General features: G+C 38.6%; 56 protein-coding genes and 1 pseudogene (1 of these 57 running past the window's edge). 34 read left to right on the top strand and 23 right to left on the bottom strand.

All coding sequences use genetic code 11. From position 1 onward, the window contains the following. On the top strand, positions 1–1,078 hold a 1,078-nt coding region (locus KO513_RS00960; protein ID WP_252735637.1), incomplete at its 5' end, for a PKD domain-containing protein. Between the two features lie 69 nt (positions 1,079–1,147). Here the strand turns inward: KO513_RS00960 and KO513_RS00965 are convergent. Both KO513_RS00965 and recG read right to left on the bottom strand, forming a co-directional pair. Then, positions 1,148–2,328: pseudogene (locus KO513_RS00965) on the bottom strand (IS3 family transposase). 153 nt (positions 2,329–2,481) lie between these two features. After that, positions 2,482–4,587 carry an ATP-dependent DNA helicase RecG gene (recG, locus tag KO513_RS00970; RefSeq protein WP_215911895.1) on the bottom strand — a complete coding sequence of 702 codons (2,106 nt, stop codon included), beginning with the start codon at positions 4,585–4,587 and terminating at the stop codon, positions 2,482–2,484. A gap of 78 nt (positions 4,588–4,665) precedes the next feature. Here recG and KO513_RS00975 point away from each other — a divergent pair, with 78 nt between their 5' ends. Then, on the top strand, positions 4,666–6,729 hold the full coding sequence (locus KO513_RS00975) for a M1 family metallopeptidase (protein ID WP_215911896.1): 2,064 nt from the start codon (positions 4,666–4,668) through the stop codon (positions 6,727–6,729). Further along, positions 6,729–7,649, top strand: coding sequence for a patatin-like phospholipase family protein (locus tag KO513_RS00980; protein WP_215911897.1), 921 nt, complete (start codon positions 6,729–6,731; stop codon positions 7,647–7,649). Before KO513_RS00975 ends, KO513_RS00980 begins: the two co-directional genes overlap by 1 nt. 62 nt (positions 7,650–7,711) lie before the next feature. Here KO513_RS00980 and KO513_RS00985 read toward each other — a convergent pair whose 3' ends face one another. The 4 genes from KO513_RS00985 to KO513_RS01000 form a co-directional block, all read right to left on the bottom strand. Then, positions 7,712–8,233, bottom strand: a complete 522-nt coding sequence (locus tag KO513_RS00985) for a DUF7935 family protein (protein ID WP_215442077.1) — start codon at positions 8,231–8,233, stop codon at positions 7,712–7,714. A gap of 74 nt (positions 8,234–8,307) precedes the next feature. Next, on the bottom strand, positions 8,308–9,078 hold the full coding sequence (locus tag KO513_RS00990) for a hypothetical protein (protein WP_215442078.1): 771 nt from the start codon (positions 9,076–9,078) through the stop codon (positions 8,308–8,310). 66 nt (positions 9,079–9,144) lie between these two features. Beyond that, entirely contained in the window at positions 9,145–10,719 is a 1,575-nt protein-coding gene (locus KO513_RS00995) for an FMN-binding glutamate synthase family protein (RefSeq protein ID WP_215911898.1), read from the bottom strand. A 56-nt stretch (positions 10,720–10,775) separates the two neighbouring features. Then, positions 10,776–12,050: an amidohydrolase gene (locus KO513_RS01000; protein WP_215911899.1), complete on the bottom strand. Its 1,275-nt coding sequence runs from the start codon at positions 12,048–12,050 to the stop codon at positions 10,776–10,778. Between the two features lie 260 nt (positions 12,051–12,310). Here KO513_RS01000 and KO513_RS01005 point away from each other — a divergent pair, with 260 nt between their 5' ends. The 4 genes from KO513_RS01005 (at position 12,311) to KO513_RS01020 (ending at position 18,444) form a co-directional block, all read left to right on the top strand. Continuing rightward, complete coding sequence (locus tag KO513_RS01005; protein ID WP_215911900.1) at positions 12,311–14,173, top strand: DNA topoisomerase IV subunit B; 1,863 nt, start codon at positions 12,311–12,313, stop codon at positions 14,171–14,173. 25 nt (positions 14,174–14,198) lie between these two features. Further along, positions 14,199–16,931: a DNA gyrase/topoisomerase IV subunit A gene (locus KO513_RS01010; RefSeq protein WP_215911901.1), complete on the top strand. Its 2,733-nt coding sequence runs from the start codon at positions 14,199–14,201 to the stop codon at positions 16,929–16,931. Between the two features lie 14 nt (positions 16,932–16,945). After that, positions 16,946–17,377, top strand: a complete 432-nt coding sequence (mscL, locus tag KO513_RS01015; RefSeq protein WP_215911902.1) for a large conductance mechanosensitive channel protein MscL — start codon at positions 16,946–16,948, stop codon at positions 17,375–17,377. A 110-nt stretch (positions 17,378–17,487) separates the two neighbouring features. Continuing rightward, positions 17,488–18,444, top strand: a complete 957-nt coding sequence (locus KO513_RS01020) for a sterol desaturase family protein (RefSeq protein ID WP_215442084.1) — start codon at positions 17,488–17,490, stop codon at positions 18,442–18,444. Between the two features lie 235 nt (positions 18,445–18,679). Here the strand turns inward: KO513_RS01020 and KO513_RS01025 are convergent, their stop codons facing one another. Then, the gene (locus tag KO513_RS01025) at positions 18,680–19,057 is read right to left on the bottom strand and encodes a DNA topoisomerase IV (protein WP_215911903.1); all 378 of its coding nucleotides are present in this window, start codon (positions 19,055–19,057) and stop codon (positions 18,680–18,682) included. A 25-nt stretch (positions 19,058–19,082) separates the two neighbouring features. Then, complete coding sequence (locus KO513_RS01030; RefSeq protein ID WP_215911904.1) at positions 19,083–19,466, bottom strand: helix-turn-helix domain-containing protein; 384 nt, start codon at positions 19,464–19,466, stop codon at positions 19,083–19,085. A 290-nt stretch (positions 19,467–19,756) separates the two neighbouring features. On the opposite strand from KO513_RS01030, the gene KO513_RS01035 reads away from it, so the two are divergent. From KO513_RS01035 to KO513_RS01045, 3 genes are all read left to right on the top strand, one after another. Further along, the gene (locus KO513_RS01035; RefSeq protein ID WP_215911905.1) at positions 19,757–20,866 is read left to right on the top strand and encodes a M14 family metallopeptidase; all 1,110 of its coding nucleotides are present in this window, start codon (positions 19,757–19,759) and stop codon (positions 20,864–20,866) included. Between the two features lie 115 nt (positions 20,867–20,981). Continuing rightward, positions 20,982–21,461: an Lrp/AsnC family transcriptional regulator gene (locus KO513_RS01040; protein ID WP_013995861.1), complete on the top strand. Its 480-nt coding sequence runs from the start codon at positions 20,982–20,984 to the stop codon at positions 21,459–21,461. Between the two features lie 70 nt (positions 21,462–21,531). After that, positions 21,532–22,050, top strand: a complete 519-nt coding sequence (locus tag KO513_RS01045; protein ID WP_215911906.1) for a DinB family protein — start codon at positions 21,532–21,534, stop codon at positions 22,048–22,050. Positions 22,051–22,059: 9 nt separating this feature from the next. Here the strand turns inward: KO513_RS01045 and KO513_RS01050 are convergent, their stop codons facing one another. Together KO513_RS01050 and aroB are read right to left on the bottom strand one after the other, a co-directional pair. Continuing rightward, complete coding sequence (locus KO513_RS01050; protein ID WP_215911907.1) at positions 22,060–22,386, bottom strand: hypothetical protein; 327 nt, start codon at positions 22,384–22,386, stop codon at positions 22,060–22,062. A gap of 130 nt (positions 22,387–22,516) precedes the next feature. Next, positions 22,517–23,581: a 3-dehydroquinate synthase gene (gene aroB, locus KO513_RS01055; RefSeq protein ID WP_215911908.1), complete on the bottom strand. Its 1,065-nt coding sequence runs from the start codon at positions 23,579–23,581 to the stop codon at positions 22,517–22,519. Positions 23,582–23,708: 127 nt separating this feature from the next. Here aroB and KO513_RS01060 point away from each other — a divergent pair, with 127 nt between their 5' ends. Next, positions 23,709–24,875 carry a proline dehydrogenase family protein gene (locus KO513_RS01060; RefSeq protein ID WP_215911909.1) on the top strand — a complete coding sequence of 389 codons (1,167 nt, stop codon included), beginning with the start codon at positions 23,709–23,711 and terminating at the stop codon, positions 24,873–24,875. Between the two features lie 40 nt (positions 24,876–24,915). On the opposite strand, the gene KO513_RS01065 is transcribed toward KO513_RS01060, so the two are convergent. The 6 genes from KO513_RS01065 to KO513_RS01090 form a co-directional block, all read right to left on the bottom strand. After that, positions 24,916–25,296: a DUF4258 domain-containing protein gene (locus KO513_RS01065; protein WP_215911910.1), complete on the bottom strand. Its 381-nt coding sequence runs from the start codon at positions 25,294–25,296 to the stop codon at positions 24,916–24,918. Between the two features lie 142 nt (positions 25,297–25,438). Then, the gene (locus tag KO513_RS01070; RefSeq protein ID WP_215911911.1) at positions 25,439–26,638 is read right to left on the bottom strand and encodes an alanine dehydrogenase; all 1,200 of its coding nucleotides are present in this window, start codon (positions 26,636–26,638) and stop codon (positions 25,439–25,441) included. Between the two features lie 106 nt (positions 26,639–26,744). Further along, positions 26,745–27,128 (bottom strand): hypothetical protein, encoded by a 384-nt coding sequence (locus KO513_RS19590; protein ID WP_252735638.1) that lies wholly within the window; start codon positions 27,126–27,128, stop codon positions 26,745–26,747. Between the two features lie 389 nt (positions 27,129–27,517). After that, complete coding sequence (locus KO513_RS01080) at positions 27,518–27,751, bottom strand: hypothetical protein (RefSeq protein ID WP_215911913.1); 234 nt, start codon at positions 27,749–27,751, stop codon at positions 27,518–27,520. Between the two features lie 193 nt (positions 27,752–27,944). Continuing rightward, the gene (tsaE, locus tag KO513_RS01085; protein WP_215911914.1) at positions 27,945–28,355 is read right to left on the bottom strand and encodes a tRNA (adenosine(37)-N6)-threonylcarbamoyltransferase complex ATPase subunit type 1 TsaE; all 411 of its coding nucleotides are present in this window, start codon (positions 28,353–28,355) and stop codon (positions 27,945–27,947) included. 13 nt (positions 28,356–28,368) lie between these two features. Continuing rightward, positions 28,369–29,910 (bottom strand): bifunctional response regulator/alkaline phosphatase family protein, encoded by a 1,542-nt coding sequence (locus KO513_RS01090; RefSeq protein ID WP_215911915.1) that lies wholly within the window; start codon positions 29,908–29,910, stop codon positions 28,369–28,371. A gap of 144 nt (positions 29,911–30,054) precedes the next feature. Between KO513_RS01090 and KO513_RS01095 the strand changes: the two genes are divergently transcribed. The 20 genes from KO513_RS01095 (at position 30,055) to hisIE (ending at position 49,609) form a co-directional block, all read left to right on the top strand. Beyond that, positions 30,055–31,284 (top strand): HD domain-containing protein, encoded by a 1,230-nt coding sequence (locus KO513_RS01095; RefSeq protein WP_215911916.1) that lies wholly within the window; start codon positions 30,055–30,057, stop codon positions 31,282–31,284. 23 nt (positions 31,285–31,307) lie between these two features. Next, a complete protein-coding gene (gene lpxD / locus KO513_RS01100; RefSeq protein WP_215911917.1) occupies positions 31,308–32,357 on the top strand; it encodes a UDP-3-O-(3-hydroxymyristoyl)glucosamine N-acyltransferase in 1,050 nt (349 codons plus the stop codon). Next, the gene (locus KO513_RS01105; protein ID WP_215911918.1) at positions 32,338–33,723 is read left to right on the top strand and encodes a bifunctional UDP-3-O-[3-hydroxymyristoyl] N-acetylglucosamine deacetylase/3-hydroxyacyl-ACP dehydratase; all 1,386 of its coding nucleotides are present in this window, start codon (positions 32,338–32,340) and stop codon (positions 33,721–33,723) included. Before lpxD ends, KO513_RS01105 begins: the two co-directional genes overlap by 20 nt. A gap of 1 nt (position 33,724) precedes the next feature. Continuing rightward, complete coding sequence (gene lpxA / locus KO513_RS01110) at positions 33,725–34,510, top strand: acyl-ACP--UDP-N-acetylglucosamine O-acyltransferase (RefSeq protein WP_215442101.1); 786 nt, start codon at positions 33,725–33,727, stop codon at positions 34,508–34,510. 82 nt (positions 34,511–34,592) lie between these two features. Beyond that, entirely contained in the window at positions 34,593–35,159 is a 567-nt protein-coding gene (efp, locus tag KO513_RS01115; protein WP_215911919.1) for an elongation factor P, read from the top strand. 58 nt (positions 35,160–35,217) lie between these two features. Then, complete coding sequence (locus tag KO513_RS01120) at positions 35,218–36,150, top strand: UDP-3-O-(3-hydroxymyristoyl)glucosamine N-acyltransferase (RefSeq protein WP_215911920.1); 933 nt, start codon at positions 35,218–35,220, stop codon at positions 36,148–36,150. Positions 36,151–36,220: 70 nt separating this feature from the next. Beyond that, positions 36,221–37,093 (top strand): succinate--CoA ligase subunit alpha, encoded by an 873-nt coding sequence (sucD, locus tag KO513_RS01125; protein ID WP_215911921.1) that lies wholly within the window; start codon positions 36,221–36,223, stop codon positions 37,091–37,093. A 116-nt stretch (positions 37,094–37,209) separates the two neighbouring features. Beyond that, on the top strand, positions 37,210–37,956 hold the full coding sequence (gene fabG, locus KO513_RS01130) for a 3-oxoacyl-[acyl-carrier-protein] reductase (protein WP_215442105.1): 747 nt from the start codon (positions 37,210–37,212) through the stop codon (positions 37,954–37,956). Between the two features lie 70 nt (positions 37,957–38,026). Next, entirely contained in the window at positions 38,027–40,054 is a 2,028-nt protein-coding gene (locus KO513_RS01135) for a VWA domain-containing protein (protein ID WP_215911922.1), read from the top strand. Between the two features lie 10 nt (positions 40,055–40,064). Further along, on the top strand, positions 40,065–40,880 hold the full coding sequence (locus KO513_RS01140; RefSeq protein ID WP_215442107.1) for a prohibitin family protein: 816 nt from the start codon (positions 40,065–40,067) through the stop codon (positions 40,878–40,880). A 249-nt stretch (positions 40,881–41,129) separates the two neighbouring features. Then, on the top strand, positions 41,130–41,987 hold the full coding sequence (gene hisG / locus KO513_RS01145) for an ATP phosphoribosyltransferase (protein ID WP_215912128.1): 858 nt from the start codon (positions 41,130–41,132) through the stop codon (positions 41,985–41,987). 9 nt (positions 41,988–41,996) lie between these two features. Continuing rightward, entirely contained in the window at positions 41,997–42,434 is a 438-nt protein-coding gene (locus KO513_RS01150; protein WP_215911923.1) for a GNAT family N-acetyltransferase, read from the top strand. 5 nt (positions 42,435–42,439) lie between these two features. Continuing rightward, positions 42,440–43,729: a histidinol dehydrogenase gene (gene hisD, locus KO513_RS01155; RefSeq protein WP_215911924.1), complete on the top strand. Its 1,290-nt coding sequence runs from the start codon at positions 42,440–42,442 to the stop codon at positions 43,727–43,729. After that, positions 43,722–44,771, top strand: a complete 1,050-nt coding sequence (hisC, locus tag KO513_RS01160) for a histidinol-phosphate transaminase (RefSeq protein ID WP_215911925.1) — start codon at positions 43,722–43,724, stop codon at positions 44,769–44,771. The genes hisD and hisC overlap by 8 nt, the downstream gene beginning before the upstream one ends. A 25-nt stretch (positions 44,772–44,796) precedes the next feature. Beyond that, positions 44,797–45,933 carry a bifunctional histidinol-phosphatase/imidazoleglycerol-phosphate dehydratase HisB gene (hisB, locus tag KO513_RS01165; protein WP_215911926.1) on the top strand — a complete coding sequence of 379 codons (1,137 nt, stop codon included), beginning with the start codon at positions 44,797–44,799 and terminating at the stop codon, positions 45,931–45,933. Between the two features lie 83 nt (positions 45,934–46,016). Beyond that, a complete protein-coding gene (gene hisH, locus KO513_RS01170; protein WP_215911927.1) occupies positions 46,017–46,604 on the top strand; it encodes an imidazole glycerol phosphate synthase subunit HisH in 588 nt (195 codons plus the stop codon). A 76-nt stretch (positions 46,605–46,680) separates the two neighbouring features. Beyond that, positions 46,681–47,448, top strand: a complete 768-nt coding sequence (hisA, locus tag KO513_RS01175; protein WP_215911928.1) for a 1-(5-phosphoribosyl)-5-[(5-phosphoribosylamino)methylideneamino]imidazole-4-carboxamide isomerase — start codon at positions 46,681–46,683, stop codon at positions 47,446–47,448. A 74-nt stretch (positions 47,449–47,522) separates the two neighbouring features. Next, the gene (gene hisF / locus KO513_RS01180; protein ID WP_038232713.1) at positions 47,523–48,278 is read left to right on the top strand and encodes an imidazole glycerol phosphate synthase subunit HisF; all 756 of its coding nucleotides are present in this window, start codon (positions 47,523–47,525) and stop codon (positions 48,276–48,278) included. Positions 48,279–48,306: 28 nt separating this feature from the next. Further along, the gene (locus KO513_RS01185) at positions 48,307–48,999 is read left to right on the top strand and encodes an aspartate/glutamate racemase family protein (protein ID WP_215911929.1); all 693 of its coding nucleotides are present in this window, start codon (positions 48,307–48,309) and stop codon (positions 48,997–48,999) included. Positions 49,000–49,009: 10 nt separating this feature from the next. After that, the gene (gene hisIE, locus KO513_RS01190) at positions 49,010–49,609 is read left to right on the top strand and encodes a bifunctional phosphoribosyl-AMP cyclohydrolase/phosphoribosyl-ATP diphosphatase HisIE (RefSeq protein ID WP_215911930.1); all 600 of its coding nucleotides are present in this window, start codon (positions 49,010–49,012) and stop codon (positions 49,607–49,609) included. A gap of 5 nt (positions 49,610–49,614) precedes the next feature. On the opposite strand, the gene KO513_RS01195 is transcribed toward hisIE, so the two are convergent. From KO513_RS01195 to KO513_RS01210, 4 genes are all read right to left on the bottom strand, one after another. Then, positions 49,615–50,340 (bottom strand): head GIN domain-containing protein, encoded by a 726-nt coding sequence (locus tag KO513_RS01195; RefSeq protein WP_215911931.1) that lies wholly within the window; start codon positions 50,338–50,340, stop codon positions 49,615–49,617. A 56-nt stretch (positions 50,341–50,396) separates the two neighbouring features. Then, a complete protein-coding gene (locus tag KO513_RS01200) occupies positions 50,397–50,591 on the bottom strand; it encodes a hypothetical protein (protein ID WP_215442118.1) in 195 nt (64 codons plus the stop codon). After that, a complete protein-coding gene (locus tag KO513_RS01205; protein ID WP_215911932.1) occupies positions 50,588–51,253 on the bottom strand; it encodes a hypothetical protein in 666 nt (221 codons plus the stop codon). The genes KO513_RS01200 and KO513_RS01205 overlap by 4 nt, the downstream gene beginning before the upstream one ends. Positions 51,254–51,370: 117 nt before the next feature. Continuing rightward, positions 51,371–51,688 carry a winged helix-turn-helix transcriptional regulator gene (locus KO513_RS01210; RefSeq protein ID WP_215442120.1) on the bottom strand — a complete coding sequence of 106 codons (318 nt, stop codon included), beginning with the start codon at positions 51,686–51,688 and terminating at the stop codon, positions 51,371–51,373. A gap of 119 nt (positions 51,689–51,807) precedes the next feature. On the opposite strand from KO513_RS01210, the gene KO513_RS01215 reads away from it, so the two are divergent. Continuing rightward, positions 51,808–52,320 carry a lactoylglutathione lyase family protein gene (locus tag KO513_RS01215; RefSeq protein WP_215442121.1) on the top strand — a complete coding sequence of 171 codons (513 nt, stop codon included), beginning with the start codon at positions 51,808–51,810 and terminating at the stop codon, positions 52,318–52,320. A gap of 198 nt (positions 52,321–52,518) precedes the next feature. After that, positions 52,519–53,529, top strand: a complete 1,011-nt coding sequence (locus tag KO513_RS01220; protein WP_215911933.1) for a hypothetical protein — start codon at positions 52,519–52,521, stop codon at positions 53,527–53,529. Between the two features lie 72 nt (positions 53,530–53,601). Here the strand turns inward: KO513_RS01220 and KO513_RS01225 are convergent, their stop codons facing one another. The 3 genes from KO513_RS01225 to KO513_RS01235 are packed head-to-tail and all read right to left on the bottom strand — an operon-like array spanning position 53,602 to position 55,755. Beyond that, positions 53,602–54,690 (bottom strand): hypothetical protein, encoded by a 1,089-nt coding sequence (locus KO513_RS01225; protein ID WP_215911934.1) that lies wholly within the window; start codon positions 54,688–54,690, stop codon positions 53,602–53,604. Beyond that, positions 54,674–55,213 (bottom strand): hypothetical protein, encoded by a 540-nt coding sequence (locus tag KO513_RS01230; RefSeq protein WP_215911935.1) that lies wholly within the window; start codon positions 55,211–55,213, stop codon positions 54,674–54,676. The genes KO513_RS01225 and KO513_RS01230 overlap by 17 nt, the downstream gene beginning before the upstream one ends. After that, the gene (locus tag KO513_RS01235; protein ID WP_252735639.1) at positions 55,213–55,755 is read right to left on the bottom strand and encodes an RNA polymerase sigma factor; all 543 of its coding nucleotides are present in this window, start codon (positions 55,753–55,755) and stop codon (positions 55,213–55,215) included. The genes KO513_RS01230 and KO513_RS01235 overlap by 1 nt, the downstream gene beginning before the upstream one ends. 244 nt (positions 55,756–55,999) lie before the next feature. Here KO513_RS01235 and KO513_RS01240 point away from each other — a divergent pair, with 244 nt between their 5' ends. Further along, positions 56,000–57,671, top strand: partial view of a TonB-dependent receptor gene (locus tag KO513_RS01240; RefSeq protein WP_215911936.1) — the 5' portion only. 737 nt of this gene lie beyond the right edge of the window; only the first 1,672 of its 2,409 coding nucleotides appear in the window; its start codon is at positions 56,000–56,002; its stop codon lies beyond the right edge, outside the window.

Here is a 57,671-nt window from a genome sequence, read left to right on the forward strand (position 1 = left end):
GATTGCCTCTTACGCCTGGACACAGGTCAACGGTCCCGCCACGGCGACCATCGTTTCCGCGAGCAGTGCAAGCACATCGGTAACGGGCTTGACCATAGCTGGAGACTACACCTTTAGGCTTACGGTGACCGATAACGGAACTCCGGCACTCAGCGATACGGACGATATCATCGTTACGGTGGATGCCGCACAAAACGTGGCTCCCCAAGCGGATGCCGGTCCTGACCGGACCATCACCTTGCCTACGAGTTCCGTTACATTGGACGGCTCGGGAAGCAGCGATACGGCCCCCGGTACGATTGCCTCTTACGCCTGGACGCAGGTCAACGGCCCCACCACGGCGACCATCGTTTCCGCGAGCAGTGCAAGCACATCGGTAACGGGCTTGACCATAGCGGGCGACTATACCTTTAGGCTTACGGTGACCGATAACGGAACTCCGGCACTCAGCGATACGGACGATATCATCGTTACGGTGGATGCCGCACAAAACGAGGCTCCCCAAGCGGATGCCGGGCTCGACCGGACCATTACCTTGCCTACGAGTTCCGTTACATTGGACGGCTCCGGAAGTAGTGATACGGCCCCTGGTAATATTGACACCTACGCTTGGACACAGGTCAATGGTCCCACAACGGCGACCATAGCCTCAACAGGCGACGAAAGTCCATCGGTGACCGGCTTGACCATAGCGGGCCAATATACCTTTAGGCTTACGGTGACCGACAATAATGGAGCTCAATCTAATGATTTAGTTGTTGTGACAGTTAATCCGTTAGAGCCAAAAGCTATATTCAGTGGTCCAACAAACGTTAGTAGTCCTTCGCAACTATCAGTAAGCGGAACAGTTACAGTTTTAAATGGTTCAATGACCTTTAATTTTTCAGGTACTTCTGCGACGAGGACGGGAACCTTAATGTTTACCATAGATGGAACTTCTTATGCTCTAACCTTATATGAGGGTGAAACAAAAAGTCAACTTGTTCCCCAAATTTTTACACCAGGGACATATAATTATAGCTTGTCAATAAGTGGTTCGGGTACTTTATACGGAGGGGTTTCAGCGCAGCAATTATAGTTAGAGACCTCTGAGTTATATCATGTTAATAGTGGACTTGCAACAAAAAAGTGGACATTTAGTTAAGAGTTATGCTGCTATTTTTTTATTAGACATTTCGGTTTCAAATTCTTCTATTGTTTTATATCCCAAAGTGGAGTGTATCCTTCTTCTATTGTACTAGGTCTCGATCCATTGAAAGATGGAAAGTTCGGCTTCAGATCTGTGGTCATAGCTGTGTTTGTAAACCCATTCCACTTTCAAGCTCTTAAAGAAACTTTCGGCCACTGCATTGTCCCAACAATTACCCTTCCTGCTCATACTTTGTTTTACGGTCCCTTCATGACTTTTAATGATATAGGTGAATATATCACTGGCATATTGTGACCCCCTGTCCGAATGGAATATGAGTTCTTTGGTAATGGACCTTTGCTTGACCGCCATGTTCCAAGCTGGATTAATGGTGTTATCTGTACTTAGGTCATCGCTCATCGACCATCCTACGACCTTTCTGTTGAACAGGTCGATTATTACAGTTAAATACATCCAGCCTTTTTTGGTTCGAATATAAGTCATGTCGGACACCCAAATCTGGTTCTCTCGGGATACCGTAAAATCCTGGTTTAGGATATTAGGGGCTATTGGATAATCATGGGCCGAATCTGTCGTGAATCTGAACTTGCGTTTTCTTCTGGCAAATAGGTTATTGACCCTCATTATCCTGGCCACCCTAGGCCTAGAGACACGATGCCCTTTTTTCAGCAGTTCCACTTTGATCCTGGGTGCCCCATAACTCTCAAAACTATCTTTGAAAATATCACGGATAGCCAATGATATGGCCTCGTTCTCGCACCACCTCTTGGATGGCCCCCTGACCAACCAATTATAATACCCGCTTTTACTTACATTGAACATTTTGCACATCCTCCCAACTGGAAATTTGAATTTATGGTGTTTTATGAACCTAAATTTTTCCTGTCGCCCTAGGAGAAGATGGCTATTGCCTTTTTTAGGATATCGCGTTCAATCTCGGTATCCCTTAATTTTTTCTTCAACTCCGCAATCTCCTTCTGTTCATCGGTCAATTTTGGGTTTCCCTTTCCGGGAAAACTGTTTTTTCCATAATCCTGGGATTCCCTTCGTCATCGGCTCAGTACCGTAGTGGGGATGTCCAGTTCCCTGCATATCTCCACAACACTGCCACGGGCATAGCTCAGTTCCACGGCTTTTTCTTTAAACTCTACACTGTAATTCCTTTTTTCTCTTGACATGTTTCAAAGTTAATTTAAACGGCCAACACACTCTTATCTTACCGTCCAGTTAAATATAGTAAGTCCATATTTTCAAAAGTAGTGTTGGAAACATATTGGAAACGATGTCAAATAACAGAATTCCTAGAAGCAATTAATAAATGATAGTTATCGTCAACTTATATAATTCCAAATATTTTTATATTTCACGAGTTGTGCGTAGGCATGCCTAATGACCAGATTTTCTGGTTTCTCAAGGGAAGAATCGTCTTTAAGAAGTTGCATGGCATGATATCGTGCAGTCTTTAGAATATCGTTGTCTTTTACGATATCAGCTATCTTTAAATTTAGAACACCGCTTTGCTGGGTACCCATAATATCACCTGGCCCTCGTAATTTTAAATCAACTTCTGCAATCTCGAAACCATCATTGGTGTGTACCATTGTTTGTAGTCTGGTTTTGGCTTCTGTGGATAATTTGTTGCCGGTCATAAGAATACAGTAACTCTGGTCGGCACCGCGACCCACACGACCTCTAAGTTGGTGCAGTTGGGATAAGCCAAAACGCTCCGCACTTTCTATAATCATTACGGATGCATTGGGCACGTTTACGCCAACTTCAATAACGGTAGTGGCTACCATGATTTGTGTTTCACCTTTAACGAAGCGTTCCATCTCATAATCTTTGTCTGCTGGTTTCATTTGACCGTGTACTATGGATATTTGAAAATCGGGTAGGGGAAAGTCGCGTGCAATACTTTCATAACCGTCCATTAAATCCTTATAGTCTAGCGCTTCCGATTCTTGTATAAGAGGATAAACGATATAAATCTGGCGCCCCTTCTTTATTTCGTCCCGTATAAATTGAAATACCTTTAAACGGTTGCTGTCAAACCTGTGTACAGTTTTAATTGGTTTTCTTCCCGGAGGAAGTTCATCAATGGTAGAAACATCTAAATCGCCATATAGGCTCATGGCCAATGTTCGTGGAATAGGGGTTGCCGTCATCACCAAAATATGGGGCGGAATGTCGTTTTTGTGCCATAGTCTAGAGCGTTGTGCTACGCCAAAACGGTGTTGCTCATCCACTATGGCCAAGCCTAAATTTTTAAATTTGACCTTATCTTCCAGAAGCGCGTGAGTACCAATAAGAATTTGAAGTTCCCCGCTCTCCAGTTGTTCATGAATGGGTTTGCGGGCCGATTTTTTTACGGAACCAGTTAAAAGAGAACACGTAATGCCCGTACCTTCCAGAAGTTCTGAGATACCGGTGTAATGTTGGTTGGCCAAGATTTCAGTTGGCGCCATTAAACAGGCTTGAAAACCATTGTCAATAGCTAGCAGCATAGCCATAACCGCAACTATGGTTTTTCCGGAACCTACATCACCTTGAAGTAATCGGTTCATTTGTGCATTACTGCCTAAATCACCTCTTATTTCTTTTATTACTCTTTTTTGGGCGCCTGTAAGTTCAAAAGGTAAGTGGCTTTTATAAAATTCATTAAAGATTGTGCCTACTTGGTCAAAATTGAACCCTTTTATTTTCTGCTTGTGAAGCATATTCTTTGCTATCAGCTGCATTTGAATATAGAAGAGTTCTTCAAATTTTAGTCTGAATTGGGCTTTAGCTAAGAGCTCTTGGTTTTTTGGAAAATGAATATTGAAAAGCGATTCACTTTTAGGCAGTAGTTTTAATTCAAATAATAATTTATCAGAGAGTGTTTCTGTAAATCTTCCTTTGGATTCAACGAAAATTTGCTGGACTAATTTGCTTATTACTCTGTTGGAAATACCTTTGTTACTTAGTTTTTCAGTGGAAGGGTAAACAGGTTGCATGACCACTTTAAGCCCTTGTTCATGGTCTTTTAAAAGTTCCATTTCAGGGTGTGGCATCGAAAATTTGCCATTGAACCAATTGCATTTTCCAAAAATGACATAAGGTTTATTCAGTTTTATGTTTTCTCTGATCCATTTTTGGCCTCTAAACCAAACTAGTTCCATTTCCCCGGTATCGTCAACAAAGCTAGCAACAAGGCGTTTACCTTTCTTTTGTTCTACAGTTTTAAGGTGGACAATCTTGCCAATTATCTGTACATCTGCATTGCTACGTTGCAATTGCCCTATCTTATAATAGTGGGTCTTGTCTATATATCTGTTAGGGAAAAGGTTCAATAAATCCTGAAACGTATGTATGCCCAGTTCAGACTGTAGCGTTTCGGCCCTATTGGGCCCTACACCTTTTAGATATACTATAGGGGTCTGAAGAGAATTAGCGTTCATGCGACTAAATTAGGGGATAGGTACAATTGCGACAAACTAAAATGCTAAATTTGGTCTACTATTTGTTCGTAACATTTCATGAAAAACCTTTTTATACTCTTTTTTTACTGTTCCTTGTTTGTCGGTTTTGCCCAACATCAAGATAAAGTAGACTTTATACAAGCTAATATTTATATAAAACCTGTTCCTGCTACAGAAGAAATAAACGGAGGTGTAGTATATAGGTTTAATGTACTACAAAATGTAGATTCGGTCTTTTTGGATGCAAAGAACATGTCATTTTCCAAGGTTGAGCTCAACGGAAAAAAAGTGAAATACCGTAAAACGGATAAAACCATTTCGATTTATAAAAAATTCAAGCAAGGAACATCCCAAAAGCTGGTTCTGGAGTACGTAGCCAAACCGAAACAGACCGTATATTTCTTAGGTTGGGACGATGAAATAAAGGGAAACGAGCAAATTTGGACCCAAGGCCAGGGCAAATACACGAGCCATTGGTTGCCCAGTTTTGATGATATGACTGAAAAAGTAGCTTTCGACATTACCATTCAGGCGCCACAAGCATATGAGGTAATTGCGAACGGTGAATTGACCATTAGGCCCTTGGAGGAGGATGAAAACCCAGTATGGAATTTTGATATGGAAAACCCTATGAGCAGTTACCTTTTGGCTTTTGCAATAGGTGACTATAATAAACAGGAGTTGACATCTTCAAGTGGTGTAACCATTAAAAATTATTATTACCCGAAGGACAGTACAAAAGTTGAACCTACGTATCGTTATACGAAAAGAATATTTGATTTCTTGGAGGATGAAATAGGCGTTCCGTATCCGTGGCAGAATTACAAACAGATTCCGGTACGGGATTTTCTGTATGCAGGGATGGAAAATACAGGAACTACCATATTCTCTGATGGATATGTAATTGACTCCACGGCATTTATAGATAAGAATTATGTTAATGTCAATGCCCATGAATTAGCACACCAATGGTTTGGTAATTTGGTAACGGAGCAAAATGGAAATCATCATTGGTTGCATGAAGGTTTTGCTACGTATTATGCTTATTTAACTGAAAAGGAAATCTTTGGCGATGACCATTTTTATTGGAAGCTTTTTAATACGGCCAAAGAACTTCAAGAAATATCGGAAGAAGGGCAGGGGCAGGCATTGGTGGATCCCAAAGCCAGTAGTGCAACCTTCTATGAAAAAGGGGCTTGGGCATTAGTAATATTAAAAGATAAAGTAGGAGAGAAGGCTTTTAAAACTGGAGTATCTACATATTTGAACAAACATCGATTTAAAAATGCAACCATTGATGACTTTATTCAGGAGATAGAACTGGCTTTCGGTCGGAATTTAGATGATTTCAGGGAAACATGGTTGCTTTCAATAGACTTTCCGGTTGAAGATGTAAAATCATATCTTATCGGTCAAAATGAATCTATTCGACTGTTTTATGAGGTAAAAGCGTCTGATTTTAATTTGAAAAAATGGCTTGGTGATGAATTACCCGTGGAGTTTAAAGTTGCCTTAATCGAAAAATTTCAAAAGCAAATAGTAGATAATCACTTGGAACCTTTATTGGCACAAGACTCAAATTTAGAAACTAGACAAAAGGGAGTCCAGTTCATCAATAAGATAGCAGAGAGTGAAAAAGAAGTGTTTGAGCCATTATTGAACGACCAAAGTTATGTTACTCAGGAAATGGCCTTGTATAAACTATGGTCTTCCTTTCCGGAAAACCAAAAGACCTATTTAGATGCTACCAAAGGAGTTGAAGGATTGCCCAATAAAAATGTTCGTTTGTTATGGTTGTTGCTAGCTATTGCAACAAATGATTATGAGGCTCATAATACAACCCGTTATTTTGCAGAGTTAAGCGCTTACACTTCTCTGGAGTACGGATGGGAAGTGCGGATAACAGCCTTTCAATATTTACAGGAAATTGGTTTTACGGATGAAGCTTTGGTTAATTTAATAAAGGCTACGGAACATCATTCATGGCAGTTTAAGAAATTTTCGAGAAATTTAGCAGACAAACTCCTAGAGGACAACGATTACAAAACGCGTATATTGAAATTGGTGAGCAAACTAAATAAAGAGGAATCACGTTATATAAATAAAAAACTGAACGAATAATGAGGGCATTGGTCATATCTGGTGGTGGTAGCAAAGGGGCTTTTGCCGGAGGGGTAGCGCAATACCTTATGGAAGAACTCCATTTTAAGTACGACCTGTTTTTGGGTACATCTACAGGTAGCTTGCTTATTTCTCACTTGGCCCTACAGAAAATTGAAAAAATAAAAGAAGTTTACACCAGCGTAAACCAACACAGCATTTTTAGCAATTGCCCATTTACCGTTCAAAAGAAACATGGGGTTCATACCATTGGGATTGACCATTGGAACGTACTAAAGAATTTTTATAAAGGACGAAAGACATTTGGAGAAAGTAGAAACCTGTTGAAGCTTATAAAAAACACTTTAACAGTAGAAGAATTTGAAAATTTAAAGAACGGCCCAAAAGAAATTATTGCTACGGTTTCCAACCTATCTTTAAATCAGGTAGAGTATAAGAGTATTAATGATTGTACCTATGAGGAGTTTTGTGAATGGATATGGATTTCCTGTAACTACACACCCTTTATGAGTTTGGTGCGCAAGAATGGTTGTGAATATGCCGATGGTGGACTGGGAAATATGGTGCCTATAGAGGAAGCTATAAAACGAGGGGCAAAAGAGGTAGATGTTATTGTACTGCAGACTGAAGTAAGCCACTTAAACCGACTTCCCTCTAGAAATGCATTTTCACTATTGACAACCATGTTTGAATATATGCTTGATAGGATAGAACACCAAAACATAAGAATTGGTAAATACGTAGCCAAGCATAACGATGCTATTATCAACTTTTACTATACACCTACGGTGTTGACTACAAACTCATTGATTTTTGATAAGGAAAAAATGACCGTTTGGTGGGAGAGTGGCTATAATTTTGCCAAGTTTAAAAATACTGAACTTAACCAGATAGAGCCTGAAAAAGGAGAAGTGTTGTAAAAAAGAAAACCCGCTTAAATTAAACTTTATGCGGGCTTATATTTTCAATATATGATTTTGGATTATTCCCAGAGATAACCTATTTCTTTTTTAATGAAAGATAATGCAGTTGCGGAGGGCGATTGTTTTTCCATGGTTTCCGTTAGGATGTCTTCCCTTAATTTATCCGCAGAATCGGTTTCGCTCATTGCTGCTTTACGAATCATTTGTACCGTTGCGCTTTTTGCTGCTTTTATAACGTTCCAACATTCATCGGTCATGTAAATTTGCTGAGAAAGATTGTGCTCAAATTCGTTTTCAACACTTTTTATCAATAGACTTTCATAAGCATTTTTATCCGAAGATTTTGGTGCCACCCTCACTACTAGACTAGGAATTGCTATTCGTTCAAGAAAAAGTGCCATACGTTCGTAGGCCTGTAGGCGAACCGGTATGGTGTTCTTTTGAGAATCTTTGTGCAATAGAAAGCGTCTACGACCATCCTCGTTTTTAGTATGTAACTTAAAAAAATAAAAGGCAACGACCCCTGTAACTACTGCTGGCAATAAAAAGCCGAACATTTGTAAAATTCCTTCTCCAGACATTTTTTCTATATTTGGTTATTTGGATACTAGAACGGAGGATTTTATCAAAAATTATACGATTTTTCGTATAATTTTTAGTTCTTCATTTGCTCTCTTACCATTAAATAGAATTTGTTGAAGTCAGGATGAATATTGACTTGAACCCCTTCTTTAAGGTTTCCGTCTCTTCCTAGAGCTGTCATACGCTCAGAAGCTATAGCAAACTTGTTTTGTAGGGCCGCTGCAATAGTCATACTCTGTTTTGCGGGAGTTTCAAGGTCTCCGGTCATGCTAAGACCTTCTATGGTAACCGATGTGCTAGGGTTTGCGATTAGGATGTTCGCAATTTTCTCCACCCATGCTTCACCTTCTGCTGTCAGAGTTGTGCCCGTATCGCTTCCATATAAGCTAGATAAGTCCGAAGATACTACTACGGCGCCTCCCGAAACCGCTATTTTTGCGTTTTCTCCCATGGTTTGTTTTACATTGGTTAAAACAACTATGGTGGTAGAATCATTAGTGGCAATGGCATCTTTTATTGCTTTAAGCTGATTTTCCTTGGCTTCCAAGCTGGCCATGGCAGTTGTTACCATGTTTGAATTTTTATTGGAAACCTCGGCAAAACTGTTCAAGTTCTTCATTAACGTGTTGTTGGCGTTTTGAAGTTCGGTTACTTGGGTTTCAAACGATTCCGCTTTTGCAACAGCTACTTTTTCATTTTTTCTGGCATCAAAGACCTGGTCGTTCACAGAATCCAATTGCATTTTTAATTGGGCTATTTCTTCTAAAAGGTCGCTTTTTCTTTGGGCTTGTACGGATAGACACGTAAAAATCAAAAGGGCAAGGGTAAGTAGGGGGTGTTTCATAAATAACTCGGATTAAAATTCTTATTTCTCGATTTGGAATACTTTTTTATTATAAACAAATGTATATTATTCTTTGCTGTTTTCACAATGCTTTCCGCCCAAGTGGATACAATCATATAAATTTTGCATACTCTCAAAAGGTACCTTGGCCTTGTTGTAACCGTATGAAGAGGCCAAACTACGGTTCAGGTCGTTATCATCAACATTTAGTTGAATATCATCCATTGTGTATTGGCAGGGGTGTTCATATCCCGAGGCATGTGTAATTTCTAAGAACTCCTTCCTAAACGTCATAAAATATTGTGCCAAACGGTCTGATTTTAATGGAATGTCAATTCCTTTTTGCAGCCATTTGTTTTGAGTGGCCACCCCTGCCGGACAGCGGTTAGTGTGGCACACTTGGGCCTGTATACAGCCAATACTCATCATGGCTTCTCGGGCAACATTAATACAGTCAACCCCCATAGCAAAAGCCATCGCTGCCTTTGCAGGGAAACCTAATTTCCCACTTCCAATAAAGACGATGCGTTCGGTAAGCTTTCTTCTTTGAAAAACTTTGTACAAGCTAGAAAAGCCATATACCCATGGTAATGATACGTGATCGGCAAAAGATGGAGGTGCTGCTCCTGTTCCTCCTTCACCACCATCAACAGTAATAAAATCGGGTCCTTTACCGGTCTTTTCCATTAAGTCCGCCAGTTCTTCCCACTGGTCCAGCTTTCCGATAGCTCCTTTAATTCCCACCGGTAATCCGGTCTCTTCCGCTATATTTTCTATAAGTTCCAACAATTCCTGAACATTGTTAAAGGCTTTGTGCGTAGCGGGTGATAGCACGTCTTTTCCAACTTCAACACCCCTAATTTCAGCAAGTTCCGGAGTAATCTTGGCCCCTGGTAAAACGCCTCCTTTACCTGGTTTCGCACCTTGGGACAATTTGATTTCTATAGCCTTTATGCAGGCATTTTCTTCAACTAGTTTTTTAAGTTTTTCCATTGAGAAATTACCGTCCGGTTTACGAACACCGAAATAACCCGTTCCAAAATGAAAAATAACATCTCCACCCTGTTTGTGATAGTTGGATAATCCTCCTTCTCCGGTATTGTGGTAAGCTCCCGCTTTATGAACGCCTCTGTTCATTGCTTCGACCGCTGCTGCAGATAAAGAACCGAAACTCATAGCGGATACATTTATAATAGAGGCGGGCCGAAAAGGTTTTCTTCTTTGGTTGTATTCCCCCATAACCTTAGCACACGGTAAAAATGTTTTGTCTTTAGCGTTAATGTGGTCTGCAGGAACATTGTACGCCATCATCTGATTTTTGACGAATATATGTTGATGGGCGTAAATATCACGGTCCGTTCCAAATCCTTCGTAGTTGTTCTGCTTTTTGGCGGAAGCGTAAATCCATCCGCGTTCTATGCGGTTAAAAGGTAATTCTTCTCTATTGTTGGCAACGAAGTATTGGCGCATTTCCGGACCTATACTTTCTAACCAATATCTCAGATGCCCTACAATGGGAAAGTTATGGGAGATGGTATGTGCTCTCTGAAAGAAAATATCACGAATGGCAACTAAAAATAGGAAAAGTAAAACGTATGCCCACCATGGTGTACTTTTTAATAAAGTAAGAATTGAATCCATAAAAAGTTGTAATGAAATTACTTGAATTAAAAATTTAGATAAATATGTCTAATCTACTATTTGCTAAGAAAATCAATGCTCATTTGGGTTAGTGCTTTAACTCCTAACAGCAACCCGCTGTCATCTATGATGAAGTCAGGTGTATGGTGCGGAAAAACTTCTGTACTATCAGGGTTCATACCCCCTAGGAAAAAGAAAAATCCGGGCACCTCTTTCTGATAGTAGGAAAAATCTTCCGCTCCAGTAACGGCCTTTTGTATTTGTACATTGTCCTCACCTGCAACTTTGTTTAGGGTAGGGAGCATTTGGGCAACCAGCTCAGGGTCGTTATAAGTAATTTCCGTAGCGTCAGTGATTTCAATAGTAGCCTCGCCACCGTATGCCTTGGCAATGGTTGAGACCATTTCTTCCATTCGTGTGTTTATCTGCTTTTTCATTTCGTAATCCAAGGTGCGGATGGTCCCTATCATTTCCGCACTTTCAGGAATAATATTGAATCTTACACCACTTGTAATTTTACCTACGGTAATTACTGCTGCTTCGTTTGTTAGATTGGCTTCTCGGCTAATAATAGTCTGTAAACCGTCTATTATTTTAGCACTGATCAATATAGGGTCTACGCCGGACCAAGGTCTTGCACCGTGACTCTGTTTCCCTTTCACGTTAATGACGAACTTTTGTGCCGCGGCCATGGTTCCCCCAGATTTGTACCGTATAACATTCAAGGGGGTTTTAGAATTGATGTGCAGACCAAAAATCGCGTCTACATCCGGATTTTTAAGAACACCTTCTTTTACCATTAGGAGTGCGCCTCCTTCTTCTCCTGGTGGCGGACCTTCTTCAGCAGGCTGAAAAATAAACTTTACGGTCCCGTTTAGCTTATCGGTATGTTTTGACAGCACCTCGGCAACCCCCATAAGTATGGCGGTGTGGGTGTCGTGTCCGCACGCATGCATAACGGGTACTTTTTCTCCTTTGTAATCTGTGGTAACGGTAGACTTATAGGGTAAATCATTCCGTTCAAATACGGGTAGGGCGTCAATATCTGCACGCAAGGCTATAACCTTGCCTGGCTTTTTTCCTTTTAAAATCCCAACAACCCCGGTATGGGCCACTCCGGTTTGTACTTCTATACCTAAGGATGTAAGGTGCTTTGCAATTTTTTCCGCTGTCTTAAATTCACGGTTAGAGAGTTCGGGGTTTTTGTGTATTTCCCTTCTCCAATTTATAACTTTACTTTCTATGGCCTCGTATTCCTTTTCAAAATTTTGGGCTACGGAAGAGGTAATGGGTGCAATTACAAAAATTAGGCCTAGTAGTAGTTTGTTCATTCTGTGGAGTATTAAATGGCGTAAAAATGATTCCCTTAAATTATTTTGTTGGATACTTTTGGTCTTAAAAAAACCGAAGGATTACAGATTTTTTGATTTTTTGACCAAATTAGCCTTGTTTTGGGTTGAAATATGACTTATTTAGCGAATATATCAACAAAATGGCTAAAATCATTGTTAATTACTTTAACGGTTTGGGGTTTCATCTTTTTAATTGTCGTCTTATCTTTAGCGGTACTTTAGTTCCAAACCCCTGATTTATGTCCGAGAATTCCAATTATACAGAAGATAATATACGTTCACTTGATTGGAAGGAGCACATCCGACTGAGACCTGGTATGTATATTGGTAAGTTGGGTGATGGTTCTTCTGCTGATGATGGTATATATATCCTTCTAAAAGAGACCATAGATAACTGTATTGATGAATTTGTAATGGGAGCGGGTAAGACCGTTGAGATTTCCATTCAAGGAGAACGTGTTATAGTTCGTGATTACGGTCGTGGTATACCTTTGGGTAAGGTGGTAGATGTGGTTTCTAAAATGAACACGGGGGGTAAGTATGACTCGCGTGCGTTTAAAAAATCCGTTGGTCTAAACGGTGTTGGTACCAAGGCCGTAAATGCTCTTTCCAGTTATTTTCGTGTAGAAAGTACAAGAGACGGGAAGTCCAAATCTGCCGAGTTTAAAACAGGTGAGCTTCAGAACGAAGAACTTCTGGAGGAAACTACAAGAAGGCGTGGTACCAAGGTCAGCTTTATTCCTGATGAGACCATTTTTAAAAAGTTTAAATTTAGAAATGAGTACGTAGAGCGCATGCTCAAAAACTACGTGTACCTTAATCCAGGGCTTACCATTGTTTTTAATGGGGAGAAGTTTCATTCAGAAAACGGATTAAAGGATTTGTTGGAGGACAATAACAATGCTGAAGATATCCTGTATCCGGTCATTCATTTAAAAGGGGATGATATAGAAGTGGCCATTACACATAGTAAAACACAGTATAGTGAGGAGTACCACTCTTTTGTAAACGGTCAGCACACTACCCAAGGAGGTACGCATCAGGCCGCTTTTCGTGAGGCTCTGGTAAAAACTGTCCGTGATTTCTATGGAAAGAGTTATGATGCTTCGGATATTAGAAAATCCATTATTTCGGCTATTTCCATTAAGGTGATGGAGCCTGTTTTTGAAAGTCAAACAAAAACCAAATTGGGGTCTACCGAAATGGGGGGTAATTTTCCGACGGTGCGGACTTACATCAATGACTTTATTGGAAGGTATTTGGATAATTACCTTCATAAGAATCCTGAAACTGCCGATAAATTGCAGCGTAAGATTGTAATGGCCGAAAAGGAGAGGAAAGAATTGAGCGGGATTCGTAAACTTGCTCGGGACCGAGCTAAAAAAGCCAGTCTTCATAATAAAAAACTAAGAGACTGCCGGGTGCATTTGGGTGATATGAAGCACGATAGGCGATTGGACAGCACCCTTTTTATTACTGAAGGGGATTCCGCTTCCGGTTCCATTACCAAATCAAGGGATGTGAATACGCAAGCCGTGTTTAGTCTTCGTGGAAAGCCCTTGAATTCATATGGGATGTCTAAAAAAATCGTATACGAAAACGAGGAATTCAACCTGTTGCAGGCTGCTTTGAACATAGAGGAATCTATGGAAGACCTACGTTACAATAATATTGTAATAGCTACTGATGCAGATGTTGATGGTATGCACATTCGCTTGTTGTTGATTACGTTCTTCTTGCAGTTCTTTCCCGAATTGATAAAAGAGAACCATTTGTATATTTTGCAAACCCCGCTGTTCCGTGTTCGAAATAAGAAGGAGACTATTTATTGTTATAGCGAGGAAGAACGAAAAAATGCGATTCAAAAACTATCGGGCAAACCGGAAATTACACGATTTAAAGGTTTGGGGGAAATCTCCCCAGATGAGTTTCAGCATTTCATAGGGGATGATATTCGCCTAGAGCCCGTTATGTTGGACAAGGCTATGTCCATAGAACAATTGTTGAATTTTTACATGGGCAAGAATACACCGGACCGACAAGAATTTATTATAAACAACCTTAAAGTGGAGGTTGACCTTATAGAAGATATTCAATTATAAACCAAAGAAATACGATTTTTTCTGAATGGAGGAAAATGACGAACTGAACGAAGCTGAAAATCAAAATTCGCCCGAAGACCAATCCAACGGAACGGCCAATGATGGGCAAGAACAAATCAATAGTTCCGAGGCGGTAAATGGCGAGGAACAAAGTCCTGATGATGCACTTACCCGTGTTACGGGAATGTACAAAGACTGGTTTTTAGATTATGCATCCTATGTTATTCTAGAGCGTGCCGTTCCTGCTATTGAGGATGGGTTTAAACCGGTGCAGCGTCGTATCATGCATTCCCTTAAGGATTTGGATGATGGCCGCTATAATAAAGTGGCCAATGTGGTTGGGCACACCATGCAGTATCACCCTCACGGTGATGCTAGTATTGCCGATGCCATGGTGCAGATAGGGCAAAAAGATTTATTGATAGATACGCAGGGTAACTGGGGGAATATTTTAACCGGGGATCGCGCTGCAGCCTCAAGGTATATAGAAGCTCGTCTTTCAAAATTCGCTCTGGAAGTTGTTTTTAGTCCTAAAATCACGGAATGGCAACAATCGTATGATGGTCGAAAAAAGGAACCGGTAAACCTCCCGGTTAAATTTCCGTTGCTTTTGGCTCAGGGGGCAGAGGGTATTGCGGTGGGGCTTTCCACTAAGATTATGCCTCATAACTTTGTTGAGCTTATTGATGCTTCCATTAAGCATCTAAAAGGGCAACGATTTAAATTGTTTCCTGATTTTCCTACTGGGGGAATTATAGATGTTTCCAACTATAATGAAGGTCTTCGTGGCGGGAAGATAAGAGTGCGTGCCCGAATAGCACAACATTCTAAATCTACACTGATTATAAGTGAGATACCTTATGGAACTAACACTTCTTCTTTAATAGATTCTGTCCTTAAGGCGAACGATAAAGGGAAAATAAAAGTCAAAAAAATTGAGGATAATACGGCTGCAGAGGTTGAGATTTTGGTGCATCTGCCAACTGGTATTTCCCCGGACAAAACCATAGACGCCCTTTATGCATTTACGGCTTGTGAGTCTTCTATTTCGCCATTGGGCTGCATTATTGAAGACAACAAACCGCTCTTTATTGGTGTGGTGGAAATGTTGCGACGATCTACGGATGCTACGGTTGAGTTATTGCGACAGGAACTTGAAATACAGTTGGCGGAGCTTGAGGAGCAATGGCATTTTGCGTCGTTAGAGAGAATCTTTATTGAAAATAGAATCTATCGGGATATTGAGGAAGAGGAAACTTGGGAAGGAGTAATTGCTGCGATCGATAAAGGTTTAGCCCCTTTTACTAAGCATTTGAGGCGTGCGGTTACGGAAGAGGATATTGTTCGGCTTACCGAAATCCGAATAAAGCGTATTTCAAAATTCGATTTAGATAAAGCACAGCAACATCTTGATAATCTGGAAGAAAGAATTGCAGAGGTGAAGCATCACCTAGCGCATTTGGTAGATTATGCCATTGCGTATTTTCAGCGATTAAAAGATACGTATGGCAAGGGTCGCGAGCGTAAATCAGAGATTAGATTGTTTGATGATATTGAGGCAACCAAGGTGGTTATGCGCAACACAAAGTTATATGTAAACCGTGAGGAGGGCTTTGTTGGAACTTCCTTAAAGCGGGACGAATATGTAACGGACTGTAGTGATATTGATGATATAATCGCCTTTACCCAAGATGGTAAGATGATGGTCTTTAAGGTAGATTCCAAGACTTTTGTGGGGAAGGGTATTATTTATGTGGCGGTCTTTAAGAAAAAAGATAAGCGTACCGTTTATAATATGATTTATAGAGACGGTAAAGGTGGCGCAACCTATATTAAGCGCTTTAACGTTACCAGTATTACTAGAGATAAGCATTATGAAATGGGTAGCGGTAAGGCAGGTACTTTTGTGCATTACTTCTCAGGAAACCCAAATGGCGAAGCAGAAGTGGTAACTGTTAATCTTAGGCACGTAGGAAGTATTAAAAAGCTGAAATGGGATATTGATTTTGCAAATATCATGATCAAGGGGCGTGCTTCCAAAGGTAATATTGTCACTAAGTATTCGGTAAAACGTATTGAATTAAAAGAAAAAGGGCTATCTACCTTAAAACCTAGGAAGTTGTGGTTTGATGAAACCGTACAACGTTTAAACATGGATGACAGAGGTGAGTTTTTAGGTGAATTCACAAGTGAAGACCGTTTGTTGATCGTAAATCAGAGCGGACTTGTTAAAACTGTTATTCCGGAGCTTACCCTTCATTTTGATGAAGATGTAGTTGTTCTTGAAAAATGGATTCCTAAAAAGCCGCTTTCTGTAGTGTATTGGGAAGGAGAGAAGGAGTTATATTATGTAAAACGTTTTCTGATCGAGAATCCTGATAAAGAGGAGAATGTGCTTACGGATCATCCTAAATCCCAAATTGAAATCATCAGCACGGACCACAGGCCAATGATTGAAGTGGTTTTTGCTAAAAAACGGGGTCAGGATCGGAAGGATAATTTGGAGCTAAGTCTAGAGGAGTTTATTTCCGTAAAGGGGATAGGTGCTATGGGCAACCAGCTGACAAAAGAAAAAGTACTGGAAATAAATATGATGGAGCCTTTGCCTTATGAAGAGCCGGAGCCTCAAAAAACTGAGGATATTGAGGTTGTTGATGAGCAAAATGTACCTAAAACGCCTAGTTCTAATGGAACTGAGTCCGGAAAGCCTAATAAAGGTGATGACGGGGATGAAGTCCAAACTTCTTTGTTTGAATAAAGTAATTGTCTAGTATGGGAAACTTTATACAGGAATTTAAAAATTTTGCCATAAAAGGTAATATGATCGACATGGCTGTCGGGATTATTATTGGTACCGCGTTTAACAATGTTATTAATACGTTGGTCAAAAAGATTATCATGCCCCCTTTATCTCTTTTGACGGATGATGTTAACCTCAGGGATAAAAAATATATTCTTAGGGAGGCTGTTGGAGAAGCGCAGGAAGTTGCTGTGGGTTACGGGGAAATGCTAGAGGTTTTGATAGATTTTTTGATAATAGCGTTCACCATATTTGTTGTAATAAAAGGGTTTCATAGGTTTAAGTCAAAGGCGGAAGACCCTGAAAATAAAGAAGTTGAAACACCTAAAAATATACAGTTACTAGCTAGTTTGGAAAAGCTTATGCAAGAGCAGAACGCTTTGCTTCAAAATAAGAAAAAGTAATAGGATTTTAACTACTGCATGTGTATTCACTATACCGTCATAGCTTTAAAAAATAATCAGAATGTAGATTAGGTCTTATTAATGCTATCTTTGCAAAAAATTGTTTCAAAATGGATTTAACGAACCCCCTAATTTATGGAGTACCCTGCTTTATAGCGTTTATATTGCTGGAAATCACTTATAGTCACACCCACGGAGACAAAGATCTTTATGTGTGGAAAGATTTTATGGCTAGTGGAGCAATGGGTATTGGTTCGGCAATTTTAGGTCCCCTTATTAAGATTACGGTGCTTATAACCGTCTTTACATACACTTACGAGTTTTTTAACCCTATAGTAGATGGTGTTCGTACCAATATTATGGGATATGAGTCTTTTGGTTATGCGTGGTATGTGTTTTTACTTTGTCAATTGGCCGATGATTTTACGTATTACTGGTTCCACAGGGCAAATCATGAGATAAGAATTTTGTGGGCCGCGCATATTGTGCACCATTCCTCGGACCACTTTAATCTAGGTACGGCCATTCGTAATGGTTGGTTTACGCTTTTGTACAAGCCTTTCTTTTATATGTGGATGCCTGCAATTGGTTTTCCGGTGGAAGTTGTAATTTTTGCTTTGGCCATAGAATCTTTTTGGCAGTTTCAATTGCATTCGCAATATGTTCCTAAAATGGGATGGGTAGAAAAGATTTTCAATACACACACCATGCACCAAGTGCACCATTCTCAGAATGTAGAGTATTTGGATAAGAACCACGGAGGGTTTTTGAATATTTTTGATAAGATGTTCGGGACTTGGAAAGAGCTGGACGATGATGTAGAGGTTAAATTTGGGGTAATTCACGCTCCAAAATCATATAACCCTCTTGTGATTTTAACTCATGAATTTAAGGATATTTGGGCAGATGTAAAGAAGGCTAAGAAATTTTCGCACAAACTTATGTATATTTTTGGCCCTCCTGGTTGGAGCCCTGATGGTAGCACTCTTACAGTTAAACAACAACAGCGACTGTTTAAGCAACACCAGAAAAAGAGTCCAGAGGTTGCTTATAGTAGACCTAACTAAAATCATTCAGAATAATTAAAAAGCCGACCTTAAAATGTCGGCTTTTTAATGGTTTTGCCGCTAGGACTTCGCTTATGACGGTAAAATTCACCCTGCGAGACTTTATGTTCAGAATAATGATTCCCGCTCGGAAAAGGCTTTAAATCGACTGTTTTTATAGCTTTTCCTTTAGAGGTGAAGTGTATTTTGGTAAAACACTCTTTTTGCCTGTCTCTGCGTAAAGAATAAAATTGTGTTACTCCGTCCTTGTGGCGGTGCCTCTGGAGCGCTTGCTGTCTCCTACAATGTTAAATTCAAATGTATACGAGTCATCCGTAGTGGATAATATCTTCATGTGAACGGATTGCTCTTCGGACTTGTTCTTTGGATTGATTTTCTTTACAATGTATTCGCAATCGTTTATCCATCTAACGGATGCTGAATCTGCCTTACCTTCAAAGTAATCAATCTCTAAATCACCGTTGCGAAGAAAAATGGTGGTCTTTTCCTCTCCATCTATAGTGGTTGTAAAGGCGTATTTACCGTCCTTAAAATCGGAGCAATTTCTTTCCGGATTGTAGCAAGAGACTGTAAGGATAAGGATTAAAAGTACGGGGAATAGTTTCTGTATCATCCCAACAAAAATAAAGAATTAAAGTCTATTCATTGTTATAGGCTTCAAAACTTCCATCCGAATAAAAAATAACAATTTTCTCAATAGTCTTTTTGGGGTTGCCTGTTTGTTTTAAGGGGAAAGTATTAGGTGTCGGATTTGTTTTTGGCGGTGCTTTGGTTTTGGCGGGGGAGTTTTCTGCATCTGTTGGAAAAGTGCCTTTTCCATTCAATAGCCAATATAAGTTTACATCCGGAAAAACATTCACCACCTTAAGTACAAAATCTAAACTCGGTTTGTTTCTGCCGGATAACAGGTGGGAAATGCTAGAGCGTTGTACGTTAATTTTATCGGCAAAACTAGAAGCGGAAAGTCCATAATACTTTAAAAGATGCTCAAGACGCCCAATAAAATCAGAAGTGTTTACCATTGTAATTTATATTGCTATAAAAGTAGCTAAAAGTTACTTAAACCACACTAAAAACAGCAAACAACATAACTTAAGATACACTTATTTGTTTACATGAATACATTTAAATAGCTGATTAATAATATTTTAATACTATATTCAGAAGCATGTCGATTTTAAGTATATTTTCAGGTTACATTTGTGTACTTCAGCAAGGAATACTTTAAATATGATGTTTACAAATGTGTATTTTTAAGATTACAATTGTAAATTATTAAGGAGTTATTTTTGTATCCAAATTTAGAAGTCAAATGAGCATTTTAAAAGATGAATATAGTTCTGTAAAGGAAAAATCCGTTAGCGGGCGATATGTAATTAACGAGCAAATTCTAGAGTTCTTGGAAAAGAACAGGGAGAATTTGTTAGTGAAAACAATTGGTGAGTCCGTTCAAAAACGTAAGATAAAAAGTCTTCAACTTGGGAACGGTTCTGTAAAAATTTTTATGTGGTCGCAAATGCACGGAAACGAATCTACAACCACAAAAGCCGTTTTGGATTTCGTTAATTTCCTAAACGGAAAGTCGGTTTTGGCTCATGAGATTTTGGAAAAATGTACACTCTTAATTATTCCAATGTTGAACCCTGATGGTGCTGCCGTCTATACGCGTGTAAATGCAAATGAGATTGATTTGAATAGGGATGCCCAAGACAGGACCCAGCCGGAAAGTGTGATATTGAGAAATGTTTTTGATGAGTTTAAGCCGGATTATTGTTTCAACCTTCATGATCAACGTACCATATTTAATGTTGGCGAAAGCTCTAAACCGGCTACCGTATCATTTTTGGCTCCTGCTCATGATCCCGAAAGAAGTATTTCAAAAACGCGGGGGATTAGTATGCAATTGATCGTTGCTATGAATACGGTTTTGCAAAAAATGATTCCGAACCAGGTGGGGAGGTATGATGATGGGTTTAATGCGAATTGTGTTGGGGATAGTTTTCAGATGTTAAACGTACCTACCATATTATTTGAATCAGGACATTTTCCTAAGGATTATGAAAGAGAGCAGACTAGGGCTTATATTTTTCAAGCCATTGCAACTGCAGTAACTACTATTGCGCAAGATACAATTAATGAATATGAGCAAGATGACTATTTTAAAATTCCAGAAAACGGAAAGCTTTATTTTGATGTGTTAATAGGGAATGCTCAAGAACTTGATTCAGAATTAGAAAATGGAGATGGTATTGGAGTGCTTTATAAAGAAGTTTTAAGAGGGAATACTATTGAGTTTGAGCCTAGAATTGAAAAAAAAGGTAATCTTGATGCCTTTTTTGGCCATGAAACATACAATTGTCTTGATAAGGCAGATTTAGATGAGTTAAGGCAACAGTCTTTTTATCAGTTGATTAAAGACTAATTTTTTTGAGCATTATTTTTTAAAATCATTGAATCTTTACGTTTTTGTTAAAAAAACATAACTTTTAATGCGTATTATTTCTTAATTTTTTATTTTTGCCGAAAACACAGCCACAATGGGAAAAGTAAAGTTAGACGAAATTGATCACCAAATTCTGGATATGTTAATTGATAACACCAGAACTCCATTTACAGATATAGCAAAAAAACTCTTGATTTCGGCAGGAACAGTTCATGTTCGTGTTAAGAAAATGGAAGAGGCAGGTATCATAAAAGGGTCATCACTTACATTAGACTATGTAAAACTTGGTTACGCCTTTATTGCTTACGTTGGTATATTTTTGGAGAAAACACACCAGACAAAATTTGTGTTAGAGCGTTTGGAACAGATTCCAAATGTTACCGTGGCACATATTACCACTGGAAAATTTAATATTTTCTGTAAAATTAGGGCTAAAGATACCAATCACGCTAAAAACATTATTTTTAGAATAGATGATATAGATGGAATCAGTCGTACGGAAACTATGATTTCACTAGAGGAAAGTATTAATGATAAGAAGCGGTTAATGCATACAATTTTTAACGAATTGTAACGAACCGTTTTAAACAGTAATCTAAATTCCTGGGCGGTTATTCTTCTCAGGAATTTTTATTTTATAGCCTATGAAAACTTCGGAGCTTAAACTGGCAGACCCCATTCCTTTTTATAAAACCTATATTGATGTATTGGGGGAGGTAGAGTTGTTGGATATGTTGGAGAGGCAACTTCAGAACTTTCCTGATTTTATTAAAAGTATTTCTGAAAGCAAATTATCTCATGCATATGAGGTAAATAAGTGGACGGTTGCTCAAGTGTTATTACATATTATAGACTCGGAACGAGTTTTTCAGTATCGCGCCTTGCGGTTTTCGCGAGGGGATGAAACGGCCCTTCCAGGTTTTGATGAAAACATTTATGCGTCAAATTCCAATGCGGAAGCGCGTTCAAAGAATAGTCTTACAGAAGAATATATAGCGGTGAGAAAATCCACTATTACCCTCTATAAAAGCTTTACTCAGGAAACGCTACAAAAAACAGGTGTAGCTAGTAACCTGCCATGGAATGTGGCTGTGTTAGGTTTTGTTATTTGTGGGCACCAAAAGCACCACCGTAATATTTTACGGGAGCGTTACCTTTTGTAAAACTAAAGGTTAATCTTGGTCCTCTGATTCAAATTCCGTTTCGTTGTTGGATTCGTAATCTAAGTTTCCTGCTTCTTCTAAAATGGGCTGGGAATCCGTATCTAGTTCCTTTTCCATGTTTTCTTCAAAATTTGCTATAAAATTGGATAAGCTCTTGCTTATTTTTACCAAATAGATAGTGTCATTGGTTCTTAATTCAACAGCTTCAATTGTTTCGCCTTTAAGATTTTTGAAGATAATAATGTCATCATCACCATAACCGTCTGAGTAGGTTTCTATTAGCAATGAGGCGAGTTCGTGGTCTAACTTCTTGTAGTCAACTAATTTTCGTAGCATAGTAGGTTGGTTTTATCCTGATTAATTTCAGGAGGTTTTTGATTTGGGTTATAAATCTAAACCTAAACTATGTATTTTTTACGATGAATTCCTTAAAGAGTTGTCAAATAAGGAAAATTAGTATATGTAGCTATTGTTCAGCGTAGTATGCAAAAGCATCTTCATATAATTCATCAGGAATGGTAATGTCTATATCGGGCTCTCCGATTGCAGATATCAACACAAAATTAATGTTGCCATGTGAATTTTTCTTATCGAACTTCAATAAAGATAAGATGGTTTTTATGTCTTCTTTGGAGAAGGTTACCTTTTCGTAATGAGAAAGGAATGTAGTCTTAATGTCTGCTAATTCTTCATCCGAAAGCCTTAAAAGACTTTTGGAAAGGTAAGCTTCAAGAATCATACCTATACCAATAGCTTCGCCGTGCAATAGTGTCTTATGTACTTTGCTTTCTAAGAAGTAAGACTCAATGGCGTGGCCCAATGTATGTCCGTAGTTAAGTATTTTCCGTAAATGTTGCTCCGTAGGGTCTTGTAGTACCACTTCGTTTTTAATAACAACGGAATCGTATATTAAATCATCAATATTTAAAAAGTTGGTAACTTTTTTAAGTGCTTCCCAGTAGCTTTTGTTTTGGATAAGTCCATGTTTAAGCATTTCTGCAAAACCACTGCGCAACTGCCTTTCTTCCAAAGTTTTTAAGAAACTGGTTACTATCAGTACCATTTCGGGTTGGTTGATTACTCCGATCTGATTTTTTAATGGACCAAGGTCAACCCCTGTTTTTCCTCCCACTGAAGCGTCAACCATAGAGAGTAGGGTTGTGGGTACATTTATGAAATCTATACCCCTTTTAAAAGTAGATGCAACAAAGCCTCCTAAATCGGTTAGGACGCCACCACCTAGGTTAATGACGAGACTTTTCCGGTCACCATCAAGTTCGCTCAGGGCTTCCCATACGCCTGTACAGGTGTCTATGTTTTTGTTTTCTTCACCAGATTCAATCTCAATAATCTCAAAATTATAATCGCCCTGTATTTGGGTCATAAATGACGGCAAGCAATGTTCGTGCGTGTTTTCGTCTACAAGAATAAAGATTTTGGAATATGCCTTGCCGGATAAGTGAGCATTGAGTGCGTCGTAAGCTCTTTGATTAAAATGTACGGCGTAGGAAGAAGTTGTTATAGACTGCATTAATAGGTGATTTTTTATTCCGCTAAAGCGAAGTTTTTTAACGACTGATATGCAAAATAAAGCATATTTTTTATCTAAAGAATACAATTTCTGTCTTTATATTTGGTCCCGCTAGAAATCACAATAAATGAAACGAATTTTTGAAGATACCGCAACTGCTTTTGCTTTGAAAACCGACTCTGAGCTTGAGCGTGCTTATTTTTTGTTCCGTATGATTGCCAACGAACCCCTTGTTCGTATTGGAACAGCAATGACAAATTTTGCCATTAAAGCGCATCTTCCTGTGGAGGGGTTGATAAGGGCAACTGTGTTTGACCATTTCTGCGGAGGTGTTAATGAGAAGGATTGTATGCCGGTCGTGGATCGGATGTACACTAAAAATGTATGCTCCGTTCTGGATTATTCTGTGGAGGGTAAGGACACGGAAGATCCTTTTGATGACGCAATGGCCATGATTTTAAAAGTTCTGGATTTCGTTAAGGAGAAAGACGCTATTCCTTTTGCTGTATTCAAGCCTACGGGTTATGGTAGGTTTGCTCTTTTTCAAAAACGCAGCGAGGGTAAGGAATTGACCGATAAAGAGGAGGAAGAGTGGCAAAGAGTAGTGGCCCGTTTTGATAAAACGTGTAAAAAAGCACATGATTTGGATGTTTCCTTGCTTATAGATGCAGAGGAAAGTTGGATGCAGGATGCTGCTGACCAGATTGTGGAGGATATGATGCGTAAGTATAATAAGAAGAAAGCTATTGTATTCAATACATTACAAATGTACCGTTGGGATAGATTGGACTATTTGAAACAACTTCAGGAACGAGCCAATAACGATGATTTTAGAATAGGAATGAAAGTGGTTCGTGGCGCTTATATGGAAAAGGAGAATGATAGGGCCGAAGAAAAAGGTTGTAAATCCCCAATATGCAGTTCAAAGCAAGAAACGGATGAAAACTTTGACAATGCCGTTGCATATATGTTGAATCACTTAGATACTGTTTCCATTTTTGCTGGCACCCATAACGAAGAAAGTTCTTATAAGCTGATGGAACTTATGGCAGAAAAAGCCATTGCAAATAATGATAACAGGGTATGGTTTGGGCAGTTGTACGGTATGAGTGATCACATTTCCTTTAATCTAGCCGATCAAAATTATAACGTAGCCAAGTATTTGCCTTTTGGCCCTGTGCGGGATGTAATGCCTTATTTAATTCGTCGTGCGGAAGAAAATACTTCGGTGGCAGGGCAGACTACAAGAGAATTGTCACTACTTAAAAAGGAGCGGCAACGAAGAAAAATTTAAGTTTTATAGCGCCTGGAACAGTAGTTTCGGGCGTTCTTTTTTAATAAGAAATAGATTCTAAAAGAGCTTTCTCTTTACAATTTATAATTTTTAGAACTGCCTCTTTATCCTGTATTGTACCTTCAATAATATATGTTTTGCAGGGTGTAGTCTTTGTTTGGCTATTGGAAAAATCTACATCGCCGTTTCTTAAGATGTTGGCGATGTCTACTGTATCTATTTGTTTGTCACTAAATAAACGGCTTACGTCATCAGAATAAGACATTGGCTTGGAGCGAATGTCCTTTAGGGTCCTGCAGTTGGGAAAATAGCAAAATTCCGTACCTGTTTCTTTTGATTTTTTCTTCAGAAAAAACGTTAAGAAAACAATTCCGATTGATAGTCCAATGAGGTAAAAACCTAAACGTTTTAAAAAATCCATGGTTTGCTATTGTTGAAATTAGTTTCCTGTGTTTTAAGTTAAATTGCGAATTTAAATTGTCACTAATTCTTAAAACGGTGGCAAAAATAGCAATAAACCGTCTATTTATGGGGTCTATGCTTTGAGTATGTTCAAAAAGTCTTTAAAAAATTAAAAAGTTGATGTCACTATACTGTAAATCAAACCATTCACCAACGGATTTATTGGTTAATATCCCGTGGTACATGTAAAGTCCGTTTCTTAGTCCTTTATCAAACCGTAGTGAATTCTCTAATCCGCCATTTTCCCCTAATTCAAGCAAATAAGGAGTGAAAATATTACTGATAGAAAGTGTTGCCGTTTTTGGATAGCGAGAAGGAATGTTAGGTACCCCGTAATGGATTACTCCAAATTTCTCAATAGTGGGTTTGTTGTGGGTGGTTACGGAACTGGTTTCAAAGCATCCGCCCATATCAATACTTACATCAATAATAACTGCGCCCTTTTTCATGTGCTCTACCATGGAGCTGGTAACGACCACAGGCGATCGGTCCTTGCCGCGTGTAGCGCCAATGGCAACATCGCATCTCTTTAATGATTTTAACAGGTTCTTAGGCTGAATGGTAGATGTGTATACCGTTTGTCGTAATTTGGATTGGATGCTACGCAATTTTGAAATTGAATTATCAAAAATTTTGACATTTGCACCAAGTCCTAATGCAGACCGCGCGGCAAATTCACCAACGGTGCCTGCTCCAATTATAACTACTTCTACTGGGGGTACGCCACTTATATTTCCAAACATGAGTCCGTTACCGTCATTGGTGGCGGCCATTATTTCCGAGGCTATCAGAACTGAAGATATACCCGCTATTTCACTCAGTGATCGTACGGCTGGATATTTGCCATCTTCATCACGAATGTATTCAAAAGCTATGGCGGTAATTCGTTTTTTGGCCATTTTTTCAAAATAGGCCTTGCTCTGTGTTTTAATTTGTAAAGCAGAAATGATGGTAGCTTGTGGGTTCATCATTTCAATTTCCGATAGAGTGGGTGGTTCCACTTTCAACAAAAGTGGGCAGGAAAAGACCTTTTTTGTATCGCGGGTTATTTCTCCACCAGCATTTGTGTATTCTAAATCTGTGTAATTAGCGCCGTCCCCAGCACCTGACTCAATTAGGACCCTGTGCCCGTTAGAGGTTATGGCATTAACTGCATCTGGGGTAAGACAAACACGTTGTTCTTGATACTGGTTCTCTTTTGGGATTCCAATAAAAAGTTCGCCCTTTTGGCGAAGAACTTCTAGGATTTCCTCTTGTGGAAGCAATTGCTGTTTGCTAAAAGGAGAAGAAGGTTGGTTCATAGTTTTTACATCTAATCGTGTAACACGCGATTAACAGTAAAAATACGATATTTTGATGAATTTTAAGTGATAAGTCGCTTTGCAATCCTGCAAATTTAGTCCGAAATTAAAATTTTAAGTGAAGCCAATTGTTTACTCGGTCCTGCACTTGCTTAAAAGTGGATTCAATATTTCCTGTGGCCAATTTAGGGTCTGTAACATCCGATGTAGATTGGTGATCGGAAGAAGAATTATTTGCAGTTTCAGAAGAAATAAATTTATCTAGTTTTTTATTATCTGATCGAGCGGCTTGCTTTTTCTTTAAGGCCGTTAGTTCTGCCTCCATGGCTTCTAGGTCTATGCCATTAACATGTTTGTCATAGAGTTTGATTCTTATGAAATAAACAACAGGAACTACAATCATACAGAAAGGAAGTAGCCAAAGTATGTTCTCGGTATCTATGTATTTATCATCAGAAACAACACCTTCAAAAATTTGAAAAGCATACATTAAAATTGGAATTAAAATAATGTGATACCACCAGTGTCTACAACTGAAAAACCAAATGAGCAAGAGGTAGAGAGGTACTAATTTCCCTAGTAAAAACCATACATATACATTTATATTCGGAAAGCCATTTTTATCTATAGTTATTCCGAGAAAATTTATTGTGGCTTCGGGGTCATTAGAGATATATTCGTGAAGTTTGAATACAAATGGGGAAATAAGTATAAAGAAAGCGACAAGAGACTCTATGAGTATCCTCTTTTTAATCTTAAGTCGCGTTTCGTTCGGTTCTTCAGTCATTTGGCCAATATTAACATTCCGTCGATAAGTTGCTAACGAAAAAAAGGACAATTTATGATTGTCCTTTTAAAAATAACTAAATATTTTATAAATTATCTTCTGCTGTCGCCATTAATGAGTTGAGTTTTATCGACACTTCTTCTTCTACTATCTCCATTAATAAGCTGAGTTTTGTCTACACTCTTTTTTCTACTGTCACCATTAATAAGTTGAGTTTTGTCTACGCCTTCTTCATAAACAGAATCATCAGAAGCAACATCACTAGATTCACAAGATACGGCTAAAAGAGATGCGCATGCTAAAAGTCCAAATACTAATTTTTTCATTTTCAGGGGTTTTAAGTTATTAAAGATTAATTAGTTATAGCGCAAAAGTAAGAGAAAAAACTGGCCAATGTACGTTTTTAAATGTTAAGGCTAAGCAATTTGTCCGATTTATTTTACACTTTAGCCAATTTAACAAGTTTCGTACAATAAAGTTGTACGAAAAACGATGTTTTCGACCAATGGTAAGATTTGTTTAAGAAATTTTCAAAAGTCGTGTATTTGGGTCTAGTATTTCAATGTTTATTTGGGTGCTGTTTTCAGGTAGGAAAGAGGAGATTTTTTCGGGCCATTCAATAAAAACCCACACATCTTGATTTAAATAATCTTCCAAACCCATGTCCAAGGCTTCAAGTTCATCGTTCAGACGATAAAAATCAAAATGGTAAGCCAATAATTCTCCTTCAAGGTTTTCATATTCATTAACAATACCAAAGGTTGGGCTGTTTCCGGCATCGGCGGCACCAAGCTGATTTGCAATGGCCTTTATTAATGTAGTTTTTCCTGCTCCCATAGGGGCGTCAAAAAGAAGTACTTTGTCCGTTGCTTTTTCAATAACCGTTGCGGCAACATTTTTTATCTCATTTTCGGTGTAAGTGATATTCATAATCTTTACTAAACTATTTTGGTGACAAAACTACAAACGGAATAATCATTTCTTCTAAAGAAATCCCCCCATGTTGGTAGGTGTTCCGGTAATAGCTCGCATAATGGTTGTAGTTATTGGGGTAGGCAAAGAAAAGGTCATTCTTCGCGAATATAAACGAACTGCTCATATTAATACGTGGCAAATGTATCTGAGCGGGGTCTTTGGCGGCCAGGACATCCTTTTCTTCATACGTAAGGCTTCTTCCTGTTTTGTATCTAAGGTTAAGGCTGGTTTCTCTATCTCCTATGACTTTTGATGGTTGCTTTACGTTAATTGTACCATGGTCTGTGGTGATAATCAACTTCATGCCCATTTGTTGTGCCTGTTGAATTATTTCTAATAACGGGGAGTTTTTAAACCAACTTTGGGTGAGGGACCTGTAGGCTTTGTCATTGCTGGCTAATTCTTTAATGACTTCCATTTCTGTTTTTGAATGGGAAATCATATCCACAAAATTATACACCAGTACAGTTAGGTCGTTGTCTTTCTGGGATTTAAAATTTTGGCACAGGTTTTTACCTTGTTTAAGTGTACTTATTTTATGGTATTCCCACTTTAAATTTAACCCTAGTCGTTTAATCTGCTCGCCTAAAAAATCTGCTTCGTGAAGGTTTTTGCCTCCCTCGTCCGTATCGTTTTTCCACCACTGAGGATGTTTTTTTTCCATTGCCATTGGGGTTAGACCAGAAAAAATGGCGTTACGAGCGTATTGCGTTGCGGTGGGTAGGATACTAAAATAAGATTCCTCCTTATTCTTTTTATAGAAGGAACTTACGGTGTCCTCAAACGCATACCATTGGTCATAACGTAAGTTGTCTATAACAAGAAGCAACGTGCGCGAATCTTTTAGTTCCGGTTGAACAAGTTCCTTGAATAAAGTGTGAGAAAGTACAGGCCCGTTACCCTCAAACCAATTTTGATAATTTCTATCTACAAATTTTCCAAAATGGTTGTTGGCTTCGGTTTTTTGGGATTCCAAAATTTCGAACATGCTGCTGTCCTCAATATCTTCTAAGCGCAGTTCCCAATAAATTAATCGTTTGTAAAGGTCTACCCATTCCTCAACTGAATTCACCATAGAGAGGTCCATGGCAATTTTTCTAAATTCTTGCTGATAGTTAGATGTTGTTTTTTCCGAAACCAGGCGTGAGTGATCTAAATTCTTTTTTAGTGATAATAGAATTTGATTTGGGTTTACGGGTTTAATAAGATAATCGGCAATTTTGGAGCCAATAGCTTCTTCCATAATAAACTCTTCCTCACTTTTGGTAATCATTACCACAGGAATGGAGGAGTCCAATACTTTTATTTCCCCTAAAGTTTCAAGACCTGATATGCCAGGCATATTTTCATCTAGAAAAACAATATCAACCCTGGTTTGTTGTAATTCTTCCAATGCTTCTTGTCCGCTTTGGCTAGTGATTACATCATACCCTTTTCCTTGTAAAAATATAATATGTGGTTTGAGTAGGTCTATTTCATCATCTACCCATAATATGGTAATTTTATTCATTTAATAGGTCTGTTGTTTCAATTTTAAATGGTGCAAAATAGCTTTCAACTAAAGAAATAGGACTCAAAAAAATAATTTACCCAGTTTATTACTTTGTCTTTTAACTAACTTTACCGCCGTGAACACTGCAAAGCAATCCTCATTTTGATAAACTCTAGAAAATTGAAAATTTTTAATGATCCAATTTACGGATTTATTACTATTCCCAACGGACTAATATTTGACTTGATCGGACATCCTTATTTTCAGCGTCTGAGACGTATTTCTCAAATGGGGTTATCTTATTTGGTATATCCTGGGGCTCATCATACGCGTTTTCATCATGCTCTGGGGTCAATGCATTTAATGCAGAAGGCTTTGCAAGTTCTTAAGTATAAAGGTGTAGAGGTTAGTGCGGCGGAGGAAGAAGGTTTGTGCATCGCTATTCTATTGCATGATATAGGGCACGGTCCTTTTTCTCATGCTATGGAGCATAGCATTGTAGAAAGTACGGATCACGAACACATTTCTTTACGGTTTATGGAGGCTCTTAATGAAATCTTTAACGGAAGATTAACGCTTGCCATTTCTATTTTTAAGGGGCGATATGAAAAACGTTTCTTAAATCAGTTAGTTTCAAGTCAGTTGGATATGGACCGTTTAGATTATCTCAAAAGGGATAGTTTTTATACAGGGGTTGCGGAGGGTAATATTAATTCCGAACGATTAATTACCATGCTCAATGTGGTTGACGGTAATCTTGTAGTTGAAGAAAAGGGGATTTATTCTGTTGAAAAATTTCTAATGGCCAGAAGGTTCATGTACTGGCAAGTGTATTTGCATAAAACAGGAATCGTAGCCGAGCAGTTATTGATACGTATTCTTAAGCGTGCAAAAGAGATTATGCATGGGGGACAGGTTGTGGTTTGCAGTGATGCCCTTCGGTTTTTTATGGAGAACCGAATTGAAAAACAGGATTTTGATGCGGAAATTCTCAATACCTTTTCTAAATTGGACGATGTAGATGTGCTGGCTGCTATAAAATCATGGCAAGACCATCCGGATTTTGTCCTGTCCAAGCTTTGTGAGATGCTTATAAACCGTCGGTTTTTGAAAGTGAAACTTAAGAACAGTCCTGTTGATAGTAGCATTTTTAAAAAGCATTCCACACGGATAAAGGAAAAATATAACCTCTCTGACCAAGAAACCGCATATTTCGTTTTTAAAGGAAAAATTGAGAACAAGGCGTATGACCGTCATCATCAGAACATCAATATATTAAAGAAGAACAGGAGGTTGATAGATGTAGCCAAGGCTTCAGATCAGTTGAATCTAAAAGCGCTTTCAAAAACGGTTACAAAATATTATATCTGTTATCCCAAAGATTCTGTTTAACTATTTTTCTTACTTTTGTGCTCATGGTATTTACAGCAGGTCAAATTGCAGGTATTTTAGAAGGTGAACTACAAGGAAATCCAGAGGTTACCGTTCATAAATTGGCCAAAATAGAGGAGGGCGAAGAAGGAGCCCTGACTTTTTTAGCCAACCCAAAATATACTTCCCATATTTATACGACAAAAGCGTCCATTACAATAGTTAATAAGGATTTTGTTCCTGAGCATAAGTTAGTGACTAACCTTATTAAGGTAGACGATGCTTACGAAGCGTTTTCAAAAATATTGGAATTCTACAATCAGGTAAAGAACAACAAGACTGGTATAGAAGAACCCGTATTCAAATCCGAAACGCTTACGTACGGTAGCGACTTTTACCTTGGAGCTTTTTCTTATATAGGAAATAACGTTACTATAGGGGATAATGTAAAGATTCATCCTAACGTATATATTGGCGATAATGTTTCCATAGGTAATAACGTAAGCATTTTTGCGGGAGCTAAGATTTATTCGGAAACGGTAATAGGGAATAATTGCGTAATCAATAGCGGTGTTGTTATTGGTGCGGACGGATTCGGTTTTAGTCCGGATAAAAATGGAGAGTATCAAAAAGTACCGCAAACCGGTAATGTTATCCTAGAAGATAATGTTGATGTAGGTGCGGGAACTACTATAGATAGGGCAACACTAGGTTCTACCATATTAAGGAGAGGGGTGAAGCTGGATAATCAGATTCAGATTGCACATAATGTTGAAATAGGGGAACATACCGTTATAGCCGCTCAAACAGGAATTGCTGGATCAACCAAGATTGGAAGACGATGTATGATTGGTGGTCAAGTTGGTATTGTAGGTCATATTACCATTGGTGATAATGTAAAAATACAAGCACAATCGGGAATTGGCCGAAATATTAAGAGCAATGAAGTGTTGCAAGGGTCTCCTGCCCTGAACTACGGTGATTATAACAAATCGTACGTTTACTTCAAGAATTTACCGAAGATTTTAAATAGAATTGACGAACTGGAAAAAAACTACAGCGATCAATACAAGAATGAAACAGAGAACCATTAAAAAAGAGGTTATTCTAAAGGGCGTTGGTCTTCATACCGGTGCCGAGGTAACCATGAAATTTGTTCCCGCACCAGAAAATCACGGGTACGCATTTAAAAGAGTAGACCTAGAAGGTGAACCGATTATTGAGGCAGACGCCAATTACGTAATCAATACGCAACGAGGGACCAACTTAGAAAAAAGAGGGGTTAAAATCCAGACTTCGGAACATGTTTTGGCAGCTTTCGTGGGCTTGGAGGTAGATAACGTACTTATTGAATTAGATGCTCCGGAACCTCCAATTATGGACGGTTCTTCTAAATATTTTGTTCAGGCCATTGAAGAAGCCGGTATTGAAGAGCAAAATGCGGAACGCGAAGAGTATATTGTAAAGGATGTTATCTCTTATAAGGATGAAGCAACTGGTAGTGAGATTACTGTGATACCATCGGAGGAATATCAAGTAACTACTATGGTAGATTTTGGCACCAAGGTTTTGGGTACTCAAAATGCAACTTTGGAGCGCTTATCAGACTTTAAAAGCGAAATATCCGAAGCACGTACATTCAGTTTTCTTCACGAGTTAGAAATGCTTTTGGAAAACGGACTTATTAAAGGTGGAGACCTTAATAATGCTATTGTATATGTAGATAAGGAGATTTCCGAAGAAACCATGAAGAAACTAGAAAAAGCTTTTGACAAGAAAAAGCTTTCTGTTAAACCTAATGGTATTTTGGACAATCTTACTCTGCACCAACCAAATGAGGCGGCACGTCATAAATTATTGGATGTAATTGGTGATGTTGCTTTGGCGGGTACACGGATCAGAGGTAAAATTATTGCCAATAAGCCTGGACATTATGTAAATACCCAGTTTGCCAAGAAAATTTCAAAAATCATAAAATTAGAGAAACGTAATAAAGTTCCTCAATATGATTTAAATCAACCTCCGTTGATGGATATTCATCAAATTATGGATATGCTTCCGCATAGACCTCCATTTTTGTTAATTGATCGTATCTTGGAATTATCCGACACCCATGTTGTGGGAATGAAAAACGTGACCATGAACGAAAATTTCTTTGTTGGTCATTTCCCAGGAGCGCCGGTAATGCCTGGTGTTTTACAAGTTGAAGCCATGGCCCAAACGGGTGGTATTCTGGTTTTGAGTACGGTTCCGGATCCAGAAAATTATTTGACCTTTTTCATGAAAATGGACAATGTTAAATTTAAGCAAAAAGTACTTCCGGGAGATACGTTAACTTTTCACTGTAGCCTTATTACGCCAATTAGAAGAGGTATCTGTCACATGCAAGCCTATGCTTACGCAAATAATAAATTAGTATGCGAAGCAGAATTAATGGCACAAATAGCTAAAAAGAAATAGAATGAATCAACCTCTTGCCTATATTCACCCGGGCGCAAAAATTGCTAAAAATGTTGTAGTAGAACCGTTTACTACAATTCATAACAACGTAACGATAGGTGATGGTACTTGGATCGGTTCTAACGTAACCATAATGGAAGGAGCCCGCATTGGAAAAAATTGCAACATTTTTCCTGGTGCCGTTATTTCCGCTCCACCTCAGGATTTAAAATATAATGGAGAAGATACCATAGTTACCATTGGTAACAACACTACTATTAGGGAGTGTGCAACCATTCATAAAGGTACTTCTGACCGAAACAAGACCGTAATTGGTGAGAATTGTTTGATTATGGCCTATTGTCATATTGCTCATGATTGTATTGTGGGTGACAACTGTATTTTTTCCAATAATTCTACCCTTGCCGGGCATGTTACTATTGGAGACAATGTAATTCTTGCCGGTTTGGTTGCCGTACATCAATTTGTGTCAGTGGGTCAACATGCGTTTGTAACAGGTGGTTCGTTGGTTAGAAAAGATGTGCCTCCTTTTGTAAAAGCGGCACGTGAACCTCTTTCTTACGTGGGTATTAATTCTGTGGGTTTACGAAGACGTGGTTTTCAATCGGAGAAAATTAGGGAAATACAGAATATCTATCGTATTCTTTACCAAAAGCATTATAACAATTCACAGGCCACTCAAATCATTGAGGCTGAAATGGAAGCTACTCCGGAAAGGGACGAGATTCTTCAGTTTATTAGAGATTCCCAACGTGGTATTATGAAAGGATATTTCAGCAATAATTAATCAAGGTTTTTAAGGTGCGTAGTTCAGTTGTTTATAAAAGAGCTACCATTGATAAAATCACACAATAAATAGCAAACTAGAAATGGCATCAACATCAGATATTAGAAAAGGACTATGTATTCGCTACAATAACGATATATACAAAATCATTGAATTTTTACACGTTAAACCAGGTAAAGGTCCTGCTTTTGTTCGTACCAAATTGAAGAGTATTTCCACTGGAAAAGTTTTGGATAATACGTTTTCAGCAGGTCATAAAATTGAGGATGTTCGTGTAGAGACACGTTCTTACCAGTTTTTGTATCCTGAGGGTGATACCTATCATTTCATGAATACGGATGATTACAACCAAATAACGCTTCAAGAAAGTGCATTAGATGCTCCGGGGTTATTGAAAGAAGGTGAGGTTGTAAAAATTCTTTTCAATACGGAAGATAGTATGCCTTTATCCGTAGAAATGCCTGCTAGTGTTGTTCTAGAGGTAACGTATACAGAGCCAGGGGTAAAAGGAAATACGGCTACCAATGCTACCAAGCCAGCTAAGGTTGAAACCGGAGCAGAGGTAAATGTTCCATTGTTTATCAACGAGGGTGATAAAATAAAAATAGAAACGGATAAAGGTACGTATATGGAGCGCGTTAAGGAATAAGCGCTATTCATTACTGATTTATATCGATTTTAAAAATACTAACTGATACTTTGCTCCTTTGAAATTTCCAAATCCTCAGCGCCTAAAGACTATTGCCTCCATAATTGATTGTGAATATGTGGGTGCGGACGATTTTCAGGTTTTGGGCATGAACGAAATTCATGTAGTTGAGAATGGGGATATTGTTTTTGTAGACCATCCTAAATATTACGACAAGGCTTTAACTTCAAAGGCTACTATTGTCTTGATAAACAAGAAAGTAGATTGTCCTGAAGGAAAAGCGCTTTTGATTTCAAATGACCCTTTTCGCGACTTCAATAAGCTTTCTGTACATTTTAGACCGTTTGAAAGAGCAACTGCATCGGTTGCGGTTTCGGCAGAAATAGGAGAGGGAACCATTATTCAGCCCAACGTATTTATAGGTAACAATGTAAAAATTGGCAAGAACTGTTTAATTCATGCCAATGTCTGTTTATATGATAATTGCGTAATTGGGAATAATGTTAGTATTCATTCAGGTTCAGTTTTGGGAGGGGACGCCTTTTACTATAAAAACCGTCCAGAAGGGTTTGATAAACTAATTTCCTGTGGAAGAGTAGTTATCGAGGATAACGTTGATATTGGTGCGCTTTGCACTATTGATAAAGGTGTAACCGGTGATACTACTATAAAAAAGGGAACAAAATTAGACAATCAAGTACATGTTGGGCACGATACCGTAATAGGTGAAAAGTGTCTAATTGCTTCACAAACCGGAATTGCGGGTTGTGTTGTTATAGAAGATGAAGTTACGCTTTGGGGCCAAGTTGGTACCAATAGTGGGATTACCATAGGAAAAAAGGCGGTAATTATGGGGCAAACAGGAGTAACTAAATCCGTTGCTGGCGGTAAGAGTTATTTTGGTACACCCATTGAAGAATCGCGAGAAAAGCTAAAACAGTTGGCTTATGTTAAGAAAATTCCGTCCATTCTAAAAAAATTAGAAGAATAATATGCAGTCTAAGTTCAGATTTCATTTGTAAACCTATATTTTTGTCACATTAAAATAAACTAGAGAGTATATGAGCGTTTTAGTCAATAAAGATTCCAAGATAATTGTTCAGGGATTTACAGGTAGTGAAGGTACTTTTCACGCAGAACAAATGATAGAGTACGGTACCAATGTTGTTGGTGGTGTAACCCCTGGAAAAGGTGGGCAAGAACATTTGGGAAGACCTGTTTTTAATACGGTTGAAGAAGCTGTGGAGAAAGTAGGAGCAGATACTACAATTATTTTTGTACCGCCCGCTTTTGCTGCTGACGCTATCATGGAGGCTGCTAGTGCAAGTATTAAAGTAATCATTACTATTACAGAAGGTATTCCTGTTGCCGATATGGTAAAGGCTTCTAACTATATTAAAAATATGGATTGCCGTTTGGTTGGTCCTAACTGTCCTGGTGTAATTACTCCAGAGGAAGCTAAGGTAGGTATCATGCCGGGCTTTGTTTTCAAAAAAGGAAATGTTGGTATTGTATCTAAATCAGGTACGTTAACTTATGAAGCTGCGGATCAGGTAGTTCGTCAAGGTTTAGGTATTACTACAGCTATAGGTATTGGCGGAGATCCTATTATAGGAACTACAACCAAAGAAGCGGTTGAGCTTTTAATAAATGACCCAGAGACTGAGTGTGTTGTAATGATCGGTGAGATTGGTGGTCAATTAGAAGCGGATGCAGCTAAATGGTACAAGGCAAGTGGTAGTAAAAAACCAGTTGTAGGATTTATTGCCGGTGAAACTGCTCCAGCGGGTAGAACTATGGGGCATGCAGGTGCTATTGTTGGCGGAAGCGATGATACAGCTCAGGCAAAAAAGAAGATTATGAGGGAGCATGGAATTCATGTTGTGGATTCTCCGGCAGAAATTGGTGTGAAAGTAAAAGAAGTTATGGGTTAATTCCCTTACGGATATAAGAATCCCGTTTTCGACTTATCGGAAACGGGATTTTTTTATAGCCCTTTTATAAAACAAAACTTATATTTGAAGTAGAACAAAGCAAATCTATATAGAGGATGAAATTGTTAGAAGGAAAAAATGCCATTATCACGGGTGCCAGTAGAGGAATTGGTACTGGTATTGCCCGAGTTTTTGCTGAAAACGGGGCCAATGTAGCTTTTACGTACAGTTCAAGTGAAGCGCCTGCTTTGGCACTTGAGAAAGAATTGTCCGGTCTAGGGGTAAAAGCCAAGGCGTACAAAAGTAATGCGGCAAGCTTTGAAGCGGCAGAGCAATTGGTAGCCGGAGTTCTTGAAGATTTTGGAGGAATTGACATTTTGATCAACAATGCGGGTATAACCAAAGATAACTTGCTTATGCGTATGTCAGAAGCTGATTTTGATAGTGTTATAGAGATTAACTTAAAGTCCGTTTTCAATATGACCAAGGCGGTTCAACGTACCATGTTGAAGCAACGTAAAGGAAGTATTGTAAATATGAGTAGTGTGGTTGGTGTTAAAGGAAATGCCGGACAGACCAATTATGCGGCTTCAAAAGCAGGTATGATCGGGTTTACAAAATCCGTTGCTTTGGAGTTAGGTTCAAGAAATATTAGATGTAACGCTATTGCACCTGGATTCATCGAAACCGAAATGACGGATAAGCTGGACGAAAAAGTGGTGCAGGGCTGGCGAGATGGTATTCCACTAAAAAGAGGTGGCTCTCCTGAAGATATTGCAAATGCATGTCTATTTTTTGCTTCGGACCTTTCAGCCTATGTTACCGGTCAGGTACTGAATGTAGATGGCGGCATGCTTACATAAGATATACTTTTAAGGGGAAGGCATGAGTCCTTCCCTTTAATTTGTTATAGCTTAAAAAGAAACTTCCTTAATGAATACCCAGACGATTCTTCTTATAATCTTAGCCGTAATAGTCTCGTTGGCGCTGGTGTTATTTCAGTATTACTATAAAAACAAACTTAGGGGTAAGCTAAGCATTGCGTTATCTTTTTTACGCTTTATTACGTATTTCTGCGGTTTTTTACTGCTTATAAACCCCAAGTTCACAAAAAACGAATACACAACGGAGAAAGCTAACCTTATAGTTTTGGCCGATAATTCTTCTTCGGTAGCCACGGCAAAAGAGGAAGTACATCAAACTATAGAAAATCTTAAACAGAGTGAAGCTGTTCAAAAACGCTTTGTGGTGGATACCTATAATTTTGGCAGCTTTTTAAAGGAAGGGGATAGTCTTTCCTTTAAAGAAAAGAATACGAATGTTTCGCAGGCTCTGGCGGCCTTAAAGGACATATATGCCACTACAAATTCAGCTGTTGTTTTACTTACGGATGGTAACCAAACGTTGGGTCAAGATTATGATTTTAATAGTAGTGGCGGGCAATTGCCCATATACCCTGTAGCGGTTGGTGACACTACCCGTTATGAAGACCTTGCCATATCTCAGGTTAACACGAACAGATATGCTTTTCTCAAGAATAAATACCCGGTTCAAATTTATGTGTCCTATTCAGGAAAACGAGATGTCACGGTTCCGGTTCGTATTACATTAAATGGGAAATCGGTTTTTAGACAAAACGTTTCGTTTTCTAGTATCAATTCCAGTGAAGTAATCAACACATTGTTGAATGCAAATTCCGTGGGAACCAAAAATCTTAAGGTTACCATAGGAAACCTGGAAAACGAAAGGAATACGGCCAACAATACTAGGGAAGTGGTAGTAGAGGTTATTGATGAAAAAACAAAAATAGCCTTGGTCTCTACTATTGTGCACCCAGATATTGGAGCGCTTAAAAAATCCATAGAAAGTAACGGTCAACGGTCGGTTTCTATCTTGAGTCCTTCGGACGATTTAAAGAAGTTTGAAGGGGTAGACCTTTTTATCTTATATCAACCTGGCCCAAATTTTAAAGGCGTTTTTGATTATATCGAAAATACAAAGGCAAATACGTTCACCATTACAGGGCCTAAAACCGATTGGAATTTTCTAAATAGGGCACAAAAAAGTTTTACAAAGAATAGCTACAATCAAACCGAGGAGGTTTTTGCGGTTGCCAACTCGGGTTTTGGACTTTTTAATATAGCAGATTTTTCCGTGGAAGATTTCCCACCTCTTCAAAGTAGTTTGGGAGACATCGTATTACATGGGAAAAACGATATTTTGCTAACACAACGCATCAAAGGAGTTGATTTGAACCAGCCTTTATTGGCTGTTTTTGAAGAAGGAAAAAAGAGAGATGCAGTACTTTTTGGAGAACATATCTGGAAATGGCGCATGCAGAACTACCGAAATGAACAGAGTTTTAAGAATTTTGATGATTTAATTGGGAAGCTAACGTTGTATTTGGCCAGTAATAAATCGCGAGAGCGACTAACCTTGGACTATGAAAATACATATACGGGAAGTGGTGACGCCAGAATTTCCGCAACTTATTTTGATAAAACTTTTGTGTTTGATGCCAATGCGGAAATGCTTCTAAAGCTTAAAAATTCTGAGACCAAAATTACTTCCGAGATTCCTATGTTGTTGCGTGGTAATTATTATGAAGCAGATTTAAGTAATTTATCGGCTGGTAAGTATGATTTTACGGTTTCGGTTAAAAAAGAAAATCTATCAAAGTCGGGAAGTTTTACCATACTTGATTTTGATGTCGAAAAACAGTTTTTGTCTACCAACTATGAAAAACTACAACGTTTGGCCCAGAACACTGGCGGAAGCCTGTTTTATCCCAATCAAAATCAAGATTTAATACAAGATTTGTTAGGAGACGATAGGTTCCTTCCAACCCGAAAAAACAAGCAAAATGTTGTATCTTTGATAGATTTCGGACTGCTGTTAGGGCTTATGGTTATTGCCCTTGCAGCAGAATGGTTTTTAAGAAAATATAACGGACTAATATAAATTACAATAAATGGACAAATTACCTAAGATTGCGTTACCAGTAATATTCGCTTTTATTTTTATTATCATTTTAATTTCAAAATCTGCGGTCACCATAGGTTCCGGTGAGGCAGGTGTGCTCTATAAAACTTTTGGTGGTGGTGTAGTAACGGATGAGGCGCCTTTAGGTGAAGGTTTTCATATTGTAGCGCCATGGAACAAGGTTTTTATTTATGAAGTAAGACAGCAAGAGGTTCTTGAAAAAATGAACGTATTGTCCAGTAATGGTTTGGATATTAAACTAGAAGCGTCTGCTTGGTTTGAGCCTATCCGTGGTGATTTGGGTAAGTTGCATCAAGAAAAGGGTGAGGCTTACGTGCAGAGAGTTTTGTTGCCTACCATACGTTCGGCCGCACGTTCTGTAGTTGGGCGCTATACACCTGAGCAATTATATTCCAGTAAGAGAGATGCCATTCAACAGGAAATCTTTGATGAAACTCAAAAAATTGTTTCCGGGCAATATATTCAGTTGAATGAAATATTGGTAAGAGATGTTACTTTACCGCCCACTATTAAAGATGCTATTGAGCGTAAATTAAAGCAAGAGCAAGAGTCCTTGGAATACGAGTTTAGATTGGTCACGGCTCAAAAAGAAGCGGAAAAGGTAACAATTGAAGCGCAAGGTAAGGCGGATGCCAACAGAATTTTAAGTGCTTCGTTAACGGACAAGATTTTACAGGATAAAGGTATAGATGCCACATTAGAATTGTCTAAGTCTCCTAATGCCAAAGTAATTGTTGTTGGGGGCGGAGAATCAGGGCTGCCCTTAATCTTAGGGAATAACTAATCTGTGTTAAGTAAAAGGTAGTTGCATTGTTTTTGTTTATTTTAGAACTATTCTTTTGAGAATTGAAAAATAGATTTTACTTTTACCTCATAATGAAAAACAGAACTACACATCATCATTTCCATATTCACGCTCAGGCGAGGTAGGAATGTATTGTAGTAGTGCAACATATTTAAAAACCCGTTTGAGCAATCAAACGGGTTTTACTTTTAGAGCTCTTTTGATGGCTTGAACATAACAAAGATGAAAATGACAAAAATTAGGATTGCTATTCAGAAATCAGGTCGGTTAAACGAAGATTCCCTTCAAATATTAAAGGATTGCGGGGTGTCTATCGATAATGGAAAAGACCAATTAAAAGCCTCATCAAGAAATTTTCCTTTAGAGGTATTTTACCTACGTAATGGAGATATCCCTCAGTACTTAAGAGATGGTGTAGTAGATATTGCTATCATTGGGGAAAATGTGCTGATTGAAAAAGGAGAGGATATTGGTATTGCCGAAAAACTAGGTTTCTCAAAATGTAAAGTGTCTTTGGCGGTACCTAAATCGGTGAAATATAAATCGGTTCAAGATTTTGAAGGAAAGCGTATAGCTACTTCTTACCCTAATACAGTTCAAAAATATTTAGAAGGAAAAGGGGTGAAAGCAGATTTACACATTATCAATGGTTCTGTGGAAATTGCCCCAAACATTGGTCTTGCAGATGGTATTTGTGATATCGTTTCCAGTGGAAGTACCCTTTTTAAGAATAACCTTAAAGAGGTAGAAATCATGCTTACCAGTGAAGCTGTTTTGGCCGTGTCACCTAATATTGACGAAGAAAGAAAGGAAATTTTAAAGAAGCTTCAGTTTAGGATAAAGTCGGTTCTTCAGGCACGCCAATCTAAATACGTATTACTGAATGCACCTAATGATAAGTTGGATAAAGTATTGGAGTTGTTGCCAGGAATGAGAAGCCCAACAGTTTTACCATTGGCAGAAGAAGGTTGGAGCTCGGTTCATACGGTAATTAATAAAGATAAGTTTTGGGATGTAATAGATGAGTTGAAACAAGCCGGTGCAGAAGGTATTTTGGTTTGTCCAATTGAAAAGATGGTACTTTAATTTTCCGGTATGACGGGCGATTTAAATTTAGAGTTGATTCCGTATGATAAAATGGAATCTGTTCTGCCTTTGATTTTTGAATTGAATCAAGGTAAACTTTCCGAGGAAATACTGAAAAGTCGTTTAAAGGATATATTGGCCATGGGCGGATACCAATGTCTAGGAGTCTATGATAAACAAAAGTTGATTGCCTGCTGTGGTATATGGCTTTTACAAAAGTTCTATAAGGGCAAACACTTGGAGCTGGACAATGTATTTGTAAGTGAAGCATATCGTAGTAGAGGAGTTGGTAGGCTAATGATGGATTGGCTTTCGGAATACGGCAAGAGTATGGATTGTGCCAGCTTGGAGCTGAATTGCTACTTGCATAACGAAAAAGGAGTGAAGTTTTGGAAACGTCATGGTTTTGAGCCTTTAGGATACCATATGATTAAGAATTTAGAGTAAAGAAAATGAACAAAATATACAATCCGGATAGGGCAGAGTGGAGTACTGTTTTAAAACGTCCAACGCAGACCGTAGCGGATATTGAACAGACGGTTGAGGCCGTTTTTAAGGAGGTCCAAAATAGTGGGGATGCTACTCTAAAGAAATATACCCAGAAGTTTGATGGCGTACTTTTAGAGGATTTGGTAGTTTCTGAAGAAGAAATCCAAGAAGCGTCCAAACTGGTATCGGAGGAATTAAAGGAAGCCATTCAACTTGCTAAGAATAATATCGAGGTCTTTCACAAGGCTCAAAAAACTACAAAAGTTTCGGTACAAACCGCTAACGGGGTGCAATGTTGGCAAGAAAAAAGACCTATTCAAAAAGTGGGGCTTTACATTCCCGGTGGTACGGCACCGTTGTTTTCCACAATTTTGATGCTCGCTGTACCCGCTACCATTGCAGGTTGTGAAGAATTAGTGTTGTGTTCTCCACCAAACAAAGAAGGTAAAATCAATCCGGCCATTCTGTACACCGCAAATTTATGTGGGGTAAAGAAAGTATTTAAGGTGGGCGGTATTCAGGCGATTGCCGCTATGACTTTTGGTACGGAAAGCATTCCCGGAGTGTACAAAATTTTTGGACCTGGTAACCAATATGTTACGGTTGCCAAACAGATTGCAACGAAATATGGAATTTCAATAGATATGCCCGCGGGACCCAGTGAGCTTTTGGTTTTAGCGGACGATTCTGCCAATCCAGCATTTGTTGCTTCGGATTTGTTGAGTCAAGCGGAGCATGGTGTAGATAGCCAGGTTATTTTGGTTTCCACTTCAAAAAATATGATTGATGCCGTAGAGAAGGAGGTGGAAAAACAACTGCAGGAACTACCTAGAAAAGATATTGCCGAAAAAGCCATTGCCAATAGCAAATTGATTTATGTTGCGGATGACCAAGCGGCAAACGATTTAATCAATGAATACGGTCCAGAGCATTATATTGTTTGTGTAGAAAACGAGGATTTCTTTATTGATAATATCAAGAATGCCGGTTCTGTATTTATCGGTAATTATACACCGGAAAGTGCGGGAGATTACGCTTCTGGAACCAATCATACTTTGCCTACCAACGGTTACGCCAAGCAATATAGTGGTGTTAATTTAGATAGTTTTATGAAGAGTATGACGTTTCAGAAAATAAGTGAATCGGGTATACAGGAAATTGGCAATGCAATTGAAATCATGGCGGAAGCAGAAGGACTTCAAGCCCACAAAAATGCGGTAACGCTAAGACTCAACAGTTTAAAGAATGAATAAGCAATTCAGTATACAAAACCTGATTCGGGAGAACGTAAAAGGCTTGAGTCCGTATAGTTCGGCACGTGACGAGTATGTTTCGGATGGGTCGGATATGGTGTTTCTTGATGCCAATGAAAACCCGTTTGAAAATGGGGTAAACAGATATCCGGATCCGCAACAAAGAGGTTTAAAATCGGTATTAGCGGAGCAGAAGGGTATTGCTGTGGAAAATATTCTTTTAGGAAACGGAAGCGATGAAGTACTGGACTTGATTTTCAGAACTTTCTGCGAGCCCAAAATAGATAACATTATTTCCTTGCCTCCCACTTATGGCATGTACAAAGTGCTGTCCGGAATAAATACGGTAGAGAACAGAGAAGTTTTGTTAACAGATGATTTTCAGCCAGATGTAGAGGCTATTTTGAATGCTGCAGATGAGCACTCCAAACTGTTGTTCCTATGTTCGCCCAACAATCCTACCGGTAATGTTTTCAAAGAAGAAATCATGGTGGATTTATTGAATAAGTTCAATGGTCTGGTTGTAATTGATGAAGCGTATATTGATTTTTCGGGAAGCGAAAGTTGGGTGACAAGATTATCTGAATTCCCCAATCTAGTGGTGACGCAAACGCTTTCTAAGGCGTACGGTATGGCCGGAATTCGCTTAGGAATCTGTATTGCTTCTAAAGAAGTTATAGCGGCAGTGAATAAAATTAAACCGCCTTATAATGTCAATGAGCTAACGCAACAGAAGGCGCTCCAAAGGGTCCTGGATACAAACGCGGTCAAAAGTGAAATATCCAATATTTTAAGCGAAAGAGAGCAATTACTTAAAGCGTTACATGAAGTGTATTATGTGAAGCAAATCTATACTTCCGACGCCAATTTTGTGCTCGCAAAAGTAGATGATGCCACCAAAAGATACAATCAACTGTTGAAGGAAGGTGTGGTTGTACGGAACAGAACAACGCAGCCATTGTGCGAAAACACATTGCGGTTTACAGTGGGTACACCAACCGAAAACAAAAAATTAATAGAAGTATTAAAAAAGCTAACCTAAACCAATAGCTCAAGAAACTCATACCATGGCGAAGAAAGTTTTATTTATAGATAGAGACGGTACAATTATAAAAGAAACTGTAGATGAGCAGATAGATGCATTTGAAAAAATGATTTTCTATCCTAAGGCATTTACGTTTTTAGGTAAAATAGCCAAAGAATTAGATTATGAATTGGTCATGATCACCAACCAAGACGGCTTGGGAACGGATGTTTTTCCAGAAGATACGTTTTGGCCGGTCCATAATTTCATCTTGAAGTCTTTTGAAAACGAAGGAGTCGTTTTTGACAAGGTCTTTTTGGATCGCACGTTTCCACATGAAAACGCCAATACCAGGAAACCGGGTACGGGTTTGTTGACGGAATATTTTTCCGAGGATTATGATTTAAAAAACTCATTCGTAATCGGTGATCGGTTAACGGATATTGAGCTGGCCAAAAACCTAGGTTCAAAAGGTATTTTTATAAATGATGAAACCAATTTGGGTACGGGTGAAATTACGGTAAAGCGTGATGAACTGGATTCTGTCATTGCTTTGGAAAGTAATGATTGGGAGAAGATATATGAGTTCTTGAAATTGGAGGAGAGAGCATCGGAAACGCATAGAAAGACCAATGAAACCGACATTTACATTAACCTAAACCTAGACGGAACGGGTAAGAGCGATATAAAAACGGGCTTGTCTTTCTTTGATCATATGTTGGACCAATTGGCTCGTCATGGTCAAATGGATTTGGAGATAAAGGTAGATGGGGATTTAGAGGTAGACGAGCATCATACAATTGAAGATACCGCAATTGCCCTTGGAGAAGTATTTCATACTGCCTTGGGTTCTAAAATGGGCATTGAGCGTTACGGCTTTTGTCTGCCGATGGATGATTGTCTTGCTCAGGTAGCCATAGATTTTGGTGGTCGCAACTGGTTGGTTTGGGATGCCGATTTTAAACGTGAAATGGTAGGCGATATGCCAACGGAAATGTTCTATCATTTCTTTAAATCTTTTACGGACGGTGCAAAGGCCAATTTAAACGTAAAGGCAGAAGGAACCAATGAGCATCATAAAATCGAAGCCATATTCAAAGCGTTTGCAAAAGCAATAAAAATGGCCGTAAAACGTGATGTTGAAAAAATGGTGCTACCAAGTACAAAAGGAGTTCTATAAAAATAGTAGCGAGTACTGATTGCAAAGTATTAAGTTGTCAATAATTGCTTTGTTCTCATTACTTGATATTCAATGCTAAATAAATGAAAATAGTAATTATAAATTACGGTGCAGGAAATATTCAGAGCATCAAATTCGCTATTAAGCGTTTGGGCTACGAAGCTGTTCTGAGTAGTGATGTAGAGGAGATTCAATCTGCTGATAAAGTTATTTTTCCCGGTGTAGGAGAGGCCAGTAGTGCCATGACAAAATTGAGGGAAAGTGGTCTTGATAAGATAGTTCCAAATTTAAAACAACCTGTTTTAGGTATCTGTTTGGGAATGCAGCTCATGTGTCATTCTTCGGAAGAAGGCAACACCACCGGCTTAGGTATTTTTGATGTAGATGTGGTAAAGTTCAATAACGGGGTTAAAGTGCCGCAGATTGGTTGGAACCAGATAACAAATTTAAAGTCAGGGCTTTTCAAAGGAATAGATGACAAAGAGCACATTTATTTGGTACACAGTTTTTATGCGCCATTATGTGAAGAAACCATTGCACAATCTGAATACGGACTAAAATACAGCGCTGCGTTGGCCAAGGATAATTTTTACGGCACCCAATTTCACCCGGAAAAAAGTAGTGGTGTAGGCGAAAAGATTCTGGAGAATTTTCTTAATCGTATTGATTAATGAGTTTAGAGATTCTTATAATTAAACTGAAATTTATAGATTTTACTAACTACTTAATCCCTTTTATAAAAAAAATATGAGAATAATACCCGCAATAGATATCATAGATGGTAAGTGTGTACGTCTTTCAAAAGGAGATTACGACACCAAAAAAATATACAATGAGAATCCGTTAGAGGTAGCCAAGGCCTTTGAGGCACATGGTATTCAATATTTACATTTAGTAGATTTAGACGGCGCTAAGAGCAAGCATATTGTAAACCATAAAATTTTGGAACAAATAGCTTGTGGAACTATGTTGAATATAGATTTTGGAGGCGGACTCAAATCCGATGATGATTTGCGTATTGCGTTTGAGAGTGGTGCCAATCAGATAACCGGAGGGAGCATTGCCGTTAAGGATAAGGAAACCTTTTCAGGCTGGATTCAGACCTATGGTGCCGAAAAAATTATTTTAGGTGCCGATGCCAAGGATGAAAAAGTAGCGGTTTCAGGCTGGCAGGAAGAATCTACGGAAGAATTGATTCCGTTTATTTCCGAGTATCAAGAAAAGGGAATCGCTTATGTAATCTGTACGGATATTTCCAAAGACGGTATGCTAGAAGGTCCTTCTTTCGACTTATATAAAAAGATTTTGGAAGAATGTAAGGTTAATATGAGCGAAGTTGGTGGAAATGTTACCCAAGGCCTAAAATTGATTGCAAGTGGCGGAATATCAACTTTTGATGAACTGCCAAGACTTGCCGAAATGGGTTGTGAGGGAACAATCATTGGTAAAGCTATTTATGAAAATAGAATCAGCTTAAAGCAGTTAGAGGATTTTATCCTGCAAATAAGAGGTTAATCTTAAAGGGAGTAAACTAATGAACGGAGGAGTAGAGGTTTTTGAAATCCTTTTCAAAGTTCAAATTTTAAAATATGTTAGCAAAACGAATAGTTCCTTGTTTGGATATAAAAGATGGTAGAACGGTAAAGGGCGTAAACTTTGTTGATTTACGTGATGCCGGAGACCCAGTTGAACTGGCCGAAATTTACAGTAGGGAAGGAGCCGATGAGCTTGTTTTCTTAGATATATCGGCCACGGAGCAAAAACGTAAGACCTTGGCAGATTTGGTATACCGTGTGGCGGAAAAGGTTAATATTCCGTTTACTGTAGGTGGTGGAATTTCTTCGGTTGAAGATGTTGATATTCTATTGCAGAATGGCGCGGATAAAGTATCTATTAATTCATCAGCGGTAAAAAATCCGCAATTGATCAATGACTTGGTTGCAAAATTTGGATCGCAGTGTATTGTGGTCGCCATTGATGCCAAACAAATTGATGGCGAATGGATTGTTCATTTAGTAGGCGGAAAAGTTCCAACCGAACGTAAACTGTTTGAATGGGCCAAAGAAGTTGAGGAACGTGGTGCTGGTGAAATTCTATTTACTTCAATGGACCATGACGGAACCAAAGATGGCTTTGCCAACGAAGCTTTGAGTAAACTAAGTACGGAATTGAACATTCCTATAATTGCATCCGGAGGCGCAGGTAATATGCAGCATTTTACGGATACCTTTGTGGAGGGTAAAGCTGATGCGGCCCTTGCAGCCAGTGTTTTTCATTTTAAGGAAATCGGTATTAAAGATTTAAAAGAAGAATTAAAGGAAAACGGTATTCCGGTCCGGTTATAAAATTTTTGGCTGATAAAGATTTAAAGTGATGAAAAAAATTGGACTTATAGGGGGTATTACTTGGCAATCTACCCAATTGTATTACGAGTTGTTAAATACCAAGGTAGCGGAGCTTCTAGGCGATAAAAATTCCTGTAGCTGCATTATTGAGTCCGTCAATTTTTCTGAAATATCGGATAAACAAGGTAAAGGCGATTGGGATTCGTTGCACGAAAAGATGTCCAATATAGCCTTGGGATTACAAAATGCGGGAGCAGAAATACTTTTGATCTGTGCCAATACCATGCACCTGAGTGTCCCTAAAATAGAAGAGAAAATAGAAATACCGGTATTACATATTGCCGAAGTTGCAGGGGAAGCCGTCAAATCTAAAGGGTGTAAAAAAGTACTGCTATTGGGAACCAAGTATACCATGGAGCTGGATTTCTATAAAGACATCTTGAAAAATAAGTTTGGTATAGAGGTATTGATTCCTTTAGCAGAAGACAGAGATACGGTTCATGGGGTAATTTATAATGAGCTCGCTAAAGGAATCATTAGCGAAGAATCAAAAAATAAATATTTAGATATTATTGGCAAGGCCCAAAAAGAAGGCGCAGAAGGCGTAATTTTGGGTTGTACCGAAATACCGTTGTTGATACAGCAAAAGGACTGTGATATTGCGGTAATAGATACTACTTTGGAACATGCGTACGCCGCGGTAAATTTTGCCCTTGCTTAAAACAAACAGAATGAAAATAGATTTTAATAAAAACGAAGACGGACTAGTGCCTGCTATAATTCAAGATGCAGTAACTAAGAATGTGTTGATGTTAGGTTATATGAACCAAGAGGCTTTTGATAAAACGCAAGAGACCAAAAAGGTAACCTTCTATAGCCGTACAAAAAAGCGTTTATGGACCAAGGGTGAGGAGAGCGGAAACTTTCTTGAGCTTCTTGATATCAAGAATGATTGTGATAATGATACGTTGTTGATTTCCGTTAAACCCATAGGGCCAACATGTCACACCGGTTCCGATACGTGTTGGAATGGAGAAAACACCTCAAACTTTGGTTTTTTCTCTCAGCTGGAAGAAGTTATTAAACAGCGTCGTGAAGCTTCGGATTCGAGTAAATCATACGTTGCCTCTTTATTTGAAAAAGGCATTAACAAAATAGCCCAAAAGGTTGGGGAGGAAGCGGTGGAAACTGTAATAGAGGCCATGGATGATAACGATGACCTCTTTTTATATGAAAGTGCCGATTTGCTTTTTCACTACCTAATGTTACTTCAGGCAAAAGGTTTTACCTTAAAAGACATAGAAGCAGAACTGGTAAAGCGACACAAATAGTCGTTTTACTTGTTCCTGTTTTTTAATTGCGAAGCCCCCTTAATGCGTTCGTGGTTAATGACAGCGGTACCTTTATAGTTTAAAGTACTTGCTCCTGTAGCTTCCACGTTTATTGATTCCGTTGCGGTAAGAAAAGCTTCACTTGCTCCGGAGAGGTCAATATCAAGTCGTTCAACTTCAAGATCGTAATCCCGTAAATCACTACTTCCGGAGAGGTCTGCATGGAAAGATTTTACCTGCCCATAAACATCGGCCTCAGAAGCTCCACCCATATCAACATCAAGATAGTCCGCTATAATTTCGCCGGTTATATCCGAAGCTCCTGAAAGTTCTATCTTTGCTCTTGCAATGTCCCAAGGGTTTTCAAGGGTTACACTTGCCGCCCCTGAAAGGTCAAATTCCGAAATGTTCTTAGCGGTTACAAATGCTTTCAAAGTAGGGTTGCCGGCAACCGTTGTATACTTTTTTAACTTAATGATAAGCTCGTCTCCTTCTCGGGCCACTACAATACGTTCGTGTAGATTTTCATTCGCTTCAATTCTAATCTGTTCTTCTTCATCCGAAAAAGTAACGTAGACATCAAAGGCATTGGAAACTTTTAATTGATCATAATCGGAAATTGTCAAATCTTTGGTGGTGATTTCACCTGAAGCTTTTATGTGATCATAATCACAGGAGGTTAAAATTAGGCATACCATAGCCATGGCGATGAACATCGTTCTTGTTTTCATTTTTGATTGATTTTAAGCTTGCTCTATAGCAAAGCAGGTTGATGAATTGTACTGTTTTAGGCGTGAGTTAAACGCTCTTGTAGCTGCACCACGGGAATCCACTGAAAGTTGATGGGAGACCACTCTACTTCCACTGTGGAATTACTGGTGAAATTGTTCTTAAGAAACACTTGATTGTTTTCACTGAATACGTGCTGTGTTTCGATTACGTCATGACAATGTGCGCAAATTCCTTTGTTCGTTGCTTTCATTGGATGTTCTTTTTATAGCGGTTTCTACCCATGTTAAAAATGCCCACCTTTATTCCTAGTCCGGCAGAGAAGCCGTTTATGCGGGTAGTACGTGTTGGGGGAAGTTCTATTCTACTGGAAAATCTGTATTTTACACCTGCTTCCAATTGCAGATAGCGGGAGACATTAAAGAGAGCACTTATTCCTGGTTCGGCCACGAAGACTACATCAAAATCGTCTTCGGTAAGTTCTTCTTCATAATCTTCGTCATGAAAGTTATTTTCAATATAGCCTACACCACCGGCACCTACCAATAGTGGAAATGAAAGGTTTACGCGCTTTTTGCTAAAAAAAATAGGCTCTAGATGAAGACCTCCGTAAGCTCCTATTAAATCTTCGTTGCGAGAAAGACTATTGTTAAATACATCCTGTTCTGAATAAAGAAAGGTACCTGCAAAACCAACCTCAAATTGTTGGTTGGCCACATAGGCAACTTTTAATCCGCCGGTAAAAGAAGGTTCGCCATCTATCTCTCCGGCGCCAAGGTCAAGTCCCAAATAAACCCCATGCACCACATTATTGCGGTCGTTGAACTCTAGGTATTCGTCAGATTCATCTTGTCCAAAACTTGAAAAGGTAACTCCTGATACAAGAAAAAGGAGACTCATTTTAAGTAGTTTCATCACTGTTCGTTTTTCGATTGATTACCTAATAGACAACCGAAACCCTAAAAAGTTGCATATAAAATGAATTTTTTTTGAAAAAAAATTTTACATACATTAAAACAAATGTAAATAGGCTCATTTTCTTTGTTGATGGTCTTGTGCTCCCCATTCATCCAAACTCCTTAAAATACCTTCAAGGGATTTACCTCTTTCACTTAAATCATATTCCACCCGTGGGGGCACGACGGGAAAAATTTTACGGTCAACAAGTCCATCTTTTTCTAATTCGCGTACTGTTTGGGTAAACATCTTATTGGAAATACCCGGCACTTTCTTTTGTAAAACTCCCGAACGCAATGGGCCTTCTAAAAGATGAAACAATACTAAAGGTTTCCATTTGGTGCCTATTAAATTCATTGTATAATCTAAAGGACAGTATTTTGTTGAAATCATATTTTGTATTAACTATTTGTAAATCAATAATTAACCCTTTTTGGTAACTATAGTACTTTTAGGTAAGTTATTGTTGTTAAGGTAAATATAGTCTTAATTTGTGCTATAAAATATAAGTTATGAATACAAATAGGGATTACCCCAAATCATTCTCACATATTGGAATTACCGTGCCAAAAATAGAAGAAGCAGTTAAATTTTATTCTGAAGTGATGGGATGGTATGTAATTATGCCTCCATCTAAAGTAAAAAAAGAGGCGGATACAGCTATTGGTCAGATGTGTATAGATGTATTTGGTGAAGATTGGGAAGAGTTTGAAATTGCACACATGTCTACTTCCGATGGTGTTGGCATAGAGTTGTTTTCCTTTCCGCATGGTGTAAAAGAAGCTCCGGAATTTAATCCGTTCAATACAGGCTTATTCCATTTTTGTATACAAGACCCTAATATTGAAGATTTGGTAACTAAAATTGTGGAGTATGGAGGTAAGCAACGCATGCCCATACGCTCTTATTACCCTAACGAAAAGCCATATAGGATGTGTTATGTAGAAGACCCGTTCGGTATAGTATTTGAAATATATACGCATAGTTATGAGCTTACGTATTCCTCTGGGGCGTACACTAGCTAGAAATGTATATGCATTTTGTAAAGCGATTGGTTTGTTATCAAATCAATCGCTTTTTTGTAACTATGGATGATTCATTAAATACTATAAAAAACACCGTAAAATTGATTTCTTGTTAACTTATAGCATCAATTTTTTAATTAATTTTAGCTTATAATCAGTCTGTTGCATCTGGTAACGAACATTAACCGACCAACCAAAATGAAGATTATAGGTTCTTTTTCCAAACTTTTAACAGTAACTCTGGTGTGGTTTTTATCTACGTCTTTCATAGGTAGCCCAATGGACAATCTGGTTTCATCCAATGAACCACAAATACTGGAGTTTAATGTAGACGGACTTTACTTTGCGGAGTTCTACGACTATATTTTTAAAGGCCATTTTGAAGAGATAACAATGAAACGCGAGGATATGGAATTTCTAATGATTTTTGGTCAATACCTTAGGGCATATGGTGGTCGTTGTGCAAAATACCTACCGGAAGACAAGGTTGAGATTATGGATCAGGTATGCGCCACAGAAGAAATAACTAGAGATGGTTTTGGTACGGAAATCAGTCGGGTTTGCGTACGTTATGAATGGGTAGGCTCCGGACTTTATGCACGCCCTGATTTGTACGAAGCTAAAATGGAAGTTGAGGGCATACAGCGTTCAGATGGTTTGCGTACTACCATGCAAATGATTCTAGACCCAAATGCAATGGGGAATTCCGTGGATATGATTCACAAGACAAAAGGACTTCAAAATGATATGGTTCAACTGTATAAATTGAATGCTTGTGATAGCCCGGGATTAAGACGCTTTGAAGAAAATCTGAAGCGTTTTGCGTTAAACGAAGCCTCAATTCGAGCCAAGGAAAGAAGCAAGTATACTGAGATGAAGGCGTCTGGAGGACCTACTGGCACTCAGAATTTTACAAAATTGGTAGATGACTTGGTGGGTAATCAGGCTAAAACCTGGGCATTTAACCGCTATGTGGCGGGTAGTGTATCTGGGGTAACCGTATCTTCACGAGATGGTCAAGGCAGACCCACTCAGTTAAGTGCAGGTTATACCTATTCAGGTTTTAGCGGAAATAGTAAGGGTTCGGTTCGTATTACTTTTGAAAACGGACTTCCTAAGTGTATCTATTTCTTTGATTTCCCTCAAAACTGTAAAACGCCCAATAGCAGTATTTCGGCCTCTTATGCCCAAGGGGATTATGCTGAGTAATTTTTTTTTATAGTTCGAAAAGGAATCGTACTCAATTCTCACTACTCACTACTCTTTGCTCAATACTAATCACTATAGCTCCTTCAATAAAACTACTCCTTTGTTTCCAGTAATAGAAATACGCCCTATTGGATTTTTACCGTAAGTGGCTTTAATTTCCCGTAGTTTCTTGCCTTTGTCCAGTATTTGGGAGTCTACTTCATAAAATGATTTTGGTAAACGCACCAAGCCTTCTTCTACCGTTGCCATAAATTGGTGGGGAAAGTCCGTAATGTTAAGACTTACTTCCGATGATTCTTGTTCAATGGCAATTTTACTACTAGGGTTTATGATGTTCTCCACTGAAAAATCCGATATTTTTAAAATCAGGTCAATGTCATTCGCTAAGCGACCTAAGCGTAGGTTACTGAATTTAAGCATTCCGTACAATGTGTTTACTTCTTCAAGGTCTACTTCGTCTTTATTTGAATAAAACTCTAAAGAACCAACCGTATGCAGGTCTATTTCACTACCTGCACTGTTCAGTCGCATGGTTTTGGAATCGTCCATATCAAGTCCTCCATTTTTCAGGTCCAGGTTGCCGTAATTGATATTTTTGGCCCTAAGCCTTCCGTATTTGATTACCACATCGGCTTTGTTCAGGTTGTCATTGATCCACATATCGCCATGCTGCACATCGGCTTTTAAAATACCGATCCAGTCTTCAATAAAAACATCACCAAACTTATTTATGATTTCCAGTTCAGCCTTTTCCGGCATATACACTTTGTAATCTATTTGAACATTACTTCGATCAAAGTCAAAAGGGTTGGCCTTATCAAAAAGGTTGGAAAAGAATCCCGAGCTGGTCTCACCAATTTCATAGCCCATAGAAATAAAGTTTTCACTATCCTTGATTACGGGGCGTATGCGCTCCAAAAGTTCTTGGGCATTGTCTTTCTTTTTATGGGTAACCGTAATATTAACGGTAATGGAGACCTCGTTTTTTGTCCACCCATAGATGTTTACGTTGCCGTATTTATTATCCAAATGAACTTCACCTGCATTGGTAAACCCATATGTTTTTGTTACTTTTTTAGACACCTTTTCCTGCGCCATGACCGGAAGGCCAAAGACTATCGCCGCAGCGAAAAGGAGCAGTTTTTTATAAAGTGTATCCATAGTCGTCATCATTTAATTTTGATTCGTTTAACTGGCGCAAAAGATTCTCTATGAGTTCTATGCGCTTTCTGTAGTTGGAAACAATGGCTTCCAATACTAGTTCGTTATCTAGGTTGTTTTGCATTTCCAACTTTAGTTGGTCATATTCCTTATCTAGGTCATCCATAAAGGATAGAAATTCGGCTTTATCCGCATCCGAGAGATTCTCATTTTTCTGCACCAATTGCACTTGGTAGGATACCAAACCTTGGTAGTGCATATCTATATCCTGTAGTTCTTTGGAAACAAAAGTGTCTTCATTGGCAGAGTTACCTAAAAAGGTTAGGCCAATAAGGCTTGAGATACCCAAAACGATAAGTACACTTGCCGCAACCTTAAATATGGGTGACTTCCATAGGGGAACCACTTTTGCCCGAGGTGGGTCTAGTTTAGCTTCTATATTGGCCCAGAGCTTGGCACGGTCCGCTTTGTGGTCATCAAATGCCGCCCTGTTTTCTCTGATATGTTTTTCAAAATTGTCCATTATAATGTGTTTATAATTTCAACGAGTTTCTTTTTTGCCCTGTGGTACTGAGATTTTGAAGTAGAGGTTGAAATGCCCAATACTTCGCCTATTTCCATATGGTCATAGCCTTCCAACAAGTACAGATTAATTATATTTTTATACCCCAAAGGCAGTTTTTCTATACCTCTTTTTACCTTTTCCACATCCATTTTATCTACCGGTTCGTTGCTCGGTTCTTCCGTAAGGTGATATTCATGGTCGTCCATTGCAGAAAGGGGTAGTCGTTTGACTTTTAAATGATTAATGCTTTTGTTGATGACTATTCGTTTAAGCCATGCTCCAAAGGTGCTTTCGTATTTAAAGTTGTGTAAATTCTTGAATGCATCTACAAAGCTGTCCTGTACAATATCTTCCGCGTCTTCTTTTATCCCCAAAAATCGCATACCAATATTGTACATGGCATCTACATAGAGTTCGTACAGTTGGTACTGTGCGTTTCTATCGCCAGACTTGCTATTTTCAACAAGTGATTTGTGCCTAAAACGAATATCGGTTTCCAATTAATTTAAGAGGGTTGATTGTACTCTAAATTACATTTCAATAACAAAGACAAGCAAAAGTTGCAAGGGTTGCATTTGGTGAGAAATATTTAACACTAAGGTATAAATATACGGGTACTTATCCTTTGGCTATGTATTAGCTTCGCAACTTTAATCATTTTAAATAAAAATGAACAGGCATGCAACCTTCTTAAAAACCAGTTGTCCATAGAGGTGTTCATCAATCAAAACTAAAAAAAGTAAAATGACAAAAAAAGTAACGAATAGTTTATGGGCATTACGGTTAACGGCCGTTCTGAGCGTACTGCTATTATTGATAAGCGCACATGGTTTTGCGCAAGAGAGTTATACCGTAAGTGGTAAAATTAGTGATAAGGCAGATGGCGAAACCCTCTTTGGGGCTTCCGTATTTTTGGAAGGAACCACAATTGGGGTGGTTACCAATGAGTACGGGTTTTATTCCATTACCGCTCCAAAAGGAGAGTACCGCTTGCTTATTTCCTATATGGGATATGCAGAAATGTACCAAGAAGTAATTTTGGATAGAAACCAAAAGTTCAATTTTGAAATCTCGGAATTGTCTACTGAACTAGAGGAAGTTGTGGTTACGGCAGACGAACCTGAAAGAGCAATTTTACGTAAACCGGAAATGAGCGTGGTTAAAATGAACATTGCCACCGTAAAACAAATGCCCGTAGTTTTAGGGGAAGTAGATATTTTAAAATCGCTACAGATGCTCCCTGGCGTGACCAATAATGGGGAGGGCACCGGTGGCTTTCATGTACGTGGGGGCGCAGGAGACCAGAACCTGGTGCTGTTGGATGAGGCCATTATTTATAATACCTCGCATATGTTCGGTTTTTTCTCTGTTTTTAATGCAGATGCCATTAAGGATGTAAAATTGTACAAAGGAGGTATTCCGGCCAGATATGGCGGAAGGGTGTCATCCGTATTGGATGTGCGCCAAAAAGATGGTAATAGTAAGCAGTTTGCAGCAACAGGAGGAATTGGAATAATTTCTAGCAGATTGGCTCTAGAAGGCCCTTTGTTCAAAGAAAAAGGTTCCTTCTTAATAGCTGGGAGACGTTCATATGCGGACCTCTTGTTAAAGGCGGCCGGAGAAGATAATAGCGTTAGTTTTTACGATTTAAACTTAAAAACGAACTACAAAATCAATGCGAACAATAGGTTGTTTCTTTCGGGTTATTTTGGAAGGGATGCCTTTGAGTTGGGTGAAAACTTCACCAGTAGCTATGGAAATTCAACAGGTAACTTACGTTGGAACCATATCTTTAATGCCAAGCTTTTCTCCAACCTATCTGCGGTTTACAGTAAATATGATTATGATTTAGGAATTACAACTGCAGAGTTTGACTGGGTTTCTTCAATCACAAATTATAACCTGAAGTATGATTTTAAATACTACTTCAGTGATAAGTTTAAGTTGGATTTTGGAGCAAGTGGCATATACTATGACTTTGATCCTGGTGAAATTAGGCCTACTTCAGAAACATCTGCCGTAAACCCTCTCAAACTTGATCAAAAAAGAGCTTTGGAAAGTGGGGTATATGTAAATGCCGAGCATAAACTAACGGATAAATTAACGGCACAATACGGATTGCGTTATAGCGCTTTCTCAAGATTAGGTGGTCAGCCTATGGTTGATTATGCCAATAATCAACCGGTGGTCTACAATTCTGAATTGGGTATCTACCAGCGTGGTACGCCTATAGGGGAGACCAATTATGAAAAAGGAGATGCCATAGAAAAATTTGGCAATTTAGAACCAAGGGCTTCGCTAGCGTATATATTAAACGAAAACTCTTCATTAAAAGTCGGCTTTTCTAGAGTGGCACAATACATTCATTTATTGTCCAATACATCTTCTGCAACGCCATTGGACGTGTGGACGCCAA

Origin of the sequence: Zobellia sp. B3R18 (assembly GCF_018860715.1) — a bacterium.
Lineage (GTDB): Bacteria > Bacteroidota > Bacteroidia > Flavobacteriales > Flavobacteriaceae > Zobellia > Zobellia russellii.

Excerpts from the sequence above, each read along its gene's own strand:
- recG (WP_215911895.1), bottom strand. The coding sequence starts at position 4,587 with ATGAACGCTAATTCTCTTCAGACCCCTATAGTATATCTAAAAGGTGTA.
- KO513_RS00975 (WP_215911896.1), top strand. The coding sequence starts at position 4,666 with ATGAAAAACCTTTTTATACTCTTTTTTTACTGTTCCTTGTTTGTCGGT.
- KO513_RS00980 (WP_215911897.1), top strand. The coding sequence starts at position 6,729 with ATGAGGGCATTGGTCATATCTGGTGGTGGTAGCAAAGGGGCTTTTGCC.
- KO513_RS00985 (WP_215442077.1), bottom strand. The coding sequence starts at position 8,233 with ATGTCTGGAGAAGGAATTTTACAAATGTTCGGCTTTTTATTGCCAGCA.
- KO513_RS00990 (WP_215442078.1), bottom strand. The coding sequence starts at position 9,078 with ATGAAACACCCCCTACTTACCCTTGCCCTTTTGATTTTTACGTGTCTA.
- KO513_RS00995 (WP_215911898.1), bottom strand. The coding sequence starts at position 10,719 with ATGGATTCAATTCTTACTTTATTAAAAAGTACACCATGGTGGGCATAC.
- KO513_RS01000 (WP_215911899.1), bottom strand. The coding sequence starts at position 12,050 with ATGAACAAACTACTACTAGGCCTAATTTTTGTAATTGCACCCATTACC.
- KO513_RS01005 (WP_215911900.1), top strand. The coding sequence starts at position 12,311 with ATGTCCGAGAATTCCAATTATACAGAAGATAATATACGTTCACTTGAT.
- KO513_RS01010 (WP_215911901.1), top strand. The coding sequence starts at position 14,199 with ATGGAGGAAAATGACGAACTGAACGAAGCTGAAAATCAAAATTCGCCC.
- mscL (WP_215911902.1), top strand. The coding sequence starts at position 16,946 with ATGGGAAACTTTATACAGGAATTTAAAAATTTTGCCATAAAAGGTAAT.
- KO513_RS01020 (WP_215442084.1), top strand. The coding sequence starts at position 17,488 with ATGGATTTAACGAACCCCCTAATTTATGGAGTACCCTGCTTTATAGCG.
- KO513_RS01025 (WP_215911903.1), bottom strand. The coding sequence starts at position 19,057 with ATGATACAGAAACTATTCCCCGTACTTTTAATCCTTATCCTTACAGTC.
- KO513_RS01030 (WP_215911904.1), bottom strand. The coding sequence starts at position 19,466 with ATGGTAAACACTTCTGATTTTATTGGGCGTCTTGAGCATCTTTTAAAG.
- KO513_RS01035 (WP_215911905.1), top strand. The coding sequence starts at position 19,757 with ATGAGCATTTTAAAAGATGAATATAGTTCTGTAAAGGAAAAATCCGTT.
- KO513_RS01040 (WP_013995861.1), top strand. The coding sequence starts at position 20,982 with ATGGGAAAAGTAAAGTTAGACGAAATTGATCACCAAATTCTGGATATG.
- KO513_RS01045 (WP_215911906.1), top strand. The coding sequence starts at position 21,532 with ATGAAAACTTCGGAGCTTAAACTGGCAGACCCCATTCCTTTTTATAAA.
- KO513_RS01050 (WP_215911907.1), bottom strand. The coding sequence starts at position 22,386 with ATGCTACGAAAATTAGTTGACTACAAGAAGTTAGACCACGAACTCGCC.
- aroB (WP_215911908.1), bottom strand. The coding sequence starts at position 23,581 with ATGCAGTCTATAACAACTTCTTCCTACGCCGTACATTTTAATCAAAGA.
- KO513_RS01060 (WP_215911909.1), top strand. The coding sequence starts at position 23,709 with ATGAAACGAATTTTTGAAGATACCGCAACTGCTTTTGCTTTGAAAACC.
- KO513_RS01065 (WP_215911910.1), bottom strand. The coding sequence starts at position 25,296 with ATGGATTTTTTAAAACGTTTAGGTTTTTACCTCATTGGACTATCAATC.
- KO513_RS01070 (WP_215911911.1), bottom strand. The coding sequence starts at position 26,638 with ATGAACCAACCTTCTTCTCCTTTTAGCAAACAGCAATTGCTTCCACAA.
- KO513_RS19590 (WP_252735638.1), bottom strand. The coding sequence starts at position 27,128 with ATGTATGCTTTTCAAATTTTTGAAGGTGTTGTTTCTGATGATAAATAC.
- KO513_RS01080 (WP_215911913.1), bottom strand. The coding sequence starts at position 27,751 with ATGAAAAAATTAGTATTTGGACTTTTAGCATGCGCATCTCTTTTAGCC.
- tsaE (WP_215911914.1), bottom strand. The coding sequence starts at position 28,355 with ATGAATATCACTTACACCGAAAATGAGATAAAAAATGTTGCCGCAACG.
- KO513_RS01090 (WP_215911915.1), bottom strand. The coding sequence starts at position 29,910 with ATGAATAAAATTACCATATTATGGGTAGATGATGAAATAGACCTACTC.
- lpxD (WP_215911917.1), top strand. The coding sequence starts at position 31,308 with ATGGTATTTACAGCAGGTCAAATTGCAGGTATTTTAGAAGGTGAACTA.
- KO513_RS01105 (WP_215911918.1), top strand. The coding sequence starts at position 32,338 with ATGAAACAGAGAACCATTAAAAAAGAGGTTATTCTAAAGGGCGTTGGT.
- lpxA (WP_215442101.1), top strand. The coding sequence starts at position 33,725 with ATGAATCAACCTCTTGCCTATATTCACCCGGGCGCAAAAATTGCTAAA.
- efp (WP_215911919.1), top strand. The coding sequence starts at position 34,593 with ATGGCATCAACATCAGATATTAGAAAAGGACTATGTATTCGCTACAAT.
- sucD (WP_215911921.1), top strand. The coding sequence starts at position 36,221 with ATGAGCGTTTTAGTCAATAAAGATTCCAAGATAATTGTTCAGGGATTT.
- fabG (WP_215442105.1), top strand. The coding sequence starts at position 37,210 with ATGAAATTGTTAGAAGGAAAAAATGCCATTATCACGGGTGCCAGTAGA.
- KO513_RS01135 (WP_215911922.1), top strand. The coding sequence starts at position 38,027 with ATGAATACCCAGACGATTCTTCTTATAATCTTAGCCGTAATAGTCTCG.
- KO513_RS01140 (WP_215442107.1), top strand. The coding sequence starts at position 40,065 with ATGGACAAATTACCTAAGATTGCGTTACCAGTAATATTCGCTTTTATT.
- hisG (WP_215912128.1), top strand. The coding sequence starts at position 41,130 with ATGACAAAAATTAGGATTGCTATTCAGAAATCAGGTCGGTTAAACGAA.
- KO513_RS01150 (WP_215911923.1), top strand. The coding sequence starts at position 41,997 with ATGACGGGCGATTTAAATTTAGAGTTGATTCCGTATGATAAAATGGAA.
- hisD (WP_215911924.1), top strand. The coding sequence starts at position 42,440 with ATGAACAAAATATACAATCCGGATAGGGCAGAGTGGAGTACTGTTTTA.
- hisC (WP_215911925.1), top strand. The coding sequence starts at position 43,722 with ATGAATAAGCAATTCAGTATACAAAACCTGATTCGGGAGAACGTAAAA.
- hisB (WP_215911926.1), top strand. The coding sequence starts at position 44,797 with ATGGCGAAGAAAGTTTTATTTATAGATAGAGACGGTACAATTATAAAA.
- hisH (WP_215911927.1), top strand. The coding sequence starts at position 46,017 with ATGAAAATAGTAATTATAAATTACGGTGCAGGAAATATTCAGAGCATC.
- hisA (WP_215911928.1), top strand. The coding sequence starts at position 46,681 with ATGAGAATAATACCCGCAATAGATATCATAGATGGTAAGTGTGTACGT.
- hisF (WP_038232713.1), top strand. The coding sequence starts at position 47,523 with ATGTTAGCAAAACGAATAGTTCCTTGTTTGGATATAAAAGATGGTAGA.
- KO513_RS01185 (WP_215911929.1), top strand. The coding sequence starts at position 48,307 with ATGAAAAAAATTGGACTTATAGGGGGTATTACTTGGCAATCTACCCAA.
- hisIE (WP_215911930.1), top strand. The coding sequence starts at position 49,010 with ATGAAAATAGATTTTAATAAAAACGAAGACGGACTAGTGCCTGCTATA.
- KO513_RS01195 (WP_215911931.1), bottom strand. The coding sequence starts at position 50,340 with ATGAAAACAAGAACGATGTTCATCGCCATGGCTATGGTATGCCTAATT.
- KO513_RS01200 (WP_215442118.1), bottom strand. The coding sequence starts at position 50,591 with ATGAAAGCAACGAACAAAGGAATTTGCGCACATTGTCATGACGTAATC.
- KO513_RS01205 (WP_215911932.1), bottom strand. The coding sequence starts at position 51,253 with ATGAAACTACTTAAAATGAGTCTCCTTTTTCTTGTATCAGGAGTTACC.
- KO513_RS01210 (WP_215442120.1), bottom strand. The coding sequence starts at position 51,688 with ATGATTTCAACAAAATACTGTCCTTTAGATTATACAATGAATTTAATA.
- KO513_RS01215 (WP_215442121.1), top strand. The coding sequence starts at position 51,808 with ATGAATACAAATAGGGATTACCCCAAATCATTCTCACATATTGGAATT.
- KO513_RS01220 (WP_215911933.1), top strand. The coding sequence starts at position 52,519 with ATGAAGATTATAGGTTCTTTTTCCAAACTTTTAACAGTAACTCTGGTG.
- KO513_RS01225 (WP_215911934.1), bottom strand. The coding sequence starts at position 54,690 with ATGGATACACTTTATAAAAAACTGCTCCTTTTCGCTGCGGCGATAGTC.
- KO513_RS01230 (WP_215911935.1), bottom strand. The coding sequence starts at position 55,213 with ATGGACAATTTTGAAAAACATATCAGAGAAAACAGGGCGGCATTTGAT.